42 protein-coding genes, 6 tRNA genes and 3 rRNA genes (2 of these 51 cut by a window edge) are annotated in these 57,671 nt (G+C 61.9%); 36 read left to right on the top strand and 15 right to left on the bottom strand.

Annotation, left to right across the window (positions count from 1 at the left end; translation table 11 throughout):
• The 6 genes from panS to OYT13_RS23515 form a co-directional block, all read left to right on the top strand.
• A protein-coding gene (gene panS / locus OYT13_RS23540; protein ID WP_017231737.1) for a ketopantoate/pantoate/pantothenate transporter PanS crosses the window boundary here: on the top strand, positions 1–413 show its 3' portion. Its footprint begins 541 nt before the window's first position; 413 of the gene's 954 nt are visible here — the last part of the coding sequence; its start codon lies off the left edge, out of view; the stop codon is at positions 411–413.
• A gap of 171 nt (positions 414–584) precedes the next feature.
• Positions 585–1,346 (top strand): peptidylprolyl isomerase, encoded by a 762-nt coding sequence (locus OYT13_RS23535; protein ID WP_017231736.1) that lies wholly within the window; start codon positions 585–587, stop codon positions 1,344–1,346.
• A gap of 411 nt (positions 1,347–1,757) precedes the next feature.
• A complete protein-coding gene (locus OYT13_RS23530) occupies positions 1,758–3,143 on the top strand; it encodes a protoporphyrinogen/coproporphyrinogen oxidase (RefSeq protein WP_268567008.1) in 1,386 nt (461 codons plus the stop codon).
• A gap of 82 nt (positions 3,144–3,225) precedes the next feature.
• Complete coding sequence (locus tag OYT13_RS23525) at positions 3,226–3,795, top strand: AfsA-related hotdog domain-containing protein (RefSeq protein ID WP_261939614.1); 570 nt, start codon at positions 3,226–3,228, stop codon at positions 3,793–3,795.
• Between the two features lie 42 nt (positions 3,796–3,837).
• The gene (locus tag OYT13_RS23520; protein WP_039829722.1) at positions 3,838–4,644 is read left to right on the top strand and encodes a fatty acid desaturase family protein; all 807 of its coding nucleotides are present in this window, start codon (positions 3,838–3,840) and stop codon (positions 4,642–4,644) included.
• Positions 4,645–4,657: 13 nt separating this feature from the next.
• On the top strand, positions 4,658–6,154 hold the full coding sequence (locus OYT13_RS23515; protein WP_268567007.1) for an NAD(P)/FAD-dependent oxidoreductase: 1,497 nt from the start codon (positions 4,658–4,660) through the stop codon (positions 6,152–6,154).
• Positions 6,155–6,223: 69 nt separating this feature from the next.
• On the opposite strand, the gene OYT13_RS23510 is transcribed toward OYT13_RS23515, so the two are convergent.
• A complete protein-coding gene (locus tag OYT13_RS23510) occupies positions 6,224–6,928 on the bottom strand; it encodes a class I SAM-dependent methyltransferase (protein WP_268567925.1) in 705 nt (234 codons plus the stop codon).
• A 267-nt stretch (positions 6,929–7,195) separates the two neighbouring features.
• On the opposite strand from OYT13_RS23510, the gene OYT13_RS23505 reads away from it, so the two are divergent.
• Positions 7,196–8,032, top strand: coding sequence for a helix-turn-helix transcriptional regulator (locus OYT13_RS23505; protein ID WP_261939616.1), 837 nt, complete (start codon positions 7,196–7,198; stop codon positions 8,030–8,032).
• 9 nt (positions 8,033–8,041) lie between these two features.
• Here OYT13_RS23505 and crcB read toward each other — a convergent pair whose 3' ends face one another.
• Positions 8,042–8,440 (bottom strand): fluoride efflux transporter CrcB, encoded by a 399-nt coding sequence (gene crcB / locus OYT13_RS23500; RefSeq protein ID WP_017234977.1) that lies wholly within the window; start codon positions 8,438–8,440, stop codon positions 8,042–8,044.
• Between the two features lie 103 nt (positions 8,441–8,543).
• On the bottom strand, positions 8,544–9,233 hold the full coding sequence (locus tag OYT13_RS23495) for an orotate phosphoribosyltransferase (protein WP_017234978.1): 690 nt from the start codon (positions 9,231–9,233) through the stop codon (positions 8,544–8,546).
• Positions 9,234–9,589: 356 nt separating this feature from the next.
• On the opposite strand from OYT13_RS23495, the gene OYT13_RS23490 reads away from it, so the two are divergent.
• Together OYT13_RS23490 and OYT13_RS23485 are read left to right on the top strand one after the other, a co-directional pair.
• Positions 9,590–10,828 carry an MFS transporter gene (locus tag OYT13_RS23490; RefSeq protein WP_261939617.1) on the top strand — a complete coding sequence of 413 codons (1,239 nt, stop codon included), beginning with the start codon at positions 9,590–9,592 and terminating at the stop codon, positions 10,826–10,828.
• A 314-nt stretch (positions 10,829–11,142) separates the two neighbouring features.
• On the top strand, positions 11,143–13,422 hold the full coding sequence (locus tag OYT13_RS23485) for an NADP-dependent malic enzyme (protein WP_017234981.1): 2,280 nt from the start codon (positions 11,143–11,145) through the stop codon (positions 13,420–13,422).
• A 145-nt stretch (positions 13,423–13,567) separates the two neighbouring features.
• Here the strand turns inward: OYT13_RS23485 and OYT13_RS23480 are convergent, their stop codons facing one another.
• The gene (locus OYT13_RS23480) at positions 13,568–17,134 is read right to left on the bottom strand and encodes an indolepyruvate ferredoxin oxidoreductase family protein (RefSeq protein ID WP_268567006.1); all 3,567 of its coding nucleotides are present in this window, start codon (positions 17,132–17,134) and stop codon (positions 13,568–13,570) included.
• Positions 17,135–17,730: 596 nt separating this feature from the next.
• Here OYT13_RS23480 and OYT13_RS23475 point away from each other — a divergent pair.
• A complete protein-coding gene (locus OYT13_RS23475; RefSeq protein WP_017234983.1) occupies positions 17,731–17,970 on the top strand; it encodes a hypothetical protein in 240 nt (79 codons plus the stop codon).
• 201 nt (positions 17,971–18,171) lie between these two features.
• On the top strand, positions 18,172–18,660 hold the full coding sequence (locus OYT13_RS23470; protein WP_017234984.1) for an Lrp/AsnC family transcriptional regulator: 489 nt from the start codon (positions 18,172–18,174) through the stop codon (positions 18,658–18,660).
• A gap of 86 nt (positions 18,661–18,746) precedes the next feature.
• Here the strand turns inward: OYT13_RS23470 and OYT13_RS23465 are convergent, their stop codons facing one another.
• The 9 genes from OYT13_RS23465 to OYT13_RS23425 form a co-directional block, all read right to left on the bottom strand.
• The gene (locus tag OYT13_RS23465; protein WP_017234985.1) at positions 18,747–19,403 is read right to left on the bottom strand and encodes a GNAT family N-acetyltransferase; all 657 of its coding nucleotides are present in this window, start codon (positions 19,401–19,403) and stop codon (positions 18,747–18,749) included.
• Between the two features lie 242 nt (positions 19,404–19,645).
• Entirely contained in the window at positions 19,646–20,302 is a 657-nt protein-coding gene (locus tag OYT13_RS23460) for a TetR/AcrR family transcriptional regulator (RefSeq protein ID WP_017234986.1), read from the bottom strand.
• 9 nt (positions 20,303–20,311) lie between these two features.
• Positions 20,312–21,100, bottom strand: coding sequence for a DUF1835 domain-containing protein (locus tag OYT13_RS23455; protein ID WP_017234987.1), 789 nt, complete (start codon positions 21,098–21,100; stop codon positions 20,312–20,314).
• Between the two features lie 213 nt (positions 21,101–21,313).
• The gene (paaE, locus tag OYT13_RS23450; RefSeq protein WP_150564610.1) at positions 21,314–22,402 is read right to left on the bottom strand and encodes a 1,2-phenylacetyl-CoA epoxidase subunit PaaE; all 1,089 of its coding nucleotides are present in this window, start codon (positions 22,400–22,402) and stop codon (positions 21,314–21,316) included.
• Positions 22,403–22,487: 85 nt separating this feature from the next.
• Complete coding sequence (gene paaD / locus OYT13_RS23445) at positions 22,488–23,063, bottom strand: 1,2-phenylacetyl-CoA epoxidase subunit PaaD (RefSeq protein ID WP_026132152.1); 576 nt, start codon at positions 23,061–23,063, stop codon at positions 22,488–22,490.
• 79 nt (positions 23,064–23,142) lie between these two features.
• Positions 23,143–23,946: a 1,2-phenylacetyl-CoA epoxidase subunit PaaC gene (paaC, locus tag OYT13_RS23440; protein WP_017234990.1), complete on the bottom strand. Its 804-nt coding sequence runs from the start codon at positions 23,944–23,946 to the stop codon at positions 23,143–23,145.
• A 49-nt stretch (positions 23,947–23,995) separates the two neighbouring features.
• A complete protein-coding gene (paaB, locus tag OYT13_RS23435) occupies positions 23,996–24,292 on the bottom strand; it encodes a 1,2-phenylacetyl-CoA epoxidase subunit PaaB (protein ID WP_017234991.1) in 297 nt (98 codons plus the stop codon).
• A 52-nt stretch (positions 24,293–24,344) separates the two neighbouring features.
• A complete protein-coding gene (gene paaA, locus OYT13_RS23430) occupies positions 24,345–25,352 on the bottom strand; it encodes a 1,2-phenylacetyl-CoA epoxidase subunit PaaA (RefSeq protein ID WP_017234992.1) in 1,008 nt (335 codons plus the stop codon).
• A 217-nt stretch (positions 25,353–25,569) separates the two neighbouring features.
• Positions 25,570–26,511, bottom strand: a complete 942-nt coding sequence (locus OYT13_RS23425; protein ID WP_268567005.1) for a LysR family transcriptional regulator — start codon at positions 26,509–26,511, stop codon at positions 25,570–25,572.
• Positions 26,512–26,922: 411 nt separating this feature from the next.
• Here OYT13_RS23425 and OYT13_RS23420 point away from each other — a divergent pair, with 411 nt between their 5' ends.
• Both OYT13_RS23420 and OYT13_RS23415 read left to right on the top strand, forming a co-directional pair.
• Entirely contained in the window at positions 26,923–28,023 is a 1,101-nt protein-coding gene (locus OYT13_RS23420; protein WP_268567004.1) for a porin, read from the top strand.
• 28 nt (positions 28,024–28,051) lie between these two features.
• Complete coding sequence (locus OYT13_RS23415; protein ID WP_017234995.1) at positions 28,052–29,512, top strand: amidohydrolase family protein; 1,461 nt, start codon at positions 28,052–28,054, stop codon at positions 29,510–29,512.
• Between the two features lie 306 nt (positions 29,513–29,818).
• On the opposite strand, the gene OYT13_RS23410 is transcribed toward OYT13_RS23415, so the two are convergent.
• The gene (locus OYT13_RS23410) at positions 29,819–31,534 is read right to left on the bottom strand and encodes a phospholipase D family protein (RefSeq protein WP_261939620.1); all 1,716 of its coding nucleotides are present in this window, start codon (positions 31,532–31,534) and stop codon (positions 29,819–29,821) included.
• A 78-nt stretch (positions 31,535–31,612) separates the two neighbouring features.
• Between OYT13_RS23410 and OYT13_RS23405 the strand changes: the two genes are divergently transcribed.
• The 20 genes from OYT13_RS23405 to rpoC all read left to right on the top strand — a co-directional run bounded on the left by OYT13_RS23405 (position 31,613) and on the right by rpoC (position 52,938).
• Entirely contained in the window at positions 31,613–31,978 is a 366-nt protein-coding gene (locus OYT13_RS23405; protein WP_268567003.1) for a hypothetical protein, read from the top strand.
• 189 nt (positions 31,979–32,167) lie between these two features.
• Positions 32,168–33,700, top strand: a 16S ribosomal RNA gene (locus OYT13_RS23400).
• 64 nt (positions 33,701–33,764) lie between these two features.
• Positions 33,765–33,841, top strand: a tRNA-Ile gene (locus OYT13_RS23395).
• A gap of 112 nt (positions 33,842–33,953) precedes the next feature.
• Positions 33,954–34,029, top strand: a tRNA-Ala gene (locus tag OYT13_RS23390).
• 327 nt (positions 34,030–34,356) lie between these two features.
• Positions 34,357–37,234 (top strand): 23S ribosomal RNA (locus tag OYT13_RS23385).
• Positions 37,235–37,366: 132 nt separating this feature from the next.
• Positions 37,367–37,479 (top strand): 5S ribosomal RNA (gene rrf, locus OYT13_RS23380).
• The 16S, 23S and 5S rRNA genes sit together here with 2 tRNA genes alongside, the layout of an rRNA operon.
• Before the next feature lie 328 nt (positions 37,480–37,807).
• On the top strand, positions 37,808–38,698 hold the full coding sequence (locus tag OYT13_RS23375) for a glycosyltransferase family 25 protein (protein WP_268567002.1): 891 nt from the start codon (positions 37,808–37,810) through the stop codon (positions 38,696–38,698).
• Positions 38,699–38,852: 154 nt separating this feature from the next.
• Positions 38,853–38,938: transfer RNA gene (locus tag OYT13_RS23370), tRNA-Tyr, on the top strand.
• 73 nt (positions 38,939–39,011) lie between these two features.
• Positions 39,012–39,085, top strand: a tRNA-Gly gene (locus OYT13_RS23365).
• A 34-nt stretch (positions 39,086–39,119) separates the two neighbouring features.
• Positions 39,120–39,194, top strand: a tRNA-Thr gene (locus OYT13_RS23360).
• Positions 39,195–39,266: 72 nt separating this feature from the next.
• Positions 39,267–40,457: an elongation factor Tu gene (tuf, locus tag OYT13_RS23355; RefSeq protein ID WP_150563277.1), complete on the top strand. Its 1,191-nt coding sequence runs from the start codon at positions 39,267–39,269 to the stop codon at positions 40,455–40,457.
• Positions 40,458–40,521: 64 nt separating this feature from the next.
• Positions 40,522–40,597: transfer RNA gene (locus OYT13_RS23350), tRNA-Trp, on the top strand.
• A 22-nt stretch (positions 40,598–40,619) separates the two neighbouring features.
• The gene (secE, locus tag OYT13_RS23345) at positions 40,620–41,000 is read left to right on the top strand and encodes a preprotein translocase subunit SecE (protein WP_017232380.1); all 381 of its coding nucleotides are present in this window, start codon (positions 40,620–40,622) and stop codon (positions 40,998–41,000) included.
• Between the two features lies 1 nt (position 41,001).
• A complete protein-coding gene (nusG, locus tag OYT13_RS23340) occupies positions 41,002–41,559 on the top strand; it encodes a transcription termination/antitermination protein NusG (protein ID WP_026131673.1) in 558 nt (185 codons plus the stop codon).
• Positions 41,560–41,702: 143 nt separating this feature from the next.
• Entirely contained in the window at positions 41,703–42,134 is a 432-nt protein-coding gene (gene rplK / locus OYT13_RS23335; protein WP_017232378.1) for a 50S ribosomal protein L11, read from the top strand.
• Positions 42,134–42,829 (top strand): 50S ribosomal protein L1, encoded by a 696-nt coding sequence (gene rplA, locus OYT13_RS23330; RefSeq protein ID WP_017232377.1) that lies wholly within the window; start codon positions 42,134–42,136, stop codon positions 42,827–42,829. Before rplK ends, rplA begins: the two co-directional genes overlap by 1 nt.
• Before the next feature lie 323 nt (positions 42,830–43,152).
• The gene (gene rplJ, locus OYT13_RS23325) at positions 43,153–43,650 is read left to right on the top strand and encodes a 50S ribosomal protein L10 (RefSeq protein ID WP_010804162.1); all 498 of its coding nucleotides are present in this window, start codon (positions 43,153–43,155) and stop codon (positions 43,648–43,650) included.
• A gap of 60 nt (positions 43,651–43,710) precedes the next feature.
• Positions 43,711–44,085 (top strand): 50S ribosomal protein L7/L12, encoded by a 375-nt coding sequence (gene rplL / locus OYT13_RS23320; protein WP_017232376.1) that lies wholly within the window; start codon positions 43,711–43,713, stop codon positions 44,083–44,085.
• Positions 44,086–44,593: 508 nt separating this feature from the next.
• Positions 44,594–48,700, top strand: a complete 4,107-nt coding sequence (gene rpoB / locus OYT13_RS23315) for a DNA-directed RNA polymerase subunit beta (RefSeq protein WP_017232375.1) — start codon at positions 44,594–44,596, stop codon at positions 48,698–48,700.
• Between the two features lie 26 nt (positions 48,701–48,726).
• Positions 48,727–52,938 (top strand): DNA-directed RNA polymerase subunit beta', encoded by a 4,212-nt coding sequence (rpoC, locus tag OYT13_RS23310; protein ID WP_017232374.1) that lies wholly within the window; start codon positions 48,727–48,729, stop codon positions 52,936–52,938.
• Positions 52,939–53,049: 111 nt separating this feature from the next.
• Here rpoC and OYT13_RS23305 read toward each other — a convergent pair whose 3' ends face one another.
• On the bottom strand, positions 53,050–55,227 hold the full coding sequence (locus OYT13_RS23305) for a TonB-dependent receptor family protein (RefSeq protein WP_268567001.1): 2,178 nt from the start codon (positions 55,225–55,227) through the stop codon (positions 53,050–53,052).
• Positions 55,228–55,545: 318 nt separating this feature from the next.
• Here OYT13_RS23305 and hpaH point away from each other — a divergent pair, with 318 nt between their 5' ends.
• The 3 genes from hpaH to OYT13_RS23290 all read left to right on the top strand — a co-directional run.
• The gene (gene hpaH / locus OYT13_RS23300; protein WP_268567000.1) at positions 55,546–56,355 is read left to right on the top strand and encodes a 2-oxo-hept-4-ene-1,7-dioate hydratase; all 810 of its coding nucleotides are present in this window, start codon (positions 55,546–55,548) and stop codon (positions 56,353–56,355) included.
• Positions 56,356–56,402: 47 nt separating this feature from the next.
• Positions 56,403–57,188, top strand: a complete 786-nt coding sequence (gene hpaI / locus OYT13_RS23295; protein WP_268566999.1) for a 4-hydroxy-2-oxoheptanedioate aldolase — start codon at positions 56,403–56,405, stop codon at positions 57,186–57,188.
• 77 nt (positions 57,189–57,265) lie between these two features.
• Positions 57,266–57,671 carry the start of an aldehyde dehydrogenase family protein gene (locus OYT13_RS23290; protein ID WP_268566998.1) on the top strand. It continues 1,070 nt past the right edge of the window, so 406 of the gene's 1,476 nt are visible here — the first part of the coding sequence; the start codon lies at positions 57,266–57,268; its stop codon lies off the right edge, out of view.

Raw genomic sequence — 57,671 nt, 5'->3', positions numbered from 1 at the left:
CGGTGCGCGCGGTCGAAGGCTATCTGCCGCTCGTGTCGATGATCGCGATCGTGCTCATCATCGGCGCGGTAGTCGGCGCGAATCAGGGCAACATTGCCACGGTGGGCCCGTTGGTGATGCTCGGTGTCGTGTTGCACAACGGTCTGGGCCTGCTGGGCGGGTACTGGGGCGGTCGTCTGCTGGGCTTCGACGAATCGATCTGCCGCACGTTGGCCATCGAAGTCGGTATGCAGAACTCCGGCCTGGCGGCAACACTCGGCAAAATCTACTTCACGCCGCTCGCCGCACTGCCGGGGGCGCTCTTCTCGGTCTGGCACAACTTGTCGGGCTCGCTGCTCGCGGGCTACTGGCGGGGTCGTCCGACCGGCACCGCCAACGATGCGCCGGCGGTGGTCACACGTCCGTCTCACTGAGTGTTTTCGTGCGCCGCATGCGAGTGTGTGCGGCGCGCAACGGCCGCCCACACTGTCATCGCGGGCATTTGCCTTTCTGACGCGCATCGCCTACAACTTCGATATACCGTCGCGCCCCGGCATGCGAAGCGGCGCGACCGGTGGCAGTCAATGTTTTGGCGGGAGTGCGTTATGTCTTTGCGAGTCAACGGAATTGTCATCGACGCACGCCGCGTCGCCGATGAGATCGATCAGCATCAGGACGAGGCCGATCCGGAAGTCGCCGCACAGCACGCGTTGGTGAGTCGTGAATTGCTGCGCCAGCGCGCATTCGACTTGCGTTTATTCGACAAGAACGACGCGATGCCCGCGAGCGACGACGCTATCGTCGATGCACTGTTCACGCGGGACGTTCAAGTGCATCGTCCCACCGACGCCGAATGCCGGGCTTACTTTCACGAACACGCCGGGCAGTTCCGTGTTGGCGACCGGGTGCAGGCGAGTCATATTCTGTTTGCGATGTCGGCGAGCGTGCCGCTGTCGACGACCTTGGAGCGGGCGCAGTCGGCACTGGATGCCGTGCGCTCCAATCCCGATTCGTTCGAAGCGGTGGCGCAATCGATGTCGGATTGCCCGTCAGGTCGCACGGGCGGAAGTCTAGGTATGCTCGCGCGTGGCAGTGGCGCACCCGAGTTTGAGTTGGTGCTGTTTTGTGGCGACCGACTCGGCGTGGTGCCGAGACTGGTCAACACGCGCTACGGTTTCCACGTTGTGCGGATCGAACGCCGGGTGAAAGGACACATGCCGCCCTACGAACGCGTGGCCGAGCGTATCGCCGCGCAGTTGTACGAGCAGGCGCGTGCGCGGGCACTGCGGCACTACGTGGCGCTGCTCGCCGGTGTCGCCGAAATTAGCGGCGCCAACGACGATGACGGACCGGTGCGTGTGCAATAGCGGATGGTCGGCTGTCGGAACGGCGTGCGTGTCCAGCCAGGTGCGGCAGGGCGCGCGAGTGTGTCGATGGACTGATCGGGCAACGTCGTAGCGTTCAGTGTAGTGTCCCAAAGGGCTGGGTTCTGTGTCAGGCAGAACCCAGCCCTTTCGTTTTTCCGCGCCACGCAGCGCGTTCGGTGAGGCAGCGCACCGCGCCCGCGTTGCCGTCGTCATGTGCCATCCAATGATGGAATTGAGATCCAACGCGTTGCGGAGTTCACGTTTGCGATCGCTCGTGTTGAGCACTATCGGTGACCGCCCGATGAGATGCGAACGATGAACCGCGTTCGCCTATCCTTAGGATGTCGTGATATTCAGGTGTCATTTTCACGATACTTAAAGCATGCCTAATGAACATGCGGGGGATCCCTGATGGCAACCACTGCGACGTGCGCCGTCGTTGGCGGCGGCATTTCCGGCATTGCGGCTGCGCATTATCTACGCGACGCCGGCCTTCATGTCGAGCTTATCGAGCAGCACCGGTCCCCCGGTGGCCGGATCACCACTGCGACGCTCGACGGCGACCGAATCGATCTCGGCGGCAAGAACATCGGCCGGCACTATCTGCGCTTTCGCAAGCTCGCGCACGCCCTCGGACCCTTCGCGTTCGAGCCGTTCGGCATCAACACATCGCGCATTCGCGACGGAAAGATCGTCACGCTCGATAGCACGCGCCGCCTTGGCAGCACGCTTGCGTATCTGCGCGGTTGTCCTGCGGCGGATGCCATGCGCCTTGCCGCGCTTTGCGCGCGCGTGTGGCTCGACGCGCGCAATCGGTTCCTGGACGGACCGTCCTTTGCCCGGCTGGCGCGAGATGCCGACGATGCGCCGCTGGCTTCGCATTTCAGCCCGGCGTTCTGTCGCGCTGTGGTGCGGGCAATGTCGGTGCGAATGAACGGTGCGGAGCCCGACGAAATTCACCTCGGCAATTTCGGCACCCACCTAGGCATGTGGCTCGACACCTATGATCAGCTCAAGGCGGGCATGGGGGCGTTTATCGGTGCGGCGACCGCACCGCTGGAGGCGCGATTCAATGCCCGCGTCGAGCGGCTCATGGTGCGTCACGGACGGGTTTCCGGTTTGCAGGTGCGGCAATTCGATGCGCGAACCGATCATCTGGAATACGACCATGTGGTGCTCGCCACGCCGGCAGGGGTGAGCGCGGATCTGCTGCGCGAACACGACGCGGCACTCGCCGCCGCACTCGACGAAATACGTTATTTTCCGGTGCTCGTGGTGGTGGCCGCTTACCGCCGGCCGATATTCTCCGCGAACGTGCGCGGTCTGTCGTTCGGCCCGGACAACGCGCTGAGCAACGCCGGCGCCTACGGCATCGACAGACTCGACCGCGTGCGCTACACGTTCAGTGGCCGCAAGGCGCGCGCCGTCATCGCAAGTGCGCGAAGCGCGGGCAGCCTTGCCGGGCCGGAAGCCGAAGCATTGCTGGATCTCGCCGAGACGACCTTGCGCCAGTACGTTCCCGTGGAACGGGCCGACCGGCGCGACGTTGTCGCGCATCTTTTCGATCCGGGGTTGTGTGCGTACGCGCCGCATCACTATCGGCTGCGCGCATGGCTCGACGATCGGCGCCATGGCATCGACGGTCTTGCGTTCGCCGGCGATTATCTGCGCGGTGCGTCGATTGAGGCCTGCATGCTCTCTGCTCAGGAGGCCGCGGTTCGCATCGCCCAGTCGCACCTCGCGCACGATCTACGCGCATCGCGTGCCATCGATTACGGCTTCCACGCATCGTCGTAAGTCCAGCATCGATCCCTCAGGCCAGCTCGCCGTCAACCCGGTAGGCCAGGTTCCGTCCCCCCATTGTCTGAACGGAGTCGCCATGAACCTTCAAACGCCCGTGACCGGCCGCCCTGCCGGTACCTCCGATGTCACCACCGCTGACGCCTTTGCCATGCCGGGCAAGCTCGACCGGACGATGGTTCACAAGACCAATCCGGTCAATGTCTTCGTCGCGTCGATCGAGCGGGCGCAAGCCACAACCGAGGGGCACGATACCTTTTCCGCTGTGCTTGCGATCGATCCGCACCACGCGTTCTTCTTCGAACATCCACTCGACCACGTTCCCGGCCTGATGATGATCGAAGCCACTCGCCAGACCGGCACTGCGATCTCGCACCGCTTCTACGAGGTGCCGCACGACCTCATCTTTGTGCTCAATTCGCTGGAAGTCACCTTCGAGCATTTCGCCGAGCTGCACGCGCCACTGTCGGTGCGATTCGTGATCGTCGCCAAATCCTATCGTCATGACCGCTTGTCCGCGCTGGCTTGCGAAACGCAGTGGCTGCAGTTCGGCCGCCCACTGGGCACGATGAACGCGCGCTGGAGCTTCGCTTCGCCGGCGCTGCTTGCCCGCTTGCGTCACTCGGCCAAGGCGGACGACATCCATTGAATCACATCGATGGCGATGAGCCGTGCGTTGCAGGGAGGCATCATGAGACATCTCGCCCGACTTCTGGGTCTGCGTTACACCGAAGATCTTGCACCGCTGGCGCTGGTGGCCGGTGCTGCATTGTTGCAGTGGGCCGCCTATTTTCTCGTGCACGATCCGTGGGTGGCGATCACGTGCGCGACGATGCTCCTGTTGCCCCAGATCGCCGTTTCGACCGCCGTGCACAACCAGTCGCACATGGGCATGTTCGCGGGCGCCTGGGCCAATCGCGTGCTGGAATGGGTGATGACCCTGGAGACCGGCATGTACGCGGCAAAGTTTCGCCTGCATCACAGCCGGGGACATCACCTGCACTACACCGAACCGGAGCGGGATCCGTCGCGCTGGATCGATGCCGGCGGTTGCCGGATGTCGCGGCTCGCTTACGTAGCTCATTATTTCCTGACATACGATTATCACGTGCTGCGCATCGGCCGGACCTGCACGCGATTGCGTCGACGCTGCCTCTGGCAGGTCGCGGCCAGCAACCTCGTATTGGTCGCTTTGCTGTTTCATGACCCGCGCAATGCGCTGCTGTTTTTCGTCATGCCAAGGATCCTGGTCTGGCTCAACTTCATTCACATGACGTACGACGATCATATCGATCTCTACGCCAGCGATCCGTTCAAGGCATCGCACACGAAGGCCAACCGGTGGCTCAATCTTGTGTTTTTCAACAACGGCTATCACCTCGCGCATCACGTGCGGCCGGGCTTGCACTGGAGCCGGCTACCGGAATTCCATCGGCAGATCGCCCACCGGATCGACGTGGCGCCATCGTCGACGCCATTGAATCGCTGGTTCCGATAATCCGGGGGAGATCATGACGGTTTCATCGACACGGGCGCGCTGCACGCCCACCGAAGCCCCATCGACCGCCTGGCGTGCCATCGTCGTCGGCGCGGGCATGGCGGGCTTGCTCGCCGCGCATGCACTGGCGGGGCACTTCGATGAAGTGTGGCTCGTCGAGCGCGACGCGCTGCCCGATTCTCCAGCCCCGAGGGCGGGCGTGCCGCAGGGGCACTACGTGCATCAACTGCTGATGCGGGGGCGCCGAACGCTCGATGCGCTGTTTCCCGATTTGGGCCAGGCCTTGCTCGACGCGGGCGCGGTGCCGCTCGACTGGTATCGGTCCGTGCGCTGGTTCGGTGCCGCGGGTTGGATGCCGCCCGCGGGCGAGGGCTTCGTCACATGGTCGACGAGCCGTGGCCTGCTCGAGTTCGCGGTGCGTCAGCGCGTGCTCGCCAAGCGGAACGTTCGTGTTCTGACCGGCTGCGACGTCACGGGGTTGCGCTTCGATGCGGCGCTCGCACGCGTTTGCGGCGTGACGATTCGGCGTCGCGCGGGCGGATCGCGCGGACAAGCCGAAGATGCCGAAGATGTCACGACCTTGCCGGCCGCCTTCGTTGTCGACGCGAGCGGGCGCAACTCGCATGCGCCGTCGTGGCTGCGAGCGATGGGGCTGGACGCCGTACCCGAGACGGTCGTCGACGCCCGTGTCGGGTACGCGAGCCGACTCTATGCGGTGCCGAAGCCGTCGGTCTGGCGCGACTGGCAAGCGCTGGTGGTGCACGGCCGGCCACCCGAATGCCTGCGCAGCGGCACGATCTTCCCCATCGAGGACAACCGGTGGATCGTCACGTTGACGGGGGCGGGCGGCGATTATCCGCCGGGTGATGCCGACGGCTTCCTGGCTTTCGCGAAAAGCCTGCGGGTGCCGACCCTCCACGATGCGATTGCCCACGCCGAGCCGGTCTCGTCGATCCGTCAGTTTCGCCGGACGGAAAATCGGTTACGCCACTTCGACGAAATGCGGCGCTGGCCCGCGGGCTTCGCGGTGCTTGGCGACGCCGCATGCAGCTTCAATCCGGTGTACGGGCAGGGCATGACGATTGCGGCATTGAGCGCGGTGGCGCTCGACGCCCATCTGCATCTCATTCGTCGCGCCAACGATGCCCCGGGCGGATTGGCCTTGCAGCGTGCTCTCGCCCACGTGGCGCAGCGCGCGTGGATTTTCGCGACTGGCGTCGATTTACGTCAGACGGGGGAGCGGGGCGCCACGCATTGGCGGGCGCGGCTCATGCAACATTACGTGGAGTCGCTGCTCGGCCTCGCCGTCGACGATGCCGCCATCTACCGGCGCTTTCTGCGCGTGATGCACATGGTCGAGCCGCCGTCCGCGTTGTTCGCCCCCTCGGTGACGGCGCGGGTTGCCTGGCGGATTGCCTCGCAGCGCGCGGCGCTCGCATTTGCGCCGCGACGTTCCGCATCGCGTTACCCACGGGATTTGGCGGGTGTGAGGAAAAACGGACAAAAGTGACCGCTCATAAAAGGAAAGCGGGCGCGTCGCTACGACGGATCGCGCTCGCCTGCCTCTACCTCCCGACGCTCAACCGGTAATCAGTTCGAGCGTCAGCGTGTCGAGTGTGAACGAGCCGTCGTCCTGAATCCTGAAATGACGACGCACGTCGTCGGCCATGGCCGTTTGCAGCGCGCGAATGGCCACCTGCATCGGCACTGGCGTACGCATGCGCGCGGTCCACGTCTTGAAGTCGAGATCGAGCGTGCGCGGCGTGAGCGACGCCACCGATAATCCCGCCCCAGCGGCCATCGTCAGCCATTCGCTCGCGGCGTAGTTGCGCACGTGCGACGTATCGCGCAACACTTCGACCGCTTGCAGATACGTGTCGAACAGCGGCCGCCCCGTCGAGGCGACGTCGCAGATCACGACGCGTCCGCTGGGCTTGAGCACGCGACGCATCTCGCGCAGCGCGGCACCCACGTCGGCCCAGTGATGCGCACTGTATCGGCTGAAGACGAGATCGAAGCTGGCATCGGCGAACGGCAGCGATTCGGCTGCGCCCAGTTGCGTGTCGATGTTCGTCAGGCCGCGCTTGGCCGCTTCGCCTGCGACCACGCCGAGCATGTCGGCGGACAGATCGTACGCCACCACGCGCGCGACGTGCGGCGCCGCGAAGAAGCTCACGTGTCCCGCGCCGCACCCCAGGTCGAGCACCTGCGCACCCGGATGCGCGCGAGCGATCGCGGCGAGTTGCTCCAGATCGGCGCCCTGCGCGTGATTGGCACTCGTCAGATAGGCCGATGCCTGCGGGCCGAACTGGCCGGTGACGACGGCGTTATGGCCATGATGCGCGTGGTGGGTGTCCTGCGCCCCTGCGGGGGCGGTGGACGAACCCGGGCGGGAAGGGTATGACGGGGTTTCGCTCACGGTGAGTCTCCTACGTGGGTGGGGCAGGGCGCGATGCAAGGGGAGTCGGCCCGCCTGGGCGCTTGCGCGATGTTGGTAAGTCTCACGATAATGGCTCGTTGATACCGGTACAAGTTACCTATTTATCCTGGTATGAAAACTACCCCTATCCCTAAGCCCGAATTGGCGTCTGACGCGCCAGCCCCTCACGGTGACGATGCGCGCCAGCGTCGCGCGCTCGGCGACTTCTTGCGCGCGCATCGCGAGCGGCTGACCCCGGCGGCCGCCGGACTGCCGCCTTTGGGGCGGCGTCGCACGCCGGGATTGCGGCGCGAGGAAGTGGCGCAGTTGTGCGGCTTGTCGGCCACCTGGTACACCTGGATCGAGCAGGCACGCGACGTGTCGATCTCGGCGGGCGCACTGGCGGCCGTTGCCGGCGCGCTGCGGCTTTCGCGTGCCGAACGGGCCTACCTGTTCGATCTGGCGGGCAAGCGCGATCCGGAGCGCGGTGCCGTGCCGTTGCCGCACCATGCGTCGGCACAGGTGCAGGCGGCCGTCGCCGCCGTGGCGGCTCCGGCCTACGCGCTGGATCGATGCTGGGACGTCCTGGTCTGGAACGCGGCCGCCGCCGACATCTTCCATGGCTGGCTCGACGCGCCGGGCGCGAAGAATCTGCTGCGCTACATCTTTCTCGATGCGGGTGCGCCCACGTTGATTCAGGATTGGGAGCGTCGCGCGCGCCGGGTGGTCGCGGAGTTTCGTGCCGAATGCAGTGCCTACCTTGACGATACGCCCGTGCGTGCCCTCACGGACGAATTGCAGCGCGACAGCCGCAGGTTCGCCTCGCTCTGGTCGCAGCAGGATGTCGTCGAACGCGAAGGCGGGCGGCGTGGTTTTCATCACCCGGCGCGCGGCGATATCGATTTCGCACAGGTCACGTTCCGCCTGTCGGGGCACGACGACGTCAAGCTCGTGATGTTGCTGCCGTAGTGCGGTCGCTCAGAGGGCTGGGCGCAACCACTGGATGAGCAGCGTGATGCTGGCCATGCCAAGCAGGGTCATGATGAGCGAGCCCCCGACGTGAACCGCCACGGTGAGCGCTGCCCAGCCCATCTGCCCTTCGCGCAGCAGCGTGGTGACTTCGGCGGAGAAGGTGGAGAACGTTGTGAGGCCACCGAGAAAGCCGGTCACGATCAACAGTCGCCACTCGACCGGAATCGACGGAAAGTGGCTGAAGAGCGCGACGGCAACACCGATGAGATAGCCGCCGACGAGATTGGCGACGAGCGTGCCGAGCGGGAGCGTCGGCAGGATCGCATTGAGCTGTACGCTCAGTGCCCAGCGCAGTAGCGCGCCTAACGCTGCCCCGAGGCTGATGGCGAAGACCGACGCAAACATGGTTGACTCCTCTGCCGAGCGGATGCGGAGAAAAAAACGGCCGACCTTTTCAGGCCGGCCGCTCTCGCCTCTCAAGCGAATACTGCGGGCGTTGCCACGAGACTCAGTCCTTCGGGAACGACGTGGCGCCACCGTGCGCGCCCGACCACTCGGCCGGTGCGTGCAGGAACTTCTCGACTTCGTCGAGCGTCTTCGTGTCGAAGTGGTTCTGCTGCTTGGCAACGCGCAGCACGTCCCACCACGTGGCGAGCGAGTGCAGCTCGACATCGATGTCCTTGAGCACCTGGCGGCTCTCCGGGAAGATGTCGTAGTGGAAGACCACGAACACGTGATTGACCTTCGCGCCGGCGTCGCGCAGCGCCTTGCAGAAGTTGATCTTGCTGCGGCCATCGGTCGTGAGGTCTTCGACGAGCAGCACGCGCGAGCCTTCCGGCAGATCGCCTTCGATCTGCGCGTTGCGGCCGAAACCCTTCGGCTTTTTGCGAACGTACTGCATCGGCAGCATCAGCTTGTCGGCGATCCAGGCCGCGAACGGAATGCCTGCGGTTTCACCGCCGGCGACCGTGTCGAACTGCTCGCAGCCGACGTCCTGAATGATGACGGCTTCGGCGAAATCCATCAGCGTACGGCGCACGCGCGGGTACGAGATCAACTTGCGGCAGTCGGTGTACACCGGGCTGGCCCAGCCCGACGTGAAGATGTACGGCTTCTCGGCGTTGAAATGCACCGCGCCCACTTCGAGCAGGATCTTGGCGGTGATGTCGGAAATCGCCTGGCGGTCGATGCCAATCATGATGCGGTTCCTAAGCGTAGCTGCCCGCCGTGCGGCGCGCAACCAGGAGTCATGGGTGAGTCGGCGGGGACCGTAGCGCAAGGCGCTGCGGCAGGACGCCGTCTAAGGCGGCGGGTCGGCACGTCTGGCAACGACCGACCGGCGCTTAAGCGCGAATTATGCCACAAGTTTCAGCAAACGCGCGGTCAATTATGCACGGAGCGTATATTTTCCATTCGACCACTCCGCACAATGTTTGCGCACGGCGCATATCAAAACCCGCCGCCGACAGATGAATCCAAAAAAAGAGACAGTTGCCGACGCTTAATGACAGGCATACACTCACGCCCAAAATTCCGACCTGACGAAACGCGCCCATGCCTAACGATGCCTCGCCCTCGCTTGCCGCACCGGTGGTGCCGCACGATACCGCCTACGCGAACCGCGCCCTGTGGGCGTCGGCCATCGGCTACGCCATGGACGGTTTCGATCTGCTGATCCTCGGCTTCATCCTGCCGGCCATTGCGGCCGATCTCGCGCTCACCGGCGCCCAATCGGGCGCGCTTGTCACCTGGACCCTCGTGGGCGCGGTCGTTGGCGGTATCGTCTTCGGCATGCTGTCCGATCGCTACGGGCGCGTGCGCGTGTTGTCGTGGACGATTCTGCTGTTTGCGGTGTTCACCGGCCTGTGCTCGCTTGCGCAGGGCTATTGGGATCTGCTGGCTTACCGGACGATTGCCGGTATCGGACTGGGCGGCGAGTTCGGCATCGGCATGGCGCTCGCGGCGGAGGCTTGCCCGCCGGCGCGTCGTGCGCGGGCATCGTCGTTCGTGGGGCTGGGGTGGCAGGCCGGGGTGCTTGCCGCCGCGTTGCTCACGCCGTTGCTGCTGCCGCACATCGGCTGGCGTGGCATGTTCGCCGTCGGCCTGCTGCCGGCGGTCGTGTCGTTCATCATGCGTCGCGCGCTCGGCGAGCCCGAGATGTTCCTTGCACAACAGCGGCAGCCGCGCGAACACGCGCCGCTCAAGCTGCTGGTCAAAGACGGCGCGACCACGCGCGCGAGCCTCGGCGTGGCGATTCTGTGCTCGGTACAGAATTTCGGCTACTACGGCCTGATGATCTGGATGCCCTCGTATCTGTCGAAAACGTTCGGTTACTCGCTCACCAAGTCGGCGATGTGGACGGCGGTGACGGTGCTGGGCATGGCATTCGGCATCTGGCTGTTCGGCCGGCTTGCAGACCGCTTCGGCCGTCGGCCGACGTTCATCGGCTACCAGATCGGCGCGGTCGTGATGGTGTTCGTCTACGCGCAATTGCACACGCCGTTCTCGCTGCTGATCGGCGGCGCGGCGATGGGCATGTTCGTGAACGGCATGATCGGCGGCTACGGCGCGCTGATCTCGGAGCTGTACCCGACCGCGGCGCGTGCCACGGCGCAGAACGTGCTGTTCAACATCGGCCGTGCCGTCGGCGGTTTCGGGCCGCTCACCGTCGGTGCGCTGGCGGCGGCCTACTCGTTCAAGCTGGCGCTCGTCTTCCTCGCGAGCATTTATGTGCTCGATATTCTCGCTACGCTTTTCCTGATTCCGGAGCGTCGCGGCGAAGCGCTGTCCTAACCTCTGTTGCCCGCTACGCCGGCCGCGCAGGCGGCGTCGAGCTTTCGGCGCAAGGTGTACACTTTGCGTCCTGCGGTGCATCCGGCGCACCGCAAGCCCCCACGGTCCGACGCGCGCGAGCGCGGCATGCAGGATCGGGGGACGCGCGGCGGCCATCACGCTGCCGCGCGGTGAAGAACCCCGTCGACGACACAATCGCCGAATCCCTCCGGTTGGCTCTTCCCCCGCCGTGATCCGTCAAAAGACGGCTGAGTCCACGCGCTGCCCGCATGCGGCACGGACCCGGCCGTCGCCCTGTTCTTAGGTATCGAGATATGGATGAACAACTGAAACAAAGCGCCCTGGCGTACCACGAGAATCCGCGTCCGGGCAAAATCTCGGTGACGCCGACCAAGCCGCTGTCGAACCAGATCGATCTGTCGCTGGCCTACTCTCCCGGCGTGGCCTACGCCTGCGAGGCGATTGCCGAAGATCCGCTCGCTGCCAATCGCTACACGTCGCGCAGCAATCTCGTCGGTGTGATCACCAATGGCACGGCTGTGCTCGGCCTGGGCAACATCGGTCCGCTCGCCGCCAAACCGGTGATGGAAGGCAAGGGCTGTCTGTTCAAGAAGTTCGCCGGTATCGATGTGTTCGACATCGAACTCGCCGAGCATGACCCGGACAAGCTCGTTGAAGCGATCGCCATGCTCGAGCCGACGCTCGGCGGCATCAACCTCGAAGACATCAAGGCGCCCGAGTGCTTCTACATCGAGAAGAAGCTGCGCGAGCGCATGAAGATTCCCGTCTTCCACGACGATCAGCACGGCACCGCCATCATTGCCTCGGCCGCGATCCTCAACGGCCTGAAGGTCGTGGGCAAGGACATCGGCCGCGTCAAGCTGGTGTGCTCGGGCGCGGGCGCTGCCGCGATCGCCTGTCTGGACCTGCTTGTGAATCTCGGCCTGAAGAAGGAGAACATTCTCGTTCTCGATTCGAAGGGCGTGATCCACACCGGCCGCGACAAGCTCGACGAGAGCAAGGCGCGCTACGCCGCGGCGACCGATGCCCGTACGCTGGCCGACGCGAGCAACGGGGCCGACGTCTTCCTCGGCTGCTCGACCGCCGGCGTGCTGACCGGCGACATGGTCAAGACCATGGGCACGAAGCCGCTGATTCTCGCGCTCGCCAACCCCGAGCCGGAAATCCGTCCGGAAATCGCGAAGGCTGCGCGTCCGGACTGCATCATCGCGACCGGCCGTTCGGACTACCCGAACCAGGTCAACAACGTGCTGTGCTTCCCGTTCATCTTCCGCGGTGCGCTCGACGTTGGTGCGACCACCATCACGGAAGAGATGAAGCTCGCCACCGTGCGCGCCATCGCCGAGCTGGCGCAGGAAGAAGAGCAAAGCGAAGAAGTCGCGCGCGCCTATGAAGGCCAGTCGCTCGAATTCGGGCCGGAATACATCATTCCGAAGCCGTTCGATCCGCGTCTGATCATCAAGATCGCACCGGCCGTGGCGCAAGCCGCGATGGACTCGGGCGTGGCCACGCGTCCGATCGCCGACATGGACGCCTACCGCGAGCAACTCGGCACGACCGTGTATCGCACCGGCTTCATCATGCGTCCGGTGTTCGCTGCCGCCCGTGCCCGCTTCGGTAACGACGCCGCGCGCATCGTGTTCGCCGAAGGGGAAGACGAGCGCGTGCTGCGCGCTGCCCAATTCGTGCTGGCCGAGCGCATCGCCAAACCGATCATCATCGGCCGTCCGGCCGTGGTGGAAATGCGCCTGCAGAAGATCGGCTCGAAGCTCAAACCGGGCGTTGACTTCGAGATCGTGAATCCGGAAGACGACGCGCGTTATCAGCGTTGCTGGCAGGCGTATCACGACCTGGGTGCGCGTCACGGTGTGACGCCGGAAGTCGCCAAGGCCGCCATGCGCAAGGACAACACGCTGATTGGCGCGATCCTCGTGCATCTGGGCGAAGCCGACGGCATGATCTGCGGCATGATCGATACGTACCACCGCCATCTGGATGTGGTCGATCAGGTGCTGGGCCGTGCCGCCGGTGTCGAGAACTACGCGGCGATGAACCTGTTGATGCTCGAGAAGCGCAACCTGTTCATCAGCGACACCTACGTCAACGAGACGCCAACCTCGGAGCAGCTCGCCGAGATGACCGTGCTCGCCGCGAAGGAAATCGAGCGCTTCGGCATCGCCCCGAAGGTGGCGCTGCTCTCGAACTCGAACTTCGGTAGCGTGAAGTCGGCTTCGGCACAACGCATGGCCCGCGCCTGCGAACTGCTCGCCAAGCGTGCGCCGTCGCTGGAAGTCGACGGCGAAATGCACGGCGACGCCGCGTTGTCGGAGTCGGTGCGTCGTGCCGCGTATCCGGCGTCGCGTCTGTCGGGCGAAGCGAACCTGCTCGTCATGCCGAACGTGGAAGCGGCGAACATCACGTACAACCTGCTCAAGATGACGGGCGGCGAAGGCGTGACGGTGGGCCCGTTCCTGCTCGGCTGCGCCAAGCCGGTTCACATCCTGACGCCGGCCGCGACCGTGCGCCGCATCATCAACATGACGGCCGTTGCCGCGGCCAACGTCATTCGTTGAGCCTCGGGACGGAGGTGTCGCCGCAGCGCCTGCGGCGCGCACGTCCGCCGAGGGTGCGCTAGCGCATAAAAGAATCCCGCCAGACGCTTACGCGCTGGCGGGATTTTTTTGGGACTGACGGATAGCGGGTCAGGCGCTCAGGTGGTCAAGCGGCAGCGCGATGCGAACCGCCGTCGCGGAACTGCGTGAGCAACTTCGTCCACTTGATGCGGGTGGCGGCGAGGTTCTGCTCCTTGACGTGCCCGAAGCCGCGAATCTCCTGCGGCAGTTCCGCCAATTGCACGGCCAGCGACAGATTGTGCTCGCCGAGGCGCGACAACAACTCGTTGACCAGCGTTTCATACTCGCCGATCAGCGCCCGCTCCGTGCGACGCTCTTGCGTCCGGCCGAAGAGATCGAACGCTCCGCCACGCAGCCCTTTGAACCTGGCGAGCACGCCGAACGCCTTCATCATCCACGCGCCATAGGTCTGCTTGATGAGATGACCCTTGTCGTCGTGCTTGGCCAGCGACGGCGGCGCCAGATGGAAGCGCAACGTGAAGTCGCCTTCGAACTGCTCGTTGAGCTTCTTCATGAAGGCCGGGTCGGTGTACAGGCGGGCCACTTCGTACTCGTCCTTGTAGGCCATGAGCTTGTAGAGCCCCCGCGCGACCGCTTCGGTGAGCGGCATCGGCATGCCCTCCGGCGTGAGTCCGGCTTCGGCAGCGCGCACGCGATCCACCGTTTGCTTGAAGCGCTCTGCGTAGGCACGATCCTGATACGCCACGAGTTGGTCGTAGCGACGCTCGATCAACCGGTCGAGCGCATGCGGCGTGTGCAGGGTGATCAGCTTGCCACCGGCGGCCGCCGGCGCCGGTGCCTCGTTCTGCTGCGCAAGCTTGCGTACGCTCGCCAGATCGTGCGCGGCACGACGTCCCCATTCGAACGCCTGTTTGTTCTTCTCGACGGCCACCCCGTTGAGCTCGATGGCGCGCGTGAGCGCAGCGTACGAGAGCGGTACCCAGCCCTTCTGCCATGCGTAGCCCAACACGAATGGGTTCGTGTAGATGGTGTCGCCGAGCAGTCGCAGCGAGAGGTGATTGGCGTCGACGAAGTCAACGTTTTCACCGGCGGCCGCGCGGATGTCGTGCTCCGTGCTCGTGCCGGGGAAGCGCCAGTTCGGATTGCGGATGAAGTCGGCCGTCGGCGTATGGGCGCTGTTGACCACGATGTTTGTCACGCCGTGCTGCACGCGTGAGAGCGTGTCGTCGCTCGCCGTCGTGATGGCGTCGCAGCCGATGACGACGCGGGCGTCGCCCATGGCGATGCGCGTGGCATGAATGTCTTCCGGCTGCAGGGCGATCTGCACGTGGCTCGTCACCGCGCCGCCCTTCTGGGCGAGGCCGGTCACGTCGAGCGTGGTGACGCCCTTGTTCTCGAGGTGCGCGGCCATGCCGAGCAACGCGCCAATGGTCACCACGCCCGTGCCGCCCACCCCCGTCACGAGAATGCCGTACGGACGCGCGATGGCGGGCAGCGCCGGTTCCGGCAGCGGCGGCAGCTCGCTGCTGTCGACCTGCGCCGTCTTGGGCTTGCGCAACTGACCGCCTTCGACCGTCACGAAGCTCGGGCAGAAGCCGTTCAGGCACGAGTAGTCCTTGTTGCACGTCGACTGATTGATCTGACGTTTCGTGCCGAATTCCGTCTCCAGCGGCTCGACCGAGAGGCAGTTCGACTTCACCGAGCAGTCGCCGCAACCTTCGCAGACCGCTTCGTTGATCACCACGCGCTTTGCCGGATCGGGGAATGCACCGCGTTTGCGACGGCGGCGCTTCTCGGTGGCGCACGTCTGGTCGTAGATCAGGATCGACGTGCCCTTGACCAGTCGCAGTTCGCGCTGCACGCGGTCGAGGTCGTTGCGGTGGTAAACCGGCACATCGCCGACGAGCTTCACGCCGTCGTACTTCTCGGGCTCGTCCGTCACGATGACGATCTTCGTCGCGCCTTCGGCATCCACCTGCGCCACGATCTGCGGCACCGTCAGCGTGCCGTCGACCGGCTGGCCACCGGTCATGGCGACCGCGTCGTTGTACAGGATCTTGTAGGTGATGTTGACCTTCGACGAGATCGCCGCGCGAATCGCGAGCAGGCCCGAGTGGAAGTACGTACCGTCGCCCAGGTTGGCGAAGATGTGCTCGTCGCACGAGAACGGTGCCTGACCGATCCAGGGCACGCCTTCACCGCCCATCTGCGAGAACGTGTCGGTGCGCCGATCCATCCACACGGTCATGTAGTGACAGCCGATGCCGGCGATGGCGCGCGAGCCTTCGGGCACGTTGGTCGACGTGTTGTGCGGACAACCCGAGCAGAACCACGGCTTGCGCTCGACGGCCACGCGCGGCTTGGCGAGAGCTTGCTCCTTCGCGTCGATCACGCGCAGGCGGGTCGCGATGCGCTCGCGCACGTCGCTCGGCAACTCGAACTTTTCCAGACGCGTGGCAATCGCCTTGGCGATCAGCGCGGGGGAGAGTTCGTAGTGGGCGGGCAGCAGCCAATTGGCCATCGGCACCGACCATTCGCCGCCGGCGCCATCCTTTTCGTCGAACTTGCCATACACGCGCGGGCGCACGTCGTCGCGCCAGTTGTACAGCTCTTCCTTGATCGCGTATTCGAGGATCTGGCGCTTTTCCTCGACCACGAGAATTTCCTGGAGCCCTTGTGCGAACGCGCGCGCACCCTGCGCTTCAAGCGGCCACACACAGCCCACCTTGTACAGACGAATGCCGATGCGCTGACACGTGGCTTCGTCCAGCCCCAGATCGGCGAGCGCCTGACAGACGTCGAGATACGCCTTGCCGCCGGTCATGATGCCGAAGCGCGCATGGGGCGAATCGATCATTACGCGGTCGAGCTTGTTGGCGCGCACGTACGCAAGGCCCGCGTACCACTTGTAGTCGAGCAAACGCGCTTCCTGCACCAGCGGCGGGTCGGGCCAGCGAATGTTCAGGCCGTCGGGCGGCATGATGAAGTCGTCCGGCAGGTGAATGTCGACGTTGTGCGGATCGATCATCACCGAGGCCGACGACTCGACCACATCCGTCACGCATTTCATCGCGACCCACAGGCCCGAGTAACGGCTCATGGCCCAGCCATGCAGGCCGTAATCGAGATACTCCTGCACGTTCGACGGATACAGCACGGGAATGCCGGCGGCCTTGAAAACGTGCTCGGACTGGTGCGCGAGGGTGGAGGACTTGGCCGCGTGGTCGTCGCCCGCGAGCACCAGCACGCCGCCGTGCTTCGACGAGCCGGCCGAGTTGCCGTGCTTGAGCACGTCCATCGAGCGGTCGACGCCGGGGCCCTTGCCATACCACATGGAGAACACGCCGTCGTACTTGGCGGGGTACAGGTTGACCTGCTGCGACCCCCACACGGCGGTCGCCGCGAGATCTTCATTCAAGCCGGGCTGAAAAACGACATGGTGGCTGGCGAGGTGCTGCTTCGCTTTCCATAGCGACAGATCCAGCCCGCCCAGCGGCGAGCCGCGATAGCCCGATATGAAGCCTGCGGTGTTGAGTCCGGCCGCGGCATCGCGCGCCTGCTGCAACATCGGAAGCCGGACCAGGGCCTGAATGCCGCTCATGTAGGCGCGACCGCGCTCGAGCGTGTATTTGTCGTCGAGCGTGACCGATTCCAGTGCGGCCAGCAAGCTCGGATTGACGGGGGCGTTCATGGGGTGTGCTCCTCACTCTCACTGATTTTGGGATCGCCAAAACTTCCTGCCCCTCCCGCTCTCGTGAAGCAGGACGGCAGCGGTGAATGCCGGCCTCTGATGGTTGCGTGCCCGGGGACTCACTTGCGTGATGCCACCAGGCGAGCGGGGGCCTTTTTTGTATTGCGCTCACCGGTCGAACTCATGGTAGCACCGGTGTCATGGCATTGCCTGACGGGGACGGTGGCGTCTCATCGGTGACCGATCCAGCGAAGTATAGCGATCATTGTGACGTTTACGTAAACGTCAGATAGCTCTCGTATACCCTCGTCGATGGGTTGGGTGTGCTGTGCCTCGTCGTGTCCACCGATGCGGCATCGCGACGACGGGCGGCTTTCGGATTTCGCTTCGAAATGGCGCGATTGTGTCGCGATGATGTCGGCAACCGTACGCTTGTCAGCATCTTCTGACGCTCGGGTAACAACGTGTAACGGTTGGCGGCGGGAGGGAACGGCGCGGGCAGAATGGTTACTAACGCTTTACCCGACACGTTGGGTACGTACTTTGCGCACAGTCAGTGCGCGTTGCAATGCCGCAATACGTAAGAAGGAGTCACTGTGAATCAACGAAACATCGCCAAATTCCTGTTGGTTTCCGCTTCGTTTCTGACCCTGGAAGTGAGCGTCGCTCGCGCCGACGAAATGGCGCGCGACACGACGGCCGAACCCATTCCGATCGTTTCCCCGGTTTCCCCGGTGGCCCCGATCACGCAGCCGCGCTCCACGCAATCGCCGCAGCGTTACGAAGGCCCGCTCGACCAGCGCACGATCGATCCGCGAGAATTCCAGCGTCGCTGAGGCGACCCGATGTCCCAAAGGCGTCGCCCACCCGCGATGCGCCCCGATACCCCAAGGCGCCACCTCACCCGGTGGCGCTTTTTTTGTCCCGAGCGCCTTTGCTGTAATCTCCCGTAATCATCGAATCGGGGGAGATGGATTCCTTGAGATTGAAATAATACGCAATAATATTGCGAACTATTAGCAATAACGGGAAATAATGTGCCAAAACTCGAACTGGACAAAATCGATCGCCGCATTCTCGCCTTGCTTCAAAGCAATGGCCGGCTGTCCAATCTCGAAATCGCAGAGCAGGTGAGACTCTCGCCGAGCCCATGCCTGCGACGCATTCGTCGCCTGGAGGAAGCGGGCGTCATTCGCGGCTATGTCGCCTTGCTGGAGCCCACGCGCATCGGCCTCGGCCTGCTGGCCTACGTCAATGTACGGCTAGACAAGCGCCATCCTGGCGATGGGCAGGGTGGCTCGGTCATCGAACACTTCCGCGCCGTGGTCGATACCTGGACGGAGGTCGTCGGCTGCTATGCGATGGCTGGCGACATGGACTACCTGCTGCGCGTGCACGTGCGCGACATGGCGCACTTCTCGCGCTTCATGCAGGCGCAGTTGCTCGTGCATCCGAGCGTGGTCGACGTCAAAACGAGCTTCGTCCTCGATCAGCTCAAGGAGACGACAGCGCTGCCGCTTCCGTAAATCGGCGGTGGTCGCTATTCTGACGCGAACAAAAAACCCGGCCAACTGACCGGGTTTCGTTTTTTCGGGGGGCGTGGGTGCGCGGCTCAGGCGGCGCGCTGGTTCGGCAGGAGTGCGCCGAACAGGCGGCGGGCGGTGCGAAGCTGACGCTTGACCGCATAATCGAAGGCGGCGACCTGCTCCTGCATCATTTCCGAGAGCATCGACTGCGTGTCGGCGGGGGGCAGGCTCAAATAGCCGTCGGCCTCGCCGTAAGCGTAGTTGATTTCCATGCCGGCCTTCTTCGCGATGCGCATCATGCGGGCATTGCGCGACAGGCAGTGCATGTAAAGCGTGTCGACGCGCTGGTTGCGGCAGTGGATCGTGGCACGTTCGAACAGACGCGAGCCAATCCCGCGGCCACGGGCCGATTCGAGCACCGAGACCCCGAATTCGGCGACACGCCCGTTCTGGCCTTCCGGCAGATGCGCAACATGAGCGACCGCCACGAGAGCCAGATTGTCGTCGTACACGCCAAAAACGCTGTCGCGCGAGAAGTCGAGGCTGGCGACGTAACGAGTGATCACGTCATCGGTGACGATCTGGCCGAAACGCAGCAGACGGTCTTCTTCGCCGAGGGCCAGGAAGTGGCGCTGGAGTCGATGGATGTCGCCGGAGGTCAGCTCACGAATCAGCACGCTCGACCGCTCGTTGGCGGCAACCGTCGCGCGTGCGACGTCGGGCGTGGGGTTCGGGGCAGTCATGGCGCAATCCTTGGGTATTCTTTAGTGCGTGCACTGGATTGTGCGACGCAAAAGAATTATACCTGATTGGCTAGGTGAAAACCCTAGTTTGTGGCGGGAGTGTCTGGAGGGAAGTGTCTAAGTTGCTGAAGAGCCGCGCCGTTTCTCGATGTCACCCCCAATGACGTTCGACGATAAGTTGCTGCGAGGCAACAAAAAAGGGCGATGCATCGCCCTTTTTTTTGAAAGTGAGTGACAACTGGCTAAGCGCGCGATGGCGCCGCTGCTGCGGGGATGGCGGCTTCGATCCCGCCCGGCAGCGGGGTGACGAGGCCGTGCTCGAGCACGGCGATCACCTCGTTGGCGAAATCGCGATATCGCATGCGACCGCCGGGCTTGAGCCATGTGAAGGTCCAGTTGATCATGCCGAACAGCATCATCGTGAGTGCCGTCTGGTTGTGCTTGGTCACCCGGTCAGGGAACGCTCGCGAGAGTTGACGGGCAAACGCCGCGACCACGTCACGCTGACGATTGAGCACGATCTCCCGTTGCTCGTCGTTGAGAAACTTCACGTCGTTGAGCAGTGCAATATGACGCGTCTGCGACGTCTCGTACTCATCGAGAAAGGCGCGGATCAGTTCATGGAACGTATCGCGCTCGGACAGCCCGCGGCGTTGGCCGAGCGCCTCGACCTCGGTGACGATCAGCATCAAGCGCTTGGTGTAGCGCTCGAGCAGATCGAACAGGATGGCGTCCTTGCTCGCGTAATAGTGATACAGCCGGGCCTTCGACGTGCCGCACGCGGCGGCCAGTTCGGACATCGAGGCGCTCGGATAACTCGCGTGTGCGAATGCTTCGGCGGCGACATCGAGAATCTGTTCGCGCTGCGATTCGTGATCGGGCGCTTTGGTACGTGCCATAAACGGGGGTTACTCCAGTCGTAGATCGCACGCGGCGGGCGCCGTGGTGTCGCCGCGCAACGCGAGCCGGCCTGCCGCGCCGAGTTCGCGGCAGCGCCACAGCAGAAAACTGTCGGTCGCAAAAAAACCTTCGAAGCGCGGCATTGCCTCGCCCAGAAAGGCGGCCATGGGCGTCCACGCGACGGGCGCCAGGCCGAGAATCTGGTCATCGATTTCGGCGAACGTCGCGCCTTCGAACGTGTTGTTCACCCAGCGGCGGACCTGCGTGTTCGCCTGCTTGAGCGCGCGCCATTCCAACGACAGACGGCCAATGCGCAGCAGCGAAATCGGGGCGATACGTGCAAATCGCTCGGCCAGCACCTCTGGCGCGTACATGCCGACGCTCGTCCGTCGCGTGGCGTCCTGCGGGGACCCGGGCGTCGCCAGATCGCTGCCACGCAACACGATCTCGTTCAGGCGTGCGGGCGTATTGCGCAACATGAAGGCCACGCGTCGCAGCGTGAGCTGGTCCGACGCACTGTCCCCATGCCAGCAGACCACCGCACTGTCGCCCTCGACCAAGCGTTGCAGCGACGCCAGTTCCTCGCGCAATTCCCCCGCGTAGTCGCGCCCGGCAGACGGCAGCACGCGTTGCCAGAATGCCGCCCGCTGCCGCTCGTTCTCGTCGATCTCGCGCAGCGGACCAATGGCCAGATCGTCACGCAGAACAAGCACGGGATCGGCGCGAAGCGCTTGCGCCATCGCCGCGCGCAACTGCTGCGCGGCGATATCGCCACAGACGACATGGATGGTATTCATGCCCGCTAGTTTACGGTATTCCCGCAACCTCGGGTTGACGCTCCCGTAATGCCCGAAATAATCGGGACATTGGCGGGATTTCACGCCTGTTCCCGCCGTGTTGACGTAGTGTTCGCACGACTTGGCAAACAGGCGTTCGATCCGCCGGCCCCGCTGTCGCGGCTCCGGCGAGTCGAATGGTCAACGCAGATTCAACGTAGATTCAGCGCGGGTTCAGCGCTCGTCGTAGCTCACCACAACGCGTTCCGTGAGGGGCCGTGCCTGGCACGTCAACACGAAACCTTGCTCGACTTCGTAGTCTTCCAGCGTGTAGTTCTTGTCCATCGCCACTTCGCCCTCGAGCACCTTGGCGCGGCACGTGCAGCACACGCCGCCCTTGCACGCGTACGGCAGCGACAGACCGGCGGCAAGACCGGTATCCAGAATGCTCTGGCCCTCATACGGCTGACGCAGGCGGCGCTCCTTGCCGTCCATGACGACGACCAGCTCCGCCATCGGCGTATCGTCGGTGATGACGACCGGCTTCGCAGCGACCTGCGGCGTCGGTACGCCGAACCGTTCGACATGAATCTTCTCTTTGGCCACACCGGCGGCATGGAGCGCGGCTTCGGCGGCGTCCATCATCGGGCCCGGGCCACAGATGAACGCTTCGTCGATACTCGATGCCGGGATGAGCGTCTCAAGGAAAGCGGTGCACTTGTCCTGGTTGAGCAGGCCGTTGAACAGTTCCACCTCCTGCGCTTCGTCCGAGAGTACGTGATACAGACGCAAGCGGCCCAGATAGGTGTTCTTCAGGTCTTCGAGCGCTTCGGCGAACATGATGGCGGGCACCGCGCGGTTACCGTAGACCAGAGTGAACTGGCTGTGCGGCTCGGCGGCCAGCGTCGTCTTGATGAGCGCGAGCATCGGCGTGATGCCCGAACCGCCGGCGAAGCCGACATAGTGCTTTGTGTGGTCGGCCGACAGACGCGTGAAGAAACGGCCATCCGGCGTCATCACGTCGATCTGTTGCCCCGGCTTCAACTGATCGTTCGCGAAGTTCGAGAACTTGCCGCCCGGCACGCGCTTGATGCCCACGCGCAGTTCGCCCGTGGCATCGTAGTCGGGCACGCCGACGCAGATCGAGTAGGAGCGACGCGCTTCTTCGCCGTCGATCTCGGTCTTGAGCGTGAGGAACTGCCCTTGCGTGAAGCGATAGGCGTCGCGCAATGCGTCCGGCACCGTGAAGGCGATGGAGATGGCGTCGGCGGTCTCGGGCCGGATTTCGCGGATGGTCAGCGAATGGAATTGCGGGGTCGTCATCGTGGGCTTCCTTGATGCTCGGGTGCGATTGCCGCCGGGCAAAGTGTCGGCATCGCTACGCGCGAAGCCGGATCAATCGGGTCAATCAATAGGGCTTGAAATAGTCGAACGGCTCGCGGCACGTACGGCAACGGTAATGCGCTTTGCAGGCCGTCGAACCGAACGCGGATACCACTTCGGTGTCGGACGAGCCGCAATGCGGGCACGTCACGCCGTCTTTCGGGCGGCCGTAGAACGTGATCTTGCGGGGCGCGTCGGCGGCCACGGCGTGCGTGCCCGTGGGCGGCGCAATGCCATAGCCGCGCAGCTTTTCGCGCGCCTCGGGGCTGATCCAGTCGGTCGTCCAGGCGGGGGCGAGCACCGTCGTGACGTGCCACGGACCGAGGCCCGCGCGCGTCATGGCGGCGTCGATGTCCTCGGCGATCTGTTGCATCGCCGGGCAACCCGAGTACGTCGGCGTAATCACGATCTCAAACGCCGCACTACCGCTGGCGTTTGTGACGACGCGCACGTCGCGCAGGATGCCGAGTTCACGAATCGACACAACCGGAATCTCCGGATCGGGCACCGCTTCGAGCGTCTGCCATGCGAGCGGCAGCGACGCCTCCGAGGCCGGCGTGAGCACGTCGGGCGCAACGGGGGGAGTGAGCGGCAGATTCATGGTCGTATCGGCGAAGTGAGCGACGAAGGGAGTGGCGAGCGAATTCATCGTAGGCATGACGTGCGCGGCGCGCGGTGGCTTACCAGGTCGCGCCGGGATGCTGGCGAGCCAGCCCCTGCATCTCGCCGAGCAGATAGCTCATGTGCTCGGAGTGATGACCGAACTTGCCCGTGCTCTCGAACGCGCCGCCGACCGGTGCGTCGAGCGTGGCTTCTTGCAGCGCGTCGCTCACCGTGGCTTGCCAAGTGTCCTTCAGGCTGGCCATCGCGACGCCGGTGCCGGCGGCGGCCACGGCGTCCTCCAGCACGTCCGGCTTGAAGATCTCGTTCATGTACGGCATCAGATAGTCGAGCGCGGCTTGCGCGCGGCGGTGCGATTCCTCGGTGCCGTCGCCGAAGCGCACCAGCCAGTCGCGCGCGTGGTGCAGGTGGTAATGCGCTTCCTTGACCGACTTGGCGGCGATGGCGGCGAGGTCCGGATCCATCGACTGCGTGAGGGCTTGCCACACTTCGACCATCAGGGCCGAGTAGAGGAAGTTGCGCACGATGGTCACCGCGTAGTCGCGCTCGGCGGCCGTCGTGCCGGCGGTCGGACCGTAGTGGGGCAGTTCGACCAGCGTCCAGTTGCGGAACGCGAATTCGTCGCGCCAGAAGGCGTAATCGTCTTCCTGTTTCGCGATGCCGGTCAGCGCGGTGTCGATCTTGGCGGCATGCTGATACAGCATGCGTGCCTGACCGATGAGATCGAGGCTCAGGTTGGTGAGCGCAATGTCTTCTTCCAGCACGGGGCCGTGACCGCACCATTCCGCATTGCGCTGACCGAGGATCAGCGCGTTGTCGGCGAGGCGCAGCAGATAGGACAAATGTTCCTGCGTCGGTTTCATGTTCTGGGGTCTCGCATGGGGCGCGCCGATCAACGCGGCGCGCTGCCGCTTACATGTGGTTCACTTCTTCCGGCAACTGGTAGAAGGTCGGATGGCGGTAGATCTTGTCGGCGGCCGGATCGAACAGCTCGGCCTTGTCTTCGGGGGCCGACGCCGTGATGGCGGCGGACGGCACGACCCAAAGGCTCACCCCTTCCTGGCGGCGCGTGTAGACGTCGCGCGCCATATGCAACGCCATCTCGGCGTCCGCGGCGTGCAGGCTACCGCAGTGTTTGTGTTCGAGGCCCATCTTGCTGCGCACGAACACTTCCCAGAGGGGCCATTCCTTGCTGCTTGCTTGCGTCATGATCGTTCCTGATGTCTTGTAAGGGGCTGCCGGTGACTGGGCGCGTGCGGGCTCAGGCGGCTTGCTTCTCGGCACGCTGGCGTTGTTTGGCGGCGTGCGCCAGGGCGGCGTCGCGCACCCAGGCGCCTTTTTCGTGGGCGGCCACGCGCGTGCCGACACGTTCCTTGTTGCACGGGCCGTCGCCGCCGACCACGCGCCAGAATTCGCTCCAGTCGATCTCGCCGTAGTCGTGTGCCTTGCGGGCCTCGTTCCACTTCAGATCCGGATCGGGAAAGCTCACGCCGAGCACCTTGGCCTGTTCGACGGCGGCGTCGACGAATTTCTGACGCAGATCGTCGTTCGAAATGCGCTTGATGCCCCACTGCATGGTTTGCGTGCTGTGGATCGAGTCCTTGTCGCTCGGGCCGAACATCATCAGCACCGGCCACCACCAGCGGTTCACGGCTTCCTGAACCATGTCGCGTTGGGCTTGCGTGCCGCTCATCATTGAGAGCAGGGCGTCGAAACCCTGACGCTGGTGGAACGACTCTTCCTTGCACACGCGGATCATGGCCCGCGCATACGGGCCGTACGAGCAGCGGCACAGCGGTACCTGGTTCATGATGGCGGCGCCGTCGACGAGCCAGCCGATCACGCCGACATCGGCCCAGGTGAGCGTCGGGTAATTGAAGATGCTGGAGTACTTGGCCTTGCCCGAGTGCAGCGCGTCGATCATCTGGTCGCGCGACGTGCCGAGCGTTTCGGCGGCGGAATACAGATAGAGGCCGTGGCCGGCCTCGTCCTGCACCTTGGCGAGCAGGATGGCCTTGCGCTTGAGGCTGGGCGCGCGCGAGATCCAGTTGCCTTCCGGCAGCATGCCGACGACTTCCGAGTGCGCGTGTTGCGAGATCTGGCGCACGAGCGTCTTGCGGTACTCGGCGGGCATGTAGTCCTGCGGCTCGATCTTCTGATCGGCGGCGACGCGGGCGTCGAAGCGGGCTTGTTGTGCCTGCTCCGCCTCGCTCAGGGCGCGCACACCCTTGGGGCTGTTGCCGGCCAGGTCGATGGCTTGCGTATACATAGAGGAAGGTCTCCGCGGCATGTAGGGATATGGAACGCATTATAAACCGACCGGCCGGTCGGTCAATAAATGTTTTCCATGAGATGGCGGAGATTGTTTGTTGCAGAGTATGGAGCGCCAGCGAAGGTGGGATTCGCCGCGCGCCGAAGGGGGGCGGGCGCGCGTGAGCGACTGGGGGGGGGGCGTGCGGTGACGCCGGAAAGCGAGAAGCGATGTCTCAGCGTGCGGATGCCGAGGCGCACCGCTTCAACGCCTCGACAAACGCCGCGGCGAGCGGCGACAGGGGGTCGCCGCGGCGCCATGCCACGCCCATCGGCGCGGGCAGCGGTGGAGGGCGCAAAGGCAGAATCGTGACGTCGCCCTTGTCGCGCAGGGCATGGGCCAGGCGGCTCGGCAGCACGGTAATCGCGTTGCAGGTTTGCAGCATCCCGAGCGCGAGGGAGACGGAAAACGCCTCGACGATCATGCCGGGCCCCGGCACGCCGTCCGCGAGAAATTGCGATTGCAGCGCGTGGCTGATCGGGGACTCCTTGGGCGGGAGCAGCCAAGGATAGCCGGCAACGTCGCGCCAGCCAAGTGCCGGCACTTCGGCAAGCGGATGCTCGCGACGGCAGATGACGAGCAGATCCTCGTGGAACAGCGGTTCCAGTTCGACCGCGCTGCGAAAATACTCCGGCACCAGACGTCCCACGACCAGATCGAAGCTGCCATCGTGAAGCCCCGCGGCCAGCCCGAAGGAACCACTCTCGCGCACGGTGATGACGCAACGCGGATGGGACTCGGCCAGCAATGCGATCGCCTGCGGCAGGAGTTGAGGCATGGCGATGAACAGGGCGCCGACGACCAGGCTCTCGCGGTGCTCGTTCATCAGGTCTCGGAGTTCGTCCTCGGCCGAGCGGAGATTGCCAAGAATCATGCGGGCGTGGCGGGCCAGCGTCCGACCGAACGTCGTCGGCACCATGCCGGACGCGGTACGCTCGTAGAGCTTCACCCCCAGTAGGTCTTCCAGCGCAGCCAGTGTCTTGGAGAGCGCCGCGCGCGTGAGATTCAGGCGATCGGCGGCCTTCGTCAAGCTGTGCGTTTCATCGAGCACCGCCACAGCCTGGAGGTACTTGAGCTTGAGGCGCGACGGTGGCGCCTGACCGGTTCTGACATTCATTTTCGATCTCCATCAACGCGTTACCGGTAACGAGGCGACGGGCCCGTTCTGTACATAGCGCACCCATGAGTCTCGCGCTATTGGCCCGCCATCGGCGCCCCCGACTGCGTCAGCCGTGCGTCAACCAATGGTTGATGGCTGATTCCAACAATTCACCTTCCCGGCAATGACCTGAACCTACACTGGCCTGCCAGGCACCCGATGCGGTGTCGGGCGCAGGCGGTCGAGGCCATGCCTTTCCGTCTAATAATTTTAAGTTTCAATTATATAAGCATAAAAAAATAATCGCATTCACGCGTCCCGAACACAACTCGGGGAGACGGCGGATGCGAAGCGGGCTGGCCCTATCGGGCAAGGGCCTGCGCAAAACCTGTCCTTGCCACGCATCCAGTTCAAATCAAGGGAGACAACGTGAATCATCACGGCATTTGGGTACGTTCATTCATCGCCGCAGGCCTTCTGGGCGGTGCGCTCGCCAACCCTGCGCAGGCGCAGAGCCATATCGAGATCAGCGGACTGCTGGGCGCTGGCGTGGGCTATTCGAGCAACGTTGGCGGGGGCGCTGCCGTCACGGCGAACCCTGGCGTTCTGCGGCCGAACGCCCTGATCTTTCGCGGCGATGAAGACCTCGGCGGCGGCAACCGTGCCGTGTTTTACCTCGGCTCGCTGTTCAGCATTGTCAACGGCAACGTGTTCGGCGGTCCGGGCAGTCTGTTTTCCCGCGAATCGTATGTCGGACTGGCGAATCGATACGGCACGGTGACCGTCGGGAATCAACGCGACTTCATGTTCGACAGCCTGACGTTGAACCGCTACCCGGGGAGCTTCTTCGAGGGATCCTACGCCGCTCACCAGGGGCCGTTCGCGAAGTTCGGCGTGTCGTACTCCGCGCAAGGGTCGTTCGACTTCGATCGCGTGAATGGCGAGGCAATCGCCAACACCGTCAAATTCAAAAGCGCTGATTTCTCGGGCCTGACGTTTGGCGCGATGTACGGCTTCGGCGGCGTGCCCGGAAGTTTCGGCCGATCCTCCGCCACCAGTTTCGGCATCAATTACGACTACGCGAATGCTGGCATCGGTGCGGCGTACACGATGGTCAAGTCGCCACAAACGAACAACGGCAACGATGGCATCCGCAATATCGGTCTCGGGGTCCGCTATGGCTTCGGCAAGGTGTTGATCTCGGCACTTGCCACCCTGTCCCGAAACACGGCGACCGGGGCGCAGATCAACGCCTTCGACGTGAGCGTTGGATACGACTTCACCGCCGCGTGGTACGCGAGCGCGACGTATACGCACATGCGCGGCAACGCCCAGCTGAACGACAACCGCGCCAATCAACTCACGTCCCTTGTCGGCTACCGGCTGTCGAAGCGTACGACGCTGTACGTCGACGCCGCGCTGCAAATCGCTTCAGGCAACGGTGCGATGGCGCAAGTGAACGCGTCGGCCGGCCCTGCGAGCGGCGGTCACCAGTTCGTCAGTACCGTCAGCATCCAACACACCTTTTGACGCGTCGTCGCCCCCAAGGAGGTCTGATATGAACAACGAGATGCAGCGAAACCGGCGCAATCTTCTCAAAGCCTGCGGCGCCGTGGCTGGCAGCATGATGGTTCCCGCGCTGCTGGCGCCGGTGTCGGCGGCGTTGCACGCGGCGGAACGGCCTTCGCAGCCTGCCCAGCCAGAGCGAGACGAGTTCATCTTGCGCGGTGGGTACGTGCTGACAATGGATTCGTCACTCGGCGAATTCCCCGTGGGCGACGTGCACGTAAAGGGCGGTGCCATCGTCGCCGTGGCCGCGCGCGTTGATCTGCCGAACGTGCGAATCATCGACGCGAGCCGTACGATCGTCATGCCGGGGTTCGTGGACACGCATCAACACATGTGGACGAGCCTGTTGCGCGGCTCCCTGCGCGGCGACGATCCGACCTTCGGCTATTTCCCGAGCAAGGCCCGTGCCGGTGCCGTCATGACGCCGGAAGACATCTACCACTCGGTGCGTTTCGGGTTGGCGCAGAACCTGATGTCCGGCATCACCACCGTGCACGACTTTTGTCACAACGTGCGCTCGCCAGCGCATGCGCGGGCGGATCTACAGGCGCTGGAGGATCTTGGCGTTCGCGCCCGATTCTCATACGGGCGCTTCGGCGAGCCGTCATCGCAGCCTATGGACTGGCAGGATGTCGAGCGAGTCCGGCAGGCGATATTGCCGAAGCGTCCGCGGCTGACATTGGGCGTTGTCGTCGCACCGGTGACGGAAAAAGACGGTTCGATGCGCGCCAGCGTATTCGATGATCTCAGCACGTCGATGGCGCATGCCCAGGCCATGCAGCTTCCTTACACGCTGCACTACGGGAATCTGACGCACGGCATTATCGACGTGATGGCCAGGCATCAATGGCTGAATTCGGACCTGCTGCTGGTGCATCCGCAAGGGTTCACGGCGGCGGAGCGCCAGACGCTCGCGGCATCGAACGTGCGCATCAGTATCGCGCCCGCCATCGAGCTGCAGTACTCCACGGTGAGAAGTGGATATACCCAATTTGCGGAAATGGAAGCGCTTCACGCGCAAATGGGGCTTTCGACCGATTCTTCGGCGGCATCGGCCAATGCCAACTTCTTCAACGAAATGCGGGCCCTGCTGTGGGCACACAAGTCGAGAAGCGACACGAACGTCAAACTTACGCCGCGCCGGTTGGTGGAACTCGCGACCATCGAGGGTGCGCGCACGCTCAATCTTGCCGATCGCACTGGGTCATTGTCCCCGGGAAAACGCGCCGACATCGTGCTTGTTCGCATGGATGACCTGGATATCGCCCCCGTATTCGACCCGTTCAATTCACTGGTGTATTCGGGGCAGCCGGAGAATGTCGATACGGTGATCGTGGACGGCCGCATTTTGCGGCAAGGCGGCCGGTTCCTTACGTTCGATGTTGGCGAGGTCGTTCGTAACGCCACCCGTTCGGCCGTGCGTTTGCGACGCGAGGCGGGATTGGCGTAGCGCGCTCGGCAGGCGGCTTGCGCATGCCGGTTTTCCGTCCAGGCGGACGACGGGCGTGCGCCGAGCCGACTGCGCGTCTTGGATGGGGGGCGAAGGTGAGGTTGAGGGCTAAGAGGGAAGGGTGATGCGTGAGAGGTGAGAGGCGAAAAGCGAGAAGCGCGAGGGGAGAGGGAGGATGGGTGAGGGGGAGGGGGAAGGTGTGGGCGGCGCTGCCGCCGAAGGGCGCGTTTCACGGCGCGCCAGCGTTAGATCGGGGCGCGGATTGGGGGCGCTACGGTTCAGGTTTTCGTGGGGGGGCGCACCGTTTCAAAGCAGGTCGTCGCTCGGCAGCAACGTGACGGCGCCTGCCACCGCATTGCGCCAGAATGACGCATAGGGTTCAACGTCGAAGGTGCGCGGTTGACCATTCTCCTCGCCGATCCAGCGCAGCGCCGGAAGCGTCGGCGGGGTGATCGGCGGTGGCGTGGCGTGGTTGGCGGGTGCCAACTCGACGCGAAAACTGGCATGGGGTGACGTCGCCCGGTCGAAAATCCGTGCCATGTGCTCGGCAAAATCCGGGCTGTGGATCACGATCGCTAATTCCGTATTCAGACGCACCGACCGCGGGTCCAGATTAAACGAACCGAGGACGACGTCACGCCGGTCGATGACATAGACCTTGCCGTGCAGGCTGGCACGCGACGTGCTGCCGAACGAGACGCGTCGCAGCGAGCGGGCTCCGTTATTCGTGCGCATCGGCTTGAACTCGTATAGCGCGACGCCGGCTTGCAGCAACGCCGTGCGATAGCGTGCATAGCCGGCGTGGACTGCCACGACGTCGGTCGCCGCGAGAGAGTTCGTCAGCACGCGTACCTTGACGCCGCGCTGCGTGAGCGTCGACAGAAACCTTACGCCGCCGTCCAGCGGGACGAAGTACGGGGAAATGATCAGAACCTCTTGCTGGGCATTCGCCGCCAACTGGCGCAGCTTGTGTCCGGGTGCGCTCTGGGTCTCGGCGGCAGGGGTGTCTATTTTGTCGGGACCGTCGGCCGCAAGCTCGGCGGGCGCCCAGAAGAGCGGGAGCTTGCCGTTGTGCAGACGCTCGGCGAGCGGGGGCGGGTGAAGCGCCAGATGTCCCGCGGGCGTTCGGTCGGTGTCGCGCCAGTGGCGTGCCAACGCGTCGCGCGTGGCGTCGAGCGTTGCTTCGTCGATCTTCGACTGAACCTGCTTGAGCGGATAAGACTGTTGGCTCGTCCAGAAGTGGTCGAAGCTACGGGAGACGGCGTCGACGATCGGGCCGGCACAGAGCAGATCGAAGTCGCGGAAGGACAATTCGGGATTGGCGTCGAAATACTCATCGCCCAGATTGCGGCCGCCCACGATGGCCAGCTGATTGTCGGCGACCAGCGCCTTGTTGTGCATGCGGCGGTTGAGCTGGTCGAACCGGGTGAGCAGATTGCCCGCTCGTTCGATAAGCGTGGTGTCGCGGGTGCCGAATGGGTTGAAGACGCGGATCTCGATGTTGGGATGTTGATCGAGCGCCGCAAACGCCGGGTCGGTATGGCGACGGTTGATGTCGTCGACCAGCATGCGTATGCGTACGCCGCGGTTGGCGGCGTCGAGCAGCGCCTGGAGCAGGAGGCGGCCGGTGACGTCCTCGCCGGCGCTGTAGTACTGAACGTCCAGACTGTGCTGTGCGGCCTGAACCAGTGCGAGGCGGGTGGTGAATGCGTCGGAGCCGGTGGCGAGGAGTTGGAAGCCGGACTGGCCCGAATGGGCGCGGACGGCCGTGGCCAGGGTGCTGGCGAGCGTGCCGGGCGTAGCGGCCGAGGTATGGCTCGTCCAATGAGACGGCTCGGGAGGTGGACGCACCGAACTGCAGGCGGCAACGATGAGTGCGAGCGGGAGAAGCGTGGCCAGGCGCCGCAGGACATCGAGAGAGCGCGACGGAAGGATGCGCGAATGGACCATCTCGAACGCTCTATATATAAGTATAGGAAGGGAAGAGACCCGGGTCGCTGCGTCGCCTTTCCCTATGGGCAAGGTTCCGGCAAGGATAGGCGATTTCGATGGTTACGTCCCGGTGGGATGCCGGACCGATCGTGGATCGGTGTCCTCCATGTGACCCGCGCCGTGGATCTCGGCCCGCTCGAATCGCTGTCTTTTTTGCCCGGCCCCGACCTTTTTCAAATTATTTTCACAAAGGGCTTGCCAGGGTACGGGGTTTTCACTAATATTCCGTCTCTCGCAACGACGGCGACGCAGCGAAAGCGGCGAAGCGGTGGGGGCGGCGGGCTGGAAAGCCCGGTGGTTGGTGGTTTTGGAGCTGGTGAGTTGCTACGGCGACGAGCGAAGAAGGCGAAAAAAACTGTTGACGACGACGAGAAGCTGCGACATAATCTTGCTTCTCTGCTGCAGATGCAGCGACGCAGAAAACGAAGCGACGGCGCGGTAAGTGTGCGACGAAGCGAAGTTCGATGCGATTGATCTTTAAAAACTAGACAACCGATAAGTGTGGGCACTCGATGAATAGTGCGTCTGCTTCGGCAGATAAGCTTTAAATTTATTGAGGCTCACATAAGTAATAGGTAAGTTAAGTAATTAACTTGTCAGCATACTTTGAGAGCGACCGGTTCGAGTGATTTATCACGAAAAACCGAAAACAGTAACAGGTTTAAACTGAAGAGTTTGATCCTGGCTCAGATTGAACGCTGGCGGCATGCCTTACACATGCAAGTCGAACGGCAGCACGGGTGCTTGCACCTGGTGGCGAGTGGCGAACGGGTGAGTAATACATCGGAATGTACCTTGTAGTGGGGGATAGCTCGGCGAAAGCCGGATTAATACCGCATACGCTCTGAGGAGGAAAGCGGGGGACCTTCGGGCCTCGCGCTACAAGAGCAGCCGATGTCAGATTAGCTAGTTGGTGGGGTAAAAGCTCACCAAGGCGACGATCTGTAGCTGGTCTGAGAGGACGACCAGCCACACTGGGACTGAGACACGGCCCAGACTCCTACGGGAGGCAGCAGTGGGGAATTTTGGACAATGGGCGAAAGCCTGATCCAGCAATGCCGCGTGTGTGAAGAAGGCCTTCGGGTTGTAAAGCACTTTTGTCCGGAAAGAAATCCTCTGGGTTAATACCTCGGGGGGATGACGGTACCGGAAGAATAAGCACCGGCTAACTACGTGCCAGCAGCCGCGGTAATACGTAGGGTGCAAGCGTTAATCGGAATTACTGGGCGTAAAGCGTGCGCAGGCGGTTTTGTAAGACGGATGTGAAATCCCCGGGCTTAACCTGGGAACTGCATTCGTGACTGCAAGGCTAGAGTATGGCAGAGGGGGGTAGAATTCCACGTGTAGCAGTGAAATGCGTAGAGATGTGGAGGAATACCGATGGCGAAGGCAGCCCCCTGGGCCAATACTGACGCTCATGCACGAAAGCGTGGGGAGCAAACAGGATTAGATACCCTGGTAGTCCACGCCCTAAACGATGTCAACTAGTTGTTGGGGATTCATTTCCTTAGTAACGAAGCTAACGCGTGAAGTTGACCGCCTGGGGAGTACGGTCGCAAGATTAAAACTCAAAGGAATTGACGGGGACCCGCACAAGCGGTGGATGATGTGGATTAATTCGATGCAACGCGAAAAACCTTACCTACCCTTGACATGTACGGAATCCTGCTGAGAGGTGGGAGTGCTCGAAAGAGAACCGTAACACAGGTGCTGCATGGCTGTCGTCAGCTCGTGTCGTGAGATGTTGGGTTAAGTCCCGCAACGAGCGCAACCCTTGTCCTTAGTTGCTACGCAAGAGCACTCTAGGGAGACTGCCGGTGACAAACCGGAGGAAGGTGGGGATGACGTCAAGTCCTCATGGCCCTTATGGGTAGGGCTTCACACGTCATACAATGGTCGGTACAGAGGGCTGCCAAACCGCGAGGTGGAGCTAACCCCAGAAAACCGATCGTAGTCCGGATCGCAGTCTGCAACTCGACTGCGTGAAGCTGGAATCGCTAGTAATCGCGGATCAGCATGTCGCGGTGAATACGTTCCCGGGTCTTGTACACACCGCCCGTCACACCATGGGAGTGGGTTTTGCCAGAAGTAGGTAGCCTAACCGTAAGGAGGGCGCTTACCACGGCAGGATTCATGACTGGGGTGAAGTCGTAACAAGGTAGCCGTAGGGGAACCTGCGGCTGGATCACCTCCTTTCTAGAGCATGCACTGGAAGTTGAGTGTTCACGCTTATCGGTTGTTGACTGCGTAGATCTAAGTCGGGTCTGTAGCTCAGGTGGTTAGAGCACCGTCTTGATAAGGCGGGGGTCGAAGGTTCAAGTCCTTCCAGACCCACCAAACTCTTTCCACCGACGCCTGGTAGAAAGAAATCTGGCTGAGGCAAGGCACAAAAGGCCGCCGCATACATCGGTATGCAAGGTTTTTTGTAACGCCGCATCAGACTGATTTGGGGGGCATAGCTCAGCTGGGAGAGCACCTGCTTTGCAAGCAGGGGGTCGTCGGTTCGATCCCGTCTGCCTCCACCAATTCCTTAGATCGCACATCGATGTCAGTCAAAAGCTTTTACGTCTGTGGTAAATCCCCAAGTGTGAATGTTTTTGAATGACAGCAATGTCATGCAGTATTTGTTCTTTAACAATTTGGAAGAAGTAGTAGTACAACGGAAGCGCGTTAGAGATGGCGCGTGGAAATTGTACGGGTTGTGATTGTATCAACTAGTATTTAAGTGATCGAAAGATGACTTGGAATACGGCACAACGCGAAAACTCAACCTATAAAGAGTCGGTGCTCTGCATCGGATCCTCGTAAGCGCCAAAGCGCAAACGATGATCGAGAAGACACACTCGTTATAGGGTCAAGCGAATAAGTGCATGTGGTGGATGCCTTGGCGATTACAGGCGATGAAGGACGCGATAGCCTGCGAAAAGTTGTGGGGAGCTGGCAAATAAGCTTTGATCCACAAATGTCCGAATGGGGAAACCCGGCCCTTTGGGTCATCCTAGACTGAATACATAGGTCTAGTGAAGCGAACGCGGCGAACTGAAACATCTAAGTAGCTGCAGGAAAAGAAATCAACCGAGATTCCCAAAGTAGTGGCGAGCGAAATGGGACCAGCCTTCAAGATTTAGCACCGGTGTTATCAAAACGGAATGGAAAGTCCGGCCATAGTGGGTGATAGCCCCGTATGAGAAAACCCTGGTGTGGAACTAAGCTTGAGAAAAGTAGGGCGGGACACGTGAAATCCTGTCTGAAGATGGGGGGACCATCCTCCAAGGCTAAATACTCGTAATCGACCGATAGTGAACCAGTACCGTGAGGGAAAGGCGAAAAGAACCCCGGGAGGGGAGTGAAATAGATCCTGAAACCGCATGCATACAAACAGTAGGAGCCTCGCAAGGGGTGACTGCGTACCTTTTGTATAATGGGTCAGCGACTTACATTCAGTGGCAAGCTTAACCGAATAGGGAAGGCGTAGCGAAAGCGAGTCCGAATAGGGCGTTCAGTCGCTGGGTGTAGACCCGAAACCAAGTGATCTATCCATGGCCAGGTTGAAGGTGCGGTAACACGTACTGGAGGACCGAACCCACTAATGTTGAAAAATTAGGGGATGAGCTGTGGATAGGGGTGAAAGGCTAAACAAACTTGGAAATAGCTGGTTCTCTCCGAAAACTATTTAGGTAGTGCCTCGTGTATCACCTTCGGGGGTAGAGCACTGTCATGGTTGAAGGGTCCATTGCGGATTACTTCGCCATAGCAAACTCCGAATACCGAAGAGTGCAATCACGGGAGACAGACATCGGGTGCTAACGTCCGGTGTCAAGAGGGAAACAACCCAGACCGCCAGCTAAGGTCCCTAAATATTGCTAAGTGGGAAACGAAGTGGGAAGGCTAAAACAGTCAGGAGGTTGGCTTAGAAGCAGCCACCCTTTAAAGAAAGCGTAATAGCTCACTGATCGAGTCGTCCTGCGCGGAAGATGTAACGGGGCTAAGCAATATACCGAAGCTGCGGATGCGAGCTTGCTCGCATGGTAGGAGAGCGTTCTGTAAGCCTGTGAAGGTGTCTTGTGAAGGATGCTGGAGGTATCAGAAGTGCGAATGCTGACATGAGTAGCGATAAAGGGGGTGAAAGGCCCCCTCGCCGTAAGCCCAAGGTTTCCTACGCAACGTTCATCGGCGTAGGGTGAGTCGGCCCCTAAGGCGAGGCAGAGATGCGTAGCTGATGGGAAGCAGGTTAATATTCCTGCACCGTCGTATGATGCGATGGGGGGACGGATCGCGGAAGGTTGTCCGGGTGTTGGAAGTCCCGGTCCCTGCAGTGGAGAAGGCGCTTAGGCAAATCCGGGCGCGTAATTCAAGGCTGTGGGGCGAGTACCTTCGGGTACGAAGCAATTGGAAGTGGTTCCAAGAAAAGCCTCTAAGCTTCAGTCATACGAGACCGTACCGCAAACCGACACAGGTGGGCGAGATGAGTATTCTAAGGCGCTTGAGAGAACTCGGGAGAAGGAACTCGGCAAATTGGTACCGTAACTTCGGGATAAGGTACGCCCTTGTAGCTTGACTGGCCTGCGCCAGGAGGGTGAAAGGGTTGCAATAAACTGGTGGCTGCGACTGTTTAATAAAAACACAGCACTCTGCAAACACGAAAGTGGACGTATAGGGTGTGACGCCTGCCCGGTGCCGGAAGATTAAATGATGGGGTGCAAGCTCTTGATTGAAGTCCCGGTAAACGGCGGCCGTAACTATAACGGTCCTAAGGTAGCGAAATTCCTTGTCGGGTAAGTTCCGACCTGCACGAATGGCGTAACGATGGCCACACTGTCTCCTCCCGAGACTCAGCGAAGTTGAAGTGTTTGTGATGATGCAATCTACCCGCGGCTAGACGGAAAGACCCCATGAACCTTTACTGTAGCTTTGCATTGGACTTTGAACCGGTCTGTGTAGGATAGGTGGGAGGCTTTGAAGCAGGAACGCTAGTTTCTGTGGAGCCGTCCTTGAAATACCACCCTGGTTTGTTTGAGGTTCTAACCTAGGTCCGTAATCCGGATCGGGGACAGTGCATGGTAGGCAGTTTGACTGGGGCGGTCTCCTCCCAAAGTGTAACGGAGGAGTACGAAGGTACGCTAGGTACGGTCGGAAATCGTGCTGATAGTGCAATGGCAAAAGCGTGCTTAACTGCGAGACTGACAAGTCGAGCAGGTGCGAAAGCAGGTCATAGTGATCCGGTGGTTCTGTATGGAAGGGCCATCGCTCAACGGATAAAAGGTACTCTGGGGATAACAGGCTGATACCGCCCAAGAGTTCATATCGACGGCGGTGTTTGGCACCTCGATGTCGGCTCATCTCATCCTGGGGCTGTAGCCGGTCCCAAGGGTATGGCTGTTCGCCATTTAAAGAGGTACGTGAGCTGGGTTTAAAACGTCGTGAGACAGTTTGGTCCCTATCTGCCGTGGGCGTTGGAAGTTTGAAGGGGGCTGCTCCTAGTACGAGAGGACCGGAGTGGACGAACCTCTGGTGTACCGGTTGTCACGCCAGTGGCATCGCCGGGTAGCTATGTTCGGAAGAGATAACCGCTGAAAGCATCTAAGCGGGAAACTCGCCTTAAGATGAGACTTCCCTGGGAACTCGATTCCCCTTAAGGGTCGTTCAAGACCAGGACGTTGATAGGTCAGGTGTGGAAGCGCAGTAATGCGTTAAGCTAACTGATACTAATTGCCCGTGAGGCTTGATCCTATAACCAGTGTGTTTTTCCTGGTGTGAGTGTCGTGCAGTGTGCCGATACAACTCACAACCCAACCAATGTAGTACTACGCTTCTTCCAAATTGGTTTTGTTGAGCCCCGCTCAGCAGAACATACAAGTTATGCCTGATGACCATAGCGAGTTGGAACCACCCCTTCCCATCCCGAACAGGACCGTGAAACAACTCCACGCCGATGATAGTGCGGATACCCGTGTGAAAGTAGGTAATCGTCAGGCTCCCCCTAAAAACCCCTTGCTAACTCGTGTAGCAAGGGGTTTTTGCTTTTCCCCGGTGATAACGCCCAGCTCTGGCGCGGCTGCGCGGCTCGATGACATGGTCGTGTCGACAGCGATAACGCCCAGCGCCGGAGCGCCTGCATGGCTTGATGCCATGGTCGTGTCCACGTCGGTAATGCCCAGCGCCGGCGTGGTCGCGCGGTTCAATGCCCAGGTCGTGTTGCGTCACCCTGACCCATAGGGCGAATCGGCGCCAGGATTTCCGCGTCGTTCGCGGCCCCCATCGCTCTACGCCGTGGCGAGTAAAGGCTTGGAGGCGACGGGTGGCGTGGGAAAGTCCTCGAAATATCGTCAAAATCTCGTAATTTGGTCTTTTGTTCGCTATCGTGCGGCGATTCCAATTTGCAGGATAGGCGCCGCGCCGTCGCGGCGCGAGCGCGCGGCGATGTTCCAGAATCCTATTTCACCCCCCAAGTTTCCCCCGGTTGTCGTCATCTCTCTCGTGGACAGCGATGTTCGTCGCGCACACATGATCGAGCAGTTGGCGGCAGCCGACGTTCCCTTTCAATTCTTCGATGCCAAACGTATCAGCGACTATCCGTCGACATATGACGCTTCCGAACGCCTTCGGATATACGGCAATCATCTGACGCTCGGAGAGGTCGGCTGCTATGACAGTCATTACCGGGTCTGGGAGGCGCTGGCGAACTCCAACGACGATATCTGGTGCGTCCTGGAAGACGATGTCGAACTGACTCCCGGGTTCTCGCAATGTCTCGCGTCGACACTGAATGTGACGGTCCCCTGGGGCATCATGCGATTGAAGGAGGGGGGCGCCGCAGGGGCATGGCGCGTTGGCCAACTGCCTGGTGGTGGGATTCTGCGCGACCACAGGAAGCAGCCGGGCGGCGCGCATGCCTACCTCATCCGGCGCGCGGCAGCGCTTGTGCTTCTGGCCTACGCCAGGCGCACCATTCACCCCGTCGACGACATGCTCAACCGGAACTGGGAGCATGGCATCGACATGATCTCGATGACGCCGGATATCGTGCTGGATCGAGGCGATGATTTCGGTACCACCATCGTCGGCCGTCATAAGGTCAGGCGCAATCCATGGCAGAAACTCAAACGAGAATTCCACCGGGGGAGGGATAGTCTGAGTCGCTATGCCGCCGCCTGGCGTCGGCGTTGGTTTACCCCGGTGCGTCATTGGCATTGAGTCAACGCTTGAGCGAATCGATATCATCAAGTAAATCAACGGCTTGCTGCTAATGGTGAAAATCCGCAGAGCAGCAGGCACAAAAACTGCGTATTTAACGCATGGCAGGTGTTGACAAGGCGGGGCGACATCTCCATAATTGCAAATTCTCTGCGGAGGGGTGCCCGAGTGGCTAAAGGGGGCAGACTGTAAATCTGTTGGCTTACGCCTACGTTGGTTCGAATCCAACCTCCTCCACCAGAATGCGGAAGTAATGAGCGCCGGAAACTAAAATTTCCGGCGCTTGTTGCCTGAGGCGAGAGTCGGAATCCAAGCGGGTGTAGCTCAATGGTAGAGCAGAAGCCTTCCAAGCTTACGACGAGGGTTCGATTCCCTTCACCCGCTCCAGGTGACGCGCAGATGCAGCAGTAGTAATGGATTCGCCCATGTGGCTCAGTGGTAGAGCACTCCCTTGGTAAGGGAGAGGTCGGCAGTTCGATCCTGCCCATGGGCACCAAAGATAGTGTGAAGCGCGGCAATCATCATGCCGAGCAACCTCGGCAAAAGATAACCTCGTTAGGAGTCGGAAATGGCAAAGGAAAAGTTTCAGCGGACCAAGCCGCACGTCAACGTCGGCACCATCGGTCACGTCGACCACGGCAAGACGACCCTGACGGCCGCTATCGCAACGGTGCTTTCGTCGAAGTTCGGCGGTGAAGCCAAGAACTACGCGGACATCGACGCGGCACCGGAAGAAAAGGCACGCGGCATTACCATCAACACCGCGCACATCGAGTACGAAACGGCTAACCGCCACTACGCACACGTTGATTGCCCGGGCCACGCCGACTACGTCAAGAACATGATTACCGGTGCTGCCCAGATGGACGGCGCCATTCTGGTTTGCTCGGCTGCCGACGGCCCGATGCCGCAAACGCGCGAGCACATCCTGCTGGCCCGTCAGGTTGGCGTGCCGTACATCATCGTGTTCCTGAACAAGTGCGACATGGTCGACGACGCCGAGCTGCTCGAGCTGGTCGAAATGGAAGTTCGCGAGCTCCTGTCGAAGTACGACTTCCCGGGCGACGATGTGCCAATCATCAAGGGTTCCGCCAAGCTGGCGCTGGAAGGCGACAAGGGTCCCCTGGGCGAAGAAGCCATCATGCAACTGGCTGAAGCCCTTGACACGTACATCCCGACGCCGGAACGCGCCATCGACAAGGCATTCCTGATGCCGGTGGAAGACGTGTTCTCGATCTCGGGTCGCGGTACCGTGGTGACCGGTCGTGTTGAGTCGGGTGTCGTCAAGGTCGGCGAAGAAATCGAAATCGTCGGTATCACCCCGACGGTCAAGACGATTTGCACGGGCGTCGAAATGTTCCGCAAGCTGCTCGACCAAGGTCAAGCAGGCGATAACGTCGGTATTCTGCTGCGCGGCACGAAGCGTGAAGACGTCCAGCGTGGTCAGGTTCTGGCCAAGCCGGGCTCGATCACGCCGCACACGGAATTCACCGGCGAAGTGTACGTGCTGTCGAAGGACGAAGGTGGTCGTCACACCCCGTTCTTCAACAACTACCGTCCGCAGTTCTACTTCCGTACGACGGACGTGACGGGCTCGATCACCCTGCCGGAAGGCAAGGAAATGGTCATGCCTGGCGACAACGTGTCGATCACCGTCAAGTTGATCGCTCCGATCGCCATGACTGAAGGTCTGCGTTTCGCAATTCGCGAAGGTGGCCGTACTGTCGGCGCCGGCGTGGTTGCAAAGATCGTAGCGTAAGCCGGTACCTTAACGGTCCGCGCTTACGGGGTCAGCTTTTGGCGGCTGGCCCCACTGCTGTTTTAGGGGTATAGCTCAACTGGCAGAGCGTCGGTCTCCAAAACCGAAGGTTGGGGGTTCGATTCCCTCTGCCCCTGCCAAACAACTGTCTGCAAGCTGGAAATGGCGAATTCTCCCGTAGAAACTGTACGTACGACTGGCGACAAGCTGCTGCTGGCACTGGCCGGGCTGCTCGTGATTGCTGGTGTCGTGGCCTTCTACGCGCTGGGGCAACAGGCACTGTATGTGCGCGTTGCTGCCATCGTCGTCGTTCTCGCCATCGCAGCAGGTGTTGCATTGGCATCGCAAACCGGCAAAAGCTTCCTGGCTTTTGCCAAGGATGCGTATCGGGAAGTGGGTAAGGTCGTTTGGCCGACCCGTAAAGAGGCCGCTCAAACGACTGCGATTGTCTTCGCGTTCGTCATCGTGATGGCGCTGTATCTCTGGATCAGCGACAAGACGATTGAATGGGCGGTGTTCTCTTTGATTCTTGGCTGGAAGTGATATGTCTGATACCGGGGCTGCACCGAGTAAGAAGCGCTGGTACGTCGTTCATGCGTATTCCGGCATGGAAAAGAGCGTAGCCAAGGCGCTGCGTGAGCGTATTGCGCGTGCCGGCATGGAAGACTTGTTCGGCGAGATTCTTGTCCCGACCGAAGAAGTCGTTGAAATCAAAGGTGGCCACAAGTCGGTCACCGAGCGTCGTTTCTTCCCCGGCTATGTGCTGTGCGAGATGGAAATGACGGATGACACGTGGCACCTGGTGAAGAATACCGCCAAGGTCACCGGTTTTGTCGGCGGTACGGGCAATCGCCCGATTCCGATTCGACAGGCCGAGGTCGACAAGATCATGTCGCAAATCAAGGACGGGGTGGAAAAGCCGCGTCCGAAGACGTTGTTCGAGGTGGGCGAGCTGGTTCGAGTCAAGGAAGGTCCTTTCACGGACTTCAACGGCTCGGTGGAAGAAGTGAACTACGAAAAATCTCGCCTCCGTGTTTCCGTCACCATTTTCGGACGGGCAACTCCGGTAGAACTGGAGTTCGGGCAAGTCGAAAAGATCTAAGAATAAAATGCGCCGGCGCGACGTCCGGCGCGTTTTTGCGTTGGTGACAGCCGTCGCCGAGGAGCGTCAGTAGCCCGTTTTTGGTGAACGCGCGCTATGACTCAACCCCGAATATGCGCCACATATTCGTTCCGGAGTAAACCATGGCAAAGAAAATCATCGGCTTTATCAAGCTGCAGATTCCTGCAGGTAAAGCCAACCCGTCGCCCCCCGTGGGCCCGGCCCTGGGTCAACGTGGCCTGAACATCATGGAGTTCTGCAAGGCGTTCAACGCGCAAACGCAGAGCCTCGAGCCGGGTCTTCCGACCCCGGTGGTGATCACCGCATTTGCGGACAAGAGCTTCACGTTCGTCCTGAAGACCCCGCCGGCAACGGTGCTGATCAAGAAGGCTGCCAACCTGCAAAAGGGTTCGAGCAAGCCGCACACCGACAAGGTGGGCAAGATCACCCGCGCACAAGCGGAAGAAATCGCGAAGACCAAGATGCCTGACCTTACCGCCGCCGATCTGGACGCCGCGGTTCGCACCATCGCTGGCAGCGCACGTTCGATGGGCATCACGGTGGAGGGTCTGTAATGGCTAAGATCTCTAAGCGTCAACAAGCACTGGCCGCCAAGGTCGACCGCAACAAGCTGTACCCGGTCGGCGATGCTCTGGCCCTGGTCAAGGAATGCGCAAGCGCCAAGTTCGACGAGTCGATCGACGTCGCCGTGCAACTGGGCGTGGATGCGAAGAAGTCGGACCAAGTGGTTCGCGGCTCGGTCGTTCTGCCGGCTGGTACCGGTAAGTCGGTTCGCGTGGCTGTGTTCGCTCAAGGCGAAAAGGCCGAGCAAGCCAAGGCTGCCGGCGCTGAAATCGTGGGTATGGAAGACCTCGCCGAGCAAATCAAGGCCGGCAAGATGGACTTCGATATCGTGATCGCTTCGCCGGACACGATGCGCGTCGTCGGTACGCTGGGTCAAATTCTCGGCCCGCGCGGCCTGATGCCGAACCCGAAGGTTGGCACGGTGACCCCGGACGTCGCTACGGCAGTGAAGAACGCCAAGGCCGGTCAGGTGCAGTTCCGCGTTGACAAGGGCGGCATTATTCACGCGACCATCGGTCGTGCGTCGTTCGACCCGGCAGCGCTGCGTCAGAACCTGTCGGCCCTGCTGGAAGCCCTGACGAAGTCGAAGCCGGCTTCGAGCAAGGGTGTCTACCTGCGCAAGATCGCCCTGTCGAGCACGATGGGCGTTGGCGTGCGTGTGGATCAGGCCAGCCTGGCTGCCTAAGCCAGACCGTATCGCAATCGCAGGGTGATGGCGTCCCCTGCGACGACTGCGATCCTCAGGATCGACAGTCAGCAGCAAAAGACTTTGGGCGGAAGCGGATTCTTCGGAAATCGCTTCCGGTTATCAAAGACCGTTGGCGGGAATGGGCATGTGTTGACGCTCCCTTAATACGCCAGCCAACGCAGATGGCGAACCCGAACAAGTTATGCAGTCACATCGCCTCACCTGGGCAACCGGGCGTGGTGGTTGAAACTCCAGACATGTCGGTAAGCCGTTAGTGGAACGGCATCACCATGAGGTGATGTCAATTTTGGAGGTTAACCGTGGCACTTAATCTTGATGATAAGAAAGCCGTCGTGGCAGAAGTTTCGGCGCAAGTCGCCGGCGCTTCGACCATCGTTGTGGCTGAATATCGCGGAATCACGGTTGGCGATCTGACGAAGCTTCGCGCCAATGCGCGTCAGCAAGGCGTCTACCTGCGCGTTCTGAAGAACACGCTGGCTCGCCGCGCGGTGGAAAACACCCCGTTTGCTGACCTGGCTGAGCAGATGACCGGTCCTCTGATCTACGGTATCTCGACGGATCCCGTAGCCGCTGCGAAAGTCTTGAACGACTTTTCGAAGGGCAACGACAAGTTGATCTTGAAGGCCGGCTCGTACGACGGCAAGGTGATGGACAAGGCAGGCGTGCAAGCGCTGGCCTCGATCCCGAGCCGCGACGAACTGCTCGCGAAGTTGCTGGGTGTCATGCAAGCGCCGGTTTCCGGCTTTGCTCGCGTCCTGGCTGCCGTGGCCGAGAAGAAGCAAGCAGAAGCTGCTTAATTCTCGTCCCGGTTACACGATCGCTGACTTCGGTCCGAACACAATCTAGGAGTTTTACAAATGGCAATCACGAAAGAAGACATCATCGACGCCGTTGGCGCAATGTCGGTTATGGAACTGAACGACCTGGTCAAGGCGTTCGAAGAGAAGTTTGGCGTGTCGGCTGCTGCCCTGTCGGTGGCTGGCCCCGCGGGTGCTGGTGCTGCTGCTGCAGCCGAAGAGCAAACCGAATTCAACGTCATCCTGGCGGAAGTCGGTGCGAACAAGGTCGGCGTGATCAAGGCCGTCCGCGAAATCACGGGCCTGGGCTTGAAGGAAGCCAAGGACGTGGTTGATGGCGCTCCGAAGGCTGTCAAGGAAGGCGTCGACAAGGCTGCCGCTGACGAAGCCAAGAAGAAGCTGGAAGAAGCCGGCGCCAAGGTCGAAATCAAGTAATTCGGCTCTGCGCGTAGGGAAGGCTGGCGACGAAACGTCGTCAGCCTTTTTGTGCTTTCAGGAGAGCCAAATCCCGAAAGGGGCGCACGCAACGCGAAAGCCGGCGCGAAAGTGCGCCAAGGGGTTGAAAGCAAAATGATTTCGCCGATGCATCCGTGATTTTCGCCATTTCAAGCGCACGCATCATCGAGGGTACTGGCGATACACAGCAACAGAGAGGACGCGAGGGTAGTACCGAAGAAGTACCGAAGAGGCCAAAGAAAAGATCGCGCCGGGATTCGACCCGTGGCGGTTTTCTCTTTGTCTTCTGAAGCGACTGCAGAAGGCAAGTTTGGTCGGGCGACGGGCAACACAGGCATCCGTCGCCGTCAGCCAGCGGTTGGTAGCGGCCAACCACCAAGCTCGTTGCTCCACGGCAAGCCCGCCGCGGAGGACGTCTGGTCTCAGTCGATGAACACCCGTTGACGATGCCTGCCGTCGTCGCCAGCGTAGTGATTCGGAGATCGTAATGCACTATTCCTTCACCGAGAAGAAACGCATTCGCAAGAGTTTTGCGAAGCGTCCGACCGTGCACAAGGTGCCGTTTTTGCTGGCCACCCAGCTCGCCTCGTACACATCGTTCTTGCAAGCCGAAGCGCTTGCATCGGAGCGGAAGCCGGAGGGTTTGCAAGCAGCCTTTTCCTCCATTTTCCCGATCGTTTCTCACAACGGGTTCGCACGCCTGGAGTTTGTCAGCTATCTGCTCGGCACGCCCGCGTTCGATGTCAAGGAATGTCAACAGCGCGGCCTGACTTTTTGCTCGGCCCTGCGCGCCAAGGTTCGTCTGGTGATTCTCGACCGTGAATCGCCGAACAAGCCCGTCGTCAAGGAAGTCAAGGAACAGGAAGTGTACATGGGCGAAATTCCGCTCATGACCTCGACGGGTTCCTTCGTCATCAATGGCACGGAGCGTGTCATCGTCTCGCAGCTGCACCGCTCGCCGGGCGTGTTCTTCGAACACGACAAGGGCAAGACGCACAGCTCGGGCAAACTGCTGTTCTCCGCGCGTATCATCCCCTACCGCGGCTCGTGGCTGGACTTCGAATTCGATCCGAAGGACATCCTGTACTTCCGCGTCGACCGCCGTCGCAAGATGCCGGTCACGATCCTGCTCAAGGCGATCGGCCTGACGCCGGAACAGATCCTCGCGAACTTCTTCGTGTTCGATAACTTCAAGCTGATGCCGGAAGGCGCACAGATGGAGTTCGTGCCGGAGCGTCTGCGCGGTGAAGTGGCGCGCTTCGACATTACGGATCGCGAAGGCAAGGTCATCGTCCAGAAGGACAAGCGCGTCAACGCCAAGCACATCCGCGACCTGGAGAACGCCAACACCAAGTTCATCTCGGTGCCGGAAGACTACCTGCTCGGCCGCGTGCTCGCGAAGAACGTGATCGATGGCGATACCGGCGAAGTGATCGCCAACGCCAACGAAGAAATCACCGAAAGCGTGCTGGTCAAGCTGCGCGAGTCGGACGTGTCGGACATCCAGACGCTGTTCACGAACGATCTGGACCAGGGGTCGTACATCTCGGCCACGCTGCGCATCGACGAAACCGCCGACCGCACGGCCGCGCGTATCGCGATCTACCGCATGATGCGCCCGGGCGAGCCGCCGACCGAAGATGCGGTCGAGGCCCTGTTCAACCGTCTGTTCTACAGCGAAGAAGCGTACGACCTGTCGAAGGTGGGTCGTATGAAGTTCAACCGTCGTGTCGGCCGTGACGAAGTGCTCGGACCGATGACGCTGGGCGACGACGACATTCTCTCGACCATCAAGATCCTCGTGGATCTGCGTAATGGCCGCGGCGAAGTCGACGACATCGACCACTTGGGCAACCGTCGTGTGCGTTGCGTGGGTGAGCTGGCCGAAAACCAGTTCCGCGCCGGTCTGGTGCGTGTCGAGCGTGCTGTGAAGGAACGTCTGGGTCAGGCCGAGTCGGAAAACCTGATGCCGCACGACCTGATCAACAGCAAGCCGATCTCGTCGGCCATCCGCGAGTTCTTCGGTTCGTCGCAGCTCTCGCAGTTCATGGACCAGACCAACCCGCTGTCGGAAATCACGCACAAGCGTCGCGTGTCCGCACTGGGCCCGGGCGGTTTGACGCGCGAGCGTGCTGGCTTCGAAGTGCGCGACGTGCACCCGACCCACTACGGCCGCGTGTGCCCGATTGAAACGCCGGAAGGTCCGAACATTGGTCTGATCAACTCGCTGGCACTGTACGCCCGCCTGAACGAGTATGGCTTCCTCGAGACGCCTTACCGCAAGGTGGAAGACGGCAAGGTCACCGACCAGATCGACTACCTGTCGGCCATTGAAGAAGGTCGCTACGTGATCGCTCAGGCGAACGCGTCGATTGGCGAAAACGGTGAACTGACCGACGAACTGGTGTCGTCGCGTGAAGCCGGCGAAACGCTGATGGTCACGCCGGACCGCATCCAGTACATGGACGTGGCACCGTCGCAGATCGTCTCCGTCGCCGCGTCGCTGATTCCGTTCCTCGAGCACGACGACGCAAACCGCGCGTTGATGGGTTCGAACATGCAGCGTCAGGCCGTGCCTTGCCTGCGTCCGGAAAAAGCGGTGGTCGGTACGGGTATCGAACGTACGGTGGCTGTCGACTCGGGTACGACCGTGCAGGCGTTCCGTGGCGGCGTGGTCGACTACGTCGACGCAGGCCGTGTGGTGATTCGCGTGAACGACGATGAAGCCGTCGCCGGTGAAGTCGGCGTGGACATCTACAACCTGATCAAGTACACGCGTTCGAACCAGAACACCAACATCAACCAGCGCCCGATCGTGGAAGAAGGCGACAAGGTGGCGCGCGGCGATGTGATCGCCGACGGCGCGTCGACCGATCTGGGTGAGTTGGCGCTGGGTCAGAACATGCTGATCGCGTTCATGCCGTGGAACGGCTACAACTTCGAGGATTCGATCCTGATCTCGGAGCGTGTCGTTGCGGAAGACCGTTATACGTCGATCCACATCGAAGAGCTGAACGTGGTCGCTCGCGACACCAAGCTCGGACCTGAGGAAATCACGCGCGATATTTCGAACCTGGCGGAAGTCCAACTCGGCCGTCTGGACGAGTCGGGCATCGTGTACATCGGCGCGGAAGTCGAAGCCGGCGATGTGCTGGTGGGCAAGGTCACGCCGAAGGGCGAAACCCAGCTCACGCCGGAAGAAAAGCTGCTGCGTGCGATCTTCGGCGAGAAGGCATCGGACGTGAAGGACACCTCGCTGCGCGTGCCGTCGGGCATGAGCGGCACCGTCATCGACGTGCAGGTGTTCACGCGTGAAGGCATTCAGCGCGACAAGCGCGCCCAGCAGATCATCGACGATGAACTCAAGGGCTACCGCCTCGACCTGAACGACCAGCTGCGTATCGTGGAAGGCGATGCGTTCCAGCGTCTGGAGCGCTTCCTGGTGGGCAAGACGGCCAATGGCGGTCCGAAAAAGCTCGCCAAGGGCACCAAGCTCACGAAGGAATACCTGGCGGATCTGGACCGTTACCACTGGTTCGACATCCGTCTGGCGGAAGACGAAGGTGCGCAACAGCTCGAGCAGATCAAGGAATCGATCGAGCAGAAGCGTCACTCGTTCGATCTGGCCTTCGAAGAGAAGCGCAAGAAGCTCACGCAAGGCGATGAACTGCCGCCGGGCGTGCTGAAGATGGTCAAGGTGTACCTGGCGGTCAAACGTCGTCTGCAGCCTGGCGACAAGATGGCAGGCCGTCACGGTAACAAGGGCGTGGTCTCGAAGATCGTGCCGATCGAGGATATGCCGTACATGGCCGATGGCCGCCCGGCAGACATCGTGCTCAACCCGCTCGGCGTGCCGTCGCGGATGAACGTGGGTCAGATTCTCGAGTCGCACCTCGGCTGGGCAGCGAAGGGTCTGGGCTGGCGTATCGGCGAAATGCTGCAGGCGCACACCAAGGTCCAGGAAGTTCGCAAGTTCCTGACGAAGATCTACAACGAGAGCGGTCAACAAGAAGATATCGACAGCCTGTCGGACGACGAGATCATGTCGCTGGCGCGCAACCTGCAGAACGGCGTGCCGTTCGCAACGCCGGTGTTCGATGGTGCCCATGAAGACGAAATCCGTCGCATGCTGGATCTGGCGTTCCCGGATCACGTCGCGAAGGAACTCGGCATGACGCCGTCGAAGAACCAGGTCACGCTGTTCGACGGCCGTACCGGTGAAGCCTTCGAGCGTCCGGTCACGTGCGGCTTCATGCACATGCTCAAGCTGCACCACTTGGTCGACGACAAGATGCACGCGCGTTCGACCGGTCCGTACTCGCTGGTGACGCAACAGCCGTTGGGCGGTAAGGCCCAGTTCGGTGGTCAGCGCTTCGGTGAAATGGAAGTGTGGGCACTGGAAGCATACGGCGCATCGTATGTGCTGCAGGAAATGCTGACCGTGAAGTCGGATGACGTGACGGGGCGTACGAAGGTGTACGAGAACCTCGTCAAGGGCGATCACGTAATCGATGCCGGCATGCCGGAGTCGTTCAACGTGCTGGTCAAGGAAATCCGTTCGCTCGGTATCGATATCGACCTGGAGCGCAGTTAATTGCGTTCAGGCAACAGGAGAAAGCAATGAAAGCTTTGCTCGATCTATTCAAGCAAGTTCAGCAGGTCGAACAGTTCGACGCGATCAAGATCGGTCTGGCTTCGCCGGACAAGATCCGCTCGTGGTCGTTCGGCGAAGTGAAGAAGCCGGAAACGATCAACTATCGGACGTTCAAGCCCGAGCGTGACGGCCTGTTCTGCGCAAAGATCTTCGGTCCGATCAAGGATTACGAGTGCCTTTGCGGCAAGTACAAGCGCCTGAAGCACCGTGGCGTGATCTGCGAGAAGTGCGGCGTGGAAGTCACGCTGGCGAAGGTGCGTCGCGAGCGCATGGGCCACATTGAGCTGGCCTCGCCGGTCGCGCACATCTGGTTCCTGAAGTCGCTCCCGTCGCGTCTGGGCATGGTGCTCGACATGACGCTGCGCGACATTGAACGCGTGCTGTACTTCGAAGCGTATGTGGTTCTCGAACCGGGCATGACGCCGCTCAAGCGGTGCCAGATCATGACCGAAGAGGATTACTACAACAAGGTCGAGGAATACGGCGACGAATTCCGTGCCGAGATGGGCGCGGAAGGCGTGCGCGAGCTGCTGCGCTCGATCGACATCGACCAGCAGGTCGAGCATCTGCGCGCCGAGCTGCAAGCCACGGGCTCGGAAGCGAAGATCAAGAAGTACGCCAAGCGCCTGAAGGTGCTCGAGGCTTTCCAGCGTTCGGGCATTAAGCCCGAGTGGATGGTGCTCGAAGTGCTGCCGGTGCTCCCGCCCGAGCTGCGCCCGTTGGTGCCGCTCGACGGTGGCCGCTTCGCGACCTCGGATCTGAACGATCTGTATCGCCGCGTCATCAACCGTAACAACCGTCTGAAGCGTCTGCTCGAGCTGAAGGCCCCGGACATCATCGTGCGCAACGAAAAGCGCATGCTGCAGGAATCCGTGGACTCGCTGCTCGACAACGGCCGTCGCGGCAAGGCGATGACCGGTGCGAACAAGCGCCCGCTCAAGTCGCTGGCCGACATGATCAAGGGCAAGAGCGGTCGTTTCCGTCAGAATCTGCTCGGTAAGCGCGTGGACTACTCGGGCCGTTCGGTGATTACCGTGGGCCCGACGCTCAAGCTGCATCAGTGCGGTCTGCCGAAGCTGATGGCGCTCGAACTCTTCAAGCCGTTCATCTTCCACAAGCTGGAAGTGTTGGGCGTGGCCACGACCATCAAGGCCGCGAAGAAGGAAGTCGAGAACCAGACGGCGGTGGTGTGGGACATCCTCGAAGATGTGATCCGCGAACACCCGATCATGCTGAACCGCGCACCGACGCTGCACCGCCTGGGGATTCAGGCGTTCGAGCCGGTGCTGATCGAAGGCAAGGCGATCCAGCTTCACCCGCTGGTTTGCGCGGCGTTCAACGCCGACTTCGACGGTGACCAGATGGCCGTTCACGTGCCGCTGTCGCTCGAAGCGCAGATGGAAGCGCGTACCCTGATGCTGGCCTCGAACAACGTGTTGTTCCCGGCCAACGGCGATCCGTCGATCGTGCCGTCGCAGGATATCGTGCTGGGTCTGTATTACGCGACCCGCGACAAGATCAACGGCCGCGGCGAAGGCCTGTCGTTCATCGACGTCTCGGAAGTGCTGCGCGCGTACGACAACAAGGAAGTCGAACTGGCTTCGCGCGTGAACGTGCGTATCACGGAGTACACGGTCGATCCGGAAACGGGCGAGAAGACGCCGAAGATCACGCTGTACCCGACCACGGTCGGCCGCGCGATCCTGTCGGAAATTCTGCCGCCGGGCCTGCCGTTCTCGGTGCTGAACAAGTCGCTCAAGAAGAAGGAAATCTCGAAGCTGATCAACACGGCGTTCCGCCGCTGCGGTCTGCGCGAGACGGTGATCTTCGTCGACAAGCTGATGCAGTCGGGCTTCCGCCTGGCAACGCGCGCCGGTATCTCGATCTGCGTCGACGACATGCTCGTGCCGACGAAGAAGGAAGAGCTGATCGGCGAAGCGTCGAAGAAGGTCAAGGAATACGACCGTCAGTACATGTCGGGTCTGGTCACGGCGCAAGAGCGTTACAACAACGTCGTGGACATCTGGGGTGCGACCGGCGACGCCGTGGGCAAGGCGATGATGGAGCAGCTCTCGAAAGAGAAGACGACCGATCGCGACGGCAATATCGTCGACCAGGAGTCGTTCAACTCGATTTACATGATGGCCGACTCCGGTGCTCGCGGTTCGAGCGCCCAGATTCGCCAGCTCGCGGGGATGCGTGGCCTGATGGCCAAGCCGGACGGCTCGATTATCGAGACGCCGATTACCGCGAACTTCCGCGAAGGCCTGAACGTGTTGCAGTACTTCATCTCGACCCACGGTGCACGTAAGGGTCTGGCCGATACGGCACTGAAGACGGCAAACTCGGGTTACCTGACGCGTCGTCTGGTCGACGTGACGCAGGATCTGGTCGTGGTCGAAGACGATTGCGGCACGAGCAACGGCGTTGCGATGAAGGCGCTGGTCGAGGGCGGTGAAGTGGTCGAAGCCCTGCGTGACCGTATCCTCGGTCGCGTGGCCGTGGCCGACGTCGTGAATCCGGAAACGCAAGAGACGGTGTACGAATCGGGCACGCTGCTCGACGAGGACGCCGTCGAGATGATCGAAGCGCTGGGTGTCGACGAAGTGCGCGTGCGCACGCCGCTGACCTGCGATACGCGCTTCGGTCTGTGCGCCGCCTGTTACGGCCGTGACCTTGGCCGCGGCTCGCGTGTGAACGTGGGCGAAGCGGTCGGTGTGATCGCTGCGCAGTCGATCGGTGAACCGGGCACGCAGCTCACGATGCGTACGTTCCACATCGGTGGTGCGGCATCGCGTGCGGCCGTGGCCTCGTCGATCGAAGCCAAGTCGAACGGTACGGTTCGCTTCTCGGCGACCATGCGTTACGTGACGAACGGTCGCGGCGAACAGATCGCCATCTCGCGTTCGGGCGAAATCCTGATCACGGACGATCATGGCCGTGAGCGCGAGCGCCACAAGGTGCCGTACGGCGCCACGCTGCTGCATCTGGACGGCGCACAGGTCAAGGCCGGTGCCCAACTGGGTACGTGGGATCCGCTGACGCGCCCGATCATTACCGAACACGGCGGTTACGCCCGGTTCGAGAACGTCGAGGAAGGTGTCACGGTGGCCAAGCAGATCGACGATGTGACGGGTCTGTCCACGCTGGTCGTGATCGATCCGAAGCGTCGTGGTCCGGCGTCGAAGAACGTGCGTCCGCAGGTCAAGCTGCTCGACGAACATGGTGTGGAAGTGAAGATCCCGGGGACCGATCACGCAGTGACGATCGGCTTCCAGGTGGGCGCACTGATCACCATCAAGGACGGTCAGCAAGTGCCGGTGGGTGAAGTGCTCGCACGTATCCCGACCGAAGCGCAGAAGACGCGCGATATTACCGGGGGTCTGCCGCGTGTGGCCGAGCTGTTCGAAGCGCGCGCACCGAAGGACGCCGGCATTCTGGCCGAAGTCACCGGTACCACGTCGTTCGGCAAGGACACGAAGGGCAAGCAGCGTCTGGTCATTACCGATCTCGACGGCAACCAGCACGAGTTCCTGATTCCGAAGGAAAAGCAGGTGCTGGTGCACGACGGCCAGGTGGTGAACAAGGGCGAAATGATCGTGGACGGTCCGGCCGACCCGCACGACATCCTGCGTCTGCAGGGTATCGAAGCGCTGGCGCGTTACATCGTCGACGAAGTGCAGGACGTGTACCGCTTGCAGGGTGTGAAGATCAACGACAAGCACATCGAGGTGATCGTTCGCCAGATGCTGCGTCGTGTGCAGATCACCGACAACGGCGATACGCGCTTCATCATCGGCGAACAGGTCGAGCGCTCGGACATGCTGTACGAGAACGACGCCATGAACGCCGCGGACAAGCGTCCGGCGCAGTACGAGAACGTGCTGCTGGGGATTACGAAGGCGTCGCTGTCGACGGATTCGTTCATCTCGGCAGCCTCGTTCCAGGAAACGACGCGCGTGTTGACCGAAGCCGCGATCATGGGCAAGAAGGACGACCTGCGTGGCCTGAAGGAAAACGTCATCGTTGGCCGTCTCATCCCGGCAGGTACGGGTCTGGCGTATCACAAGGCCCGCAAGGCCCGCGAGACGTCGGATCGCGAGCGTCACGACCAGATCGCTCTGGAAGAAGCGTTTGCACCGATGCCAAGCTCGGTGGAAGAGCCTACGGCGGAGTAATCGGGCGGGCGGCGCTGGCGAGAGCGGGCGCTGCCAACCTGATACCCGCGTCGTAACGAAAACGGCACCCTAGCGGGTGCCGTTTTTTTTCGTTTACCGATCCTGCGGCGATCAGAACCCGAAGTGGCCCTGCACGTAGATCATGCGCGGCGCGCCGACCATGCGGCCGGCGTTGCCGTCGACGTTGCGCGTATAGAAGCGTTTATCGAAGACGTTGTTCAGACCCACCGTGACGTCGGCGTTCTTGTAGCCGGGGACCTTGTACATCGCCTGCAGGTTCCACAGACGGAAGCCGGGCACCTTGCCATTGCTGCCGTCGGCCGATTCCGCTTCCGTGTTGGCCAGATCCGAATACTGCGCGCTCTGGCGCGTGGTGGAGACGTTGAATGTCCACGCGCCGATGTCGTAACGGGCGCCGAGCGTATCCGTGAAGCGCGAGTAGAACGGCACGTCGAGACCGGCGGTCGCGCCCGATTTCTGGATCGCACGCGTGTAAGTGAAGTTCGCGTACACGTTCAAGCCGCGCAGCACGCTGTCGCGGTCGAAGGTGTAATCGACGGCGGTTTCGATGCCGTCGTGGTTCGTCGCGCCAATGTTCTGGAAGACGGGCGGGGTCGAGCCGGGCACTTGCAGAATCTGGTTGTCGAACTTCATCTTGAACGCCGTGAGCTCGGCCTTCCAACGCGAGTCCGACCAGCGGGTGCCGATTTCATAGGTGCGCGCGAGCTCCGGCGTCAGCGGGTTCGTGGCCGACATCGAATTCAACTGCGTGTTCTGCACCGGTCCGAACGACGTGCTGTAGTCCGCATAGACCGTCCACGCGCTGTTCACCAGGTACGACAGGTTCACCGAGGGCAGCGGCTTGCTGTTGTCCGAGCGGAAGGTGTTGCCCGTCGACTTGTCGACGCGCTGCGAGTTGATGATCTCGTAACGCACGCCCGGCGTGAGTCGCCAGTTGCCCCAGGCCATGCGGTCGTCGAGGTAGAACGCGTTCGCGCTGGTGTAGTTGTAGAACGTCTGCGTGGCGGAGTTGCGCCCGGTGGCCAGGGTCGTGGTCCAGTTGTTGTCGTCGCCACGCTCGTGCACGTAGCGATAGCCAACGGTCACGTCGTGCGCGGTCGGACCGACGAACAGGCGCTGCGTGAAGCGTGGCTCGATACCGAACGTCTCGTAGTTGCGAGGCTGGTGTGTGGTCTGCGTGCCGGCGGCGTTGATCAGCGTGCTCTGACGATAGCTCTCGTTGTAGAACGTGCGGATCTCAAATTCCTGCGTCTCGGAGATCGTGTTCAGATAGCCGACGTCGAGGCCGGTGCGGTTGCCGCTCCAGTAGTCGTTCGGCCGCGTGTTCTGGAAAGGATCGGCATTGAATTGCGCGACGCTCAGGCCGCCGGGCGTCTTCGACTTCACGTCGTAATACGAGACCTTGCCGTACACCTGCTGGCTCGACGAGATGTCGTACCGCCATTTCAGCGCGAGGTCGTTCACGCGCTCGTCGCTGCCCTTGCGCCAGTCGCGTCCGACCATGCCGGAATACAGCAGCGCGAGTCCCAAACCGTTATCCATCTGCGTGCCGAGGAACGCGCCGTATTGGGTGTTGGCGCCGCCACCGATCGTGTAGACGTTCTCGCGCACGGTGGCGTCGGCCGTAAGGCCCGGCGTGCTGGGGATCGCACGCGTCTTGAAGTTGATCACGCCGCCGACGTTCTGCGGCCCGTAGCGCACGGCACCGCCGCTGCGCACGACGTCGATGGTCTCGATGTTGAAGAGGCTGACCGGCGCAAAGGACAACTGCGGCTGACCGTAAGGTGCGACGGCCATCGGAATGCCGTCGAGCAACACGGTCGAGCGCGGCGAGTAACGGCCGGTGAGGCCACGCACGCCGATGTTCAGGGAGATGGCGCTGCCCGCGGTACCCGAGTTGTCGCTCGCCTGCACACCGGGGATGCGGCGCATGACATCTCCAATGTTCGTCGCACCCGATGCCTCGATCTGCGCCTTCTTCACGACCGTACGCGCACCGGGGAAGGTCTTCGCGCTGCTGTCGAGACCGGTCCCGAGCCAGTCGCCGGAAACGTTGACTGCGTCGAGTTGGACTTCGGCCCGGGATTCTGCCGCCGTCGCACCTGTGGCCTGCTGCGCATAGGCGGTGCCGAGCGTTGTCACGAGCAGCGCGGCGGCGCTGGCGATGGCGTGCGGCAGACGAGGACGGGAGGGGAGGCGGGCGGCGCAGGGGCGGACGCGGGGGGTGTCGGCGGCCACATGTGCGCGGCGACGCGGAGACATCTTCATCTTGGCTGACCTTCTTGACGGCGAGAGTGTGGCGAACCCGAGCGTTGACCGGAACGGCAGCCGACAGCATTCGGTTCGGTTTGCGTAATGCCTTGTAATAAAGCGTTGCGAATTATAAATGCAAATCACTCTCATTTCGAAATTGTATTGACGATACCTGACTGGCGGAAGGTATCCGGCGGCGTTCGATTATCCAGTTTTGCTTATCAATGTCCCTGAATCGATTGATTGTTCCTGGCGCCGGGGGCCGCAAGAATAGGCGTTATCGACCGACAAGAGTGCGTTGCCCGTAGCGGGTGGCGCCATGGAGACCCCCCGATGCCGACGCTCGACGCCGCGACCTGCCAGGCCCTTGCCCGCGAGCTGCACGACGCCGAACGCTGTCGCACGCCGGTCATGCAGTTCTCCCGCCGGTATCCCGAGATGACGACGGCCGACAGCTACGCGATCGCACAGGCGTGGCTGGCGTTGAAGTTCGCCGAAGGGCGTCGCGTGATCGGTCACAAGATCGGGCTGACGTCGCGCGCCATGCAAGTCGCCGCCCGGATCACGGAACCCGATCACGGCACGTTACTCGACGACATGCTTGTGACCGATGGCGCGACCCTCGATGCCTCGCGGTTCATCGTGCCGCGTCTCGAAGTGGAGTTGGCATTCATTCTGGCCAAGCCGCTCAAGGGCCCCGGGGTTACCTTGTTCGACGTGCTCGACGCCACCGCCTGGGTGACGCCGGCGCTCGAATTGATCGATGGCCGCATCGAGCTGTTCGACCGCGACACAAAAGCGCCGCGCAAGGTCGTCGACACGATCGCCGACAACGCGGCGAATGCGGCCGTGATTCTCGGTGGACGTCCCGTGAAGCCGGACGCGGTCGATCTGCGCTGGACGGGCGCGCTGCTCTATCGCAATGGCGTGATCGAAGAGTCGGGCCTGAGTGCGGCGGTGCTTAACCATCCCGGCAACGGCATTGCGTGGCTGGCGAATAAGCTGGGCGCCTTCGACGAAGGGCTGCAAGCGGGCGAGATCGTGCTGGCCGGGTCGTTCACGCGACCCGTGGCCTGTGCGGCGGGCGACGTGTTTCACGCCGACTACGGCCCGCTCGGCGCGATCGGCGTGCGCTTCGTCTGACGGCGCCGAACGTCCCCGATGGTTCGCACCTCACTGGAGAGGTTGATATGAAAACACCCCCGAATGCCTTCAAGCAGGCGTTGGCCCGTGGCGAGCGCCAGATCGGCCTGTGGCTGGGACTCGCCACGCCGTACGCCGCCGAGTTGTGCGCCGGCAGCGGCTTCGACTGGCTGGTGATCGACGGCGAGCATGCCCCCAACGATCTGCGCACGATGCTGGCGACGTTGCAGGCGGTGGCCCCATATCCGACACACCCTGTGGTGCGGTTGCCGCATGGCGACGCTGCGCTCATCAAGCAGGTGCTGGACATCGGGGCGACGACGCTGCTGGTGCCGATGGTCGAGTCCGCCGGGATGGCGCGCGCGCTCGCGAGCGCCACGCGGTATCCGCCGCAAGGCACGCGCGGCGTCGGCAGCGGATTGGCGCGGTCTTCGCGGTGGAACGGCTACGACGACTATCTGCACGCGGCGAACACAACGACCTGCCTGCTCGTGCAGGTAGAGACGGCCGACGCGCTAGCGCAGGTCGACGACATTGCCGCCGTCGATGGCGTCGACGGCGTGTTCATCGGCCCGGCCGATCTCGCGGCATCGATGGGGCATCTCGGACACGCGACGCATCACGACGTGCGTCTGGCGATCGGCGACGGCATCGCCCGGATCCGTCGAGCGGGCAAGGCGGCAGGGATCCTGTGCGCCGACGAGGCGCTTGCCCGTCACTACCTCGACCTTGGCGTGACGTTCATGGCGGTGGGCATCGACACCACGCTGCTCGCGAACGCGAGCCGTGCGCTGGCCGCGAAATTCGCTGCCGTCGATGACGAAAAGCGCTGAACGATTCGCAAGGCCTCGGACGCGTTCCTCAACGGTTCCCCCAACCGCTCCGCCAAACACTTCCCACGAGACATCGCATGAGTGCTCCCCGTTTTGACGTCGCCGGCGTATCCGTTTCGCCGGATCACTATATCGACGGCCGCCGCGTGGCGTCCGGCGACACGTTCGCGTGCGTCTCGCCTATCGACCAGACACATCTGGGGGAGATCGCCAGCGGCAATGCGGCGCACGTCGATGCCGCGGTGTCGTCGGCGGCGCAGGCCTTCCCCGCGTGGGCGGCGCTTGGTGCGTCGGGACGCCTGCCGTATCTCCAGCGATTTGCCGACGAAGTCGGGCGTCGTGCCGAGGCGTTCGCCACGTTGGAGAGCGTCGATGCCGGGGTGCTGCGCTCACGCATGGCGCATGGCGTGGTGCCGCGCGCCATGCAGAACATCACGTGGTTCGCCGAGCATGCCATGACGTTGCAGGACCGTGTGATCGAGA

Source organism: Pandoraea sp. XJJ-1 (assembly GCF_026802345.1).
Taxonomy (GTDB): Bacteria; Pseudomonadota; Gammaproteobacteria; order Burkholderiales; family Burkholderiaceae; genus Pandoraea; species Pandoraea cepalis.
Note: the sequence above shows the minus strand (reverse complement) of the source record. Positions and strands in the feature narration are given on the sequence as shown.

Coding starts and splice junctions, on each gene's coding strand:
- paaB (WP_017234991.1), bottom strand. CDS start 24,292: ATGACGCAAGCAAGCAGCAAGGAATGGCCCCTCTGGGAAGTGTTCGTG.
- OYT13_RS23455 (WP_017234987.1), bottom strand. CDS start 21,100: ATGAATACCATCCATGTCGTCTGTGGCGATATCGCCGCGCAGCAGTTG.
- rplL (WP_017232376.1), top strand. CDS start 43,711: ATGGCAATCACGAAAGAAGACATCATCGACGCCGTTGGCGCAATGTCG.
- secE (WP_017232380.1), top strand. CDS start 40,620: ATGGCGAATTCTCCCGTAGAAACTGTACGTACGACTGGCGACAAGCTG.
- nusG (WP_026131673.1), top strand. CDS start 41,002: ATGTCTGATACCGGGGCTGCACCGAGTAAGAAGCGCTGGTACGTCGTT.
- paaA (WP_017234992.1), bottom strand. CDS start 25,352: ATGTATACGCAAGCCATCGACCTGGCCGGCAACAGCCCCAAGGGTGTG.
- paaE (WP_150564610.1), bottom strand. CDS start 22,402: ATGACGACCCCGCAATTCCATTCGCTGACCATCCGCGAAATCCGGCCC.
- paaD (WP_026132152.1), bottom strand. CDS start 23,063: ATGAATCTGCCGCTCACTCCCCCCGTTGCGCCCGACGTGCTCACGCCG.
- OYT13_RS23515 (WP_268567007.1), top strand. CDS start 4,658: ATGACGGTTTCATCGACACGGGCGCGCTGCACGCCCACCGAAGCCCCA.
- OYT13_RS23425 (WP_268567005.1), bottom strand. CDS start 26,511: ATGAATGTCAGAACCGGTCAGGCGCCACCGTCGCGCCTCAAGCTCAAG.
- OYT13_RS23465 (WP_017234985.1), bottom strand. CDS start 19,403: ATGACTGCCCCGAACCCCACGCCCGACGTCGCACGCGCGACGGTTGCC.
- crcB (WP_017234977.1), bottom strand. CDS start 8,440: ATGTTTGCGTCGGTCTTCGCCATCAGCCTCGGGGCAGCGTTAGGCGCG.
- rpoB (WP_017232375.1), top strand. CDS start 44,594: ATGCACTATTCCTTCACCGAGAAGAAACGCATTCGCAAGAGTTTTGCG.
- OYT13_RS23525 (WP_261939614.1), top strand. CDS start 3,226: ATGAACCTTCAAACGCCCGTGACCGGCCGCCCTGCCGGTACCTCCGAT.
- rplK (WP_017232378.1), top strand. CDS start 41,703: ATGGCAAAGAAAATCATCGGCTTTATCAAGCTGCAGATTCCTGCAGGT.
- OYT13_RS23305 (WP_268567001.1), bottom strand. CDS start 55,227: ATGAAGATGTCTCCGCGTCGCCGCGCACATGTGGCCGCCGACACCCCC.
- paaC (WP_017234990.1), bottom strand. CDS start 23,946: ATGAAACCGACGCAGGAACATTTGTCCTATCTGCTGCGCCTCGCCGAC.
- OYT13_RS23460 (WP_017234986.1), bottom strand. CDS start 20,302: ATGGCACGTACCAAAGCGCCCGATCACGAATCGCAGCGCGAACAGATT.
- OYT13_RS23495 (WP_017234978.1), bottom strand. CDS start 9,233: ATGATTGGCATCGACCGCCAGGCGATTTCCGACATCACCGCCAAGATC.
- OYT13_RS23530 (WP_268567008.1), top strand. CDS start 1,758: ATGGCAACCACTGCGACGTGCGCCGTCGTTGGCGGCGGCATTTCCGGC.
- OYT13_RS23535 (WP_017231736.1), top strand. CDS start 585: ATGTCTTTGCGAGTCAACGGAATTGTCATCGACGCACGCCGCGTCGCC.
- OYT13_RS23415 (WP_017234995.1), top strand. CDS start 28,052: ATGAACAACGAGATGCAGCGAAACCGGCGCAATCTTCTCAAAGCCTGC.
- OYT13_RS23520 (WP_039829722.1), top strand. CDS start 3,838: ATGAGACATCTCGCCCGACTTCTGGGTCTGCGTTACACCGAAGATCTT.
- hpaH (WP_268567000.1), top strand. CDS start 55,546: ATGCCGACGCTCGACGCCGCGACCTGCCAGGCCCTTGCCCGCGAGCTG.
- hpaI (WP_268566999.1), top strand. CDS start 56,403: ATGAAAACACCCCCGAATGCCTTCAAGCAGGCGTTGGCCCGTGGCGAG.
- rplA (WP_017232377.1), top strand. CDS start 42,134: ATGGCTAAGATCTCTAAGCGTCAACAAGCACTGGCCGCCAAGGTCGAC.
- OYT13_RS23480 (WP_268567006.1), bottom strand. CDS start 17,134: ATGAACGCCCCCGTCAATCCGAGCTTGCTGGCCGCACTGGAATCGGTC.
- tuf (WP_150563277.1), top strand. CDS start 39,267: ATGGCAAAGGAAAAGTTTCAGCGGACCAAGCCGCACGTCAACGTCGGC.
- OYT13_RS23505 (WP_261939616.1), top strand. CDS start 7,196: ATGAAAACTACCCCTATCCCTAAGCCCGAATTGGCGTCTGACGCGCCA.
- OYT13_RS23490 (WP_261939617.1), top strand. CDS start 9,590: ATGCCTAACGATGCCTCGCCCTCGCTTGCCGCACCGGTGGTGCCGCAC.
- OYT13_RS23485 (WP_017234981.1), top strand. CDS start 11,143: ATGGATGAACAACTGAAACAAAGCGCCCTGGCGTACCACGAGAATCCG.
- rpoC (WP_017232374.1), top strand. CDS start 48,727: ATGAAAGCTTTGCTCGATCTATTCAAGCAAGTTCAGCAGGTCGAACAG.